Here is a 46093-nt window from a genome sequence, read left to right as displayed (position 1 = left end):
CTATGTTCCCGGTCTGATCTGTTACCTATGTATCCGGTCATACAGCAGCGCCACCGGGCGATACAGACGGCTTAGCCGCCCAAATACGCGCTCCGCACCGCTTCGTTCGCCAGCAGCGCATCGCCGGTATCGGAGAGCACCACGCGGCCGTTCTCCAGCACGTAGCCACGGTCAGCGAGCTTCAGCGCCTGGTTGGCGTTCTGCTCGACGAGGAAGATGGTCATCCCCTCTTTGCGCAGCTGCTCGATGGTGTCGAAAATCTGCTGAATGATGATAGGCGCCAGCCCGAGCGACGGTTCATCCAGCAGCAGCAGACGCGGCTGGCTCATCAGCGCGCGGCCAATCGCCAGCATCTGTTGCTCCCCGCCGGACATGGTGCCCGCGCGCTGAATTCGCCGCTCCCACAGGCGCGGGAAGAGTTCGTATACCCATTTGATGCGGGTCTGGTATTCATCCCGGTGGGCGAAGAAACCGCCCATCGCCAGGTTCTCTTCGACCGTCATGCGCGAGAACACGCGACGCCCTTCCGGGACGATCGCTACCGCTTCACGCATAATTTTAGCCGTCTGCCAGTCGGTAATATCTTTGCCGTCAAACACAATCCGCCCGCTGGTGGCGCGCGGATCGCCGCACAGGGTGCCGAGCAGCGTGGTTTTCCCCGCGCCGTTGGCGCCAATCAGGGTGACGATTTCGCCCTGATTGATATGCAGGCTGACGTCGTGCAGCGCCTGAATCTTACCGTAGTGCGCATTGACCTTGTCGAACGTTAACATCGCTTTTTCCATCTTATGCCTCACCAAGGTATGCGCGGATCACGTCCGGGTTGCTGCGGATCTCTTCCGGCGTGCCGTTTGCCAGCGGCGTGCCCTGGTTTACCACGTAGATACGGTCCGAAATGCCCATCACCAGCTTCATGTCGTGCTCAATCAGCAGGATGGTGGTGTCGTGATGATCGCGAAGCTCGGCAATCAGCTCGTCCAGCTCTTTGGTCTCTTTCGGGTTAAGGCCCGCCGCCGGTTCGTCGAGCATCAGGATCTCCGGCTGGGTCACCATGCAGCGCACGATCTCAAGGCGACGCTGGTCACCGTAGGCGAGGTTGCTCGCCTGACGGTTGGCGTGCTGGAGCAGGCCGATACGGTCGAGCCAGGTGGCGGCGCGATCGAGCGCCTCCTCCTGCGCGCGGCGGAAGGCCGGGGTTTTCAGCAGGCCGGAAAAGAGGCCGGTTTTGAGCTGCTGATGTTGCGCCACCAGCAGGTTCTCAATCACCGTCATCTCACGGAACAGACGCACGTGCTGGAAGGTACGCACCACGCCCATGCGGGCAATCTGCTGGCCCGGTAGCCCTTCGAGGTGCTGGTCGCGCAGCATGATGGTGCCACCTGTCGGCTTGTAAAAACCGGTCAGGCAGTTGAATACTGTGGTTTTCCCTGCGCCGTTCGGGCCAATCAGGGAGACAATCTCTTTCTTATGCAGATCCAGATTCACGTTGTTGACCGCCAGCAGGCCACCAAAACGCATCATCAGACCGTTAACGGATAATAATGGCTGACTCATGCCTGCTCTCCTTTCGCTTCCGCGCTCTTAAGCTTCAGCTGTGGACGCGTCATCGGCAGCAAGCCCTGCGGACGCCAGATCATCATCAGCACCATCAAGCCACCCAGCATCAGCATGCTGTATTCGTTAAAGTCGCGCATCAGCTCGCGCGAGACCACCAGCAGGATGGCCGCGAGGATCACGGCGAACTGGGAACCCATCCCGCCGAGCACCACAATCGCCAGCACGAAGGCCGATTCGGCAAAGGTGAACGATTCCGGGCTGACGAAGCCCTGACGCGCGGCAAACAGCGTTCCGGCGAAACCGGCAAACGCGGCGCTGATGGTAAACGCGGTCAGCTTGATACGGGTCGGATTCAGGCCCAGGGAACGGCAGGCGATCTCATCCTCACGCAGCGCTTCCCATGCGCGGCCCAGCGGCATGCGCAGCAGACGGTTGATCACAAACAGGGTAATCACCACCAGCAGCAGCGCCACCAGGTAGAGCCAGATCACGCGGTCGGACGGGTCGTATTTGATGCCAAAGAAGTTGCTGAAGGTATCCCAGCCGCCTTCGCGGGCGGTACGGCTGAACTCCAGGCCGAAGAAGGTCGGTTTCGGGATCTGGCTGATGCCGTTCGGACCGCCGGTCACTTCGGTATTGTTGAGCAGCAGGATACGGACGATTTCGCCGAAGCCTAAGGTCACAATCGCCAGGTAGTCACCGCGCAGGCGCAGCACCGGGAAGCCGAGCAGGAAGCCCGCGGCGGCAGAGACCAGCCCCGCCAGCGGCAAACAGGTCCAGAAGCCGAGGCCGTAATAATGGTTCAGCAGCGCGAAGGTGTACGCACCGATGGCGTAGAACCCGCCGTAGCCCAGCACCAGCAGGCCAGACAGCCCCACCACCACGTTCAGACCCAGTCCCAGAATCACGTAGATCATGGTCAGGGTGGCAATATCCACCGTCCCGCGCGATACCATAAACGGCCACGCCACGGCAGCCACCAGCAGCGCCACAAGGAACAGCTTCTGCTTCACGGTTGTACCGTCGATAGCGGGCAGCACGAATTTCGGCCCGGAGACGTTCTTCAGCGTCTTCTGGAAGACCGGGCGCAGCAGCTGGAACAGGAATACCACGGCGGTGCCGATAAACACCCACTGCCAGCGGATATCGGGGGCGGTATCCACCACCAGCTTCGTGCCGTCCAGCCCTAACTGGACGCCCATAAAGACGCCCGCCAGGACGAAGAACATGGCGGCAGAAAGCAGCGCCATCGCAAAATGCATCGGTTTCATACTTTCTCTACCTCCGGACGGCCCAGAATACCGGTAGGCATCACCAGCAGAACCAGAATCAGCAGGGCAAACGACACCACATCTTTATATTCGGTGCTCAGGTACGCCGAGGAGAGCGCTTCGGCCACGCCCAAAATCAGGCCGCCAATCATCGCGCCCGGAATGCTGCCGATACCGCCCAGTACCGCGGCGGTGAAGGCTTTCATCCCGGCCATAAAGCCGATGTACGGGTTGATTACGCCGTAGAACTGGCCGAGCAACACGCCCGCCACCGCCGCCATCGCTGCACCGATCACGAAGGTCAGGGCAATCACGCGGTCGGTGTTGATCCCGAGCAAGCTCGCCATCTTCAGGTCTTCCGCGCAGGCGCGGCAGGCGCGTCCCATGCGGGAGTAGCGGATGAAAACGGTCAGGGCCAGCATCGCCAGGAAGGTCACAATCCAGATAACCAGCTGCATGGTGGTGACAGAGGCAGAGAAGTTTTCGCTGGCCCCCACAATCCACTGGCCGTTAAACAGGCTTGGCAGCGCCACGTCACGCGAACCTTCTGTCAGGCTGACGTAGTTTTGCAGGAAGATGGACATACCGATGGCGGAGATCAGCGCAATAAGGCGCTTGGAGCTGCGCACCGGCCGGTAGGCCACCCGTTCGATGCTCCAGCCGTAGGCGCTGGCAATCACAATCGCGCCGACAAACCCGGCGGCCACCAGCAACCAGCTGCTGTCGATGCCCATCATCATCAACGCGGCGATGATCATAAAGGAGACGTAGCTACCGATCATGTACACCTCGCCGTGAGCGAAGTTGATCATGCCGATAATGCCGTAAACCATCGTGTAGCCGATGGCGATCAGCGCGTAGGTGCTTCCCAGCGTGACGCCGTTAAACATCTGCTGCAAAAAGTAGAGAAACTGCTCGGACATATGCAAACCTTTTTATATCCGCCCGGTAAACCGGGCGGTGGGATTATTATTTGGCGACCGAGGACGAACCGTCGGCGTGCCACTTAAAGACACCAAATTCAAATCCCTTCAGATCGCCTTTCTCATCCCAGTTCAGCGGCCCAATCACGGTGTTCGCCCCGTGTGCTTTTAAATCTTTCACCAGATCCAGCGGCTCTTTGCTGCCGGTGCGATCCATGGCCGTGGCCAGCGACTGCACGGCCGCGTAGGTGATCCAGACGTATGGGCCACTCGGATCTTTCTTCTGTGCCTTGAGCGCATCCACGATAGCTTTATTCGCCGGATCCTGGTCATAGCGTTTTGGCATCGTCACCAGCATGCCTTCGGCAGAATCGCCCGCGATGTTCGACAGGGAGGCATTACCGACGCCCTCAGGCCCCATAAACTGGGTTTTCAGACCGGTGGCGCGCGCCTGGCGCAACATCTGCCCCATTTCCGGGTAGTAGCCGCCGTAGTAAACGAAGTCGATATTCTCTTTTTGCAGGCGGGCGATCAGCGCGGAGAAGTCTTTCTCACCGGCGGTAATGCCGTCGAAGAAGACGATATTCGCCCCGCCTTTTTTCAGGCCGTCCTGTACGGAGCGCGCCAGGCCTTCACCGTACTGCTGTTTGTCATGAATGATGGCAATGCGCTGTGGCTTAACGGTTTCGAGGATGTATTTGGCGGCGGTTGGCCCCTGCGAGGAGTCCAGACCGGCGGTACGCATAATGTGCTGGTAACCGCGCTGGGTCAGTTCCGGGTTGGTGGCGCCCGGGGTGATCATCAGGATGCCTTCGTCTTCGTAGATATCAGACGCAGGCTGCGTGGAGGAGGAACACAGGTGCCCGATGACGTACTGGATACCGTCGTTAACGATTTTGTTAGCGACCGCGACGGCCTGTTTTGGATCGCAGGCGTCGTCATACTCCACGCCCACCAGCTTGTCGCCTTTGATGCCGCCTTTAGCATTGATATCTTTGATGGCCTGACGCGCGCCGTTGAACTCCATATCGCCCCACTGGGCAACGGGGCCGGACATCGCACCCACTACCGCAACTTTAATGTCGTCTGCCATAGCGGCATGCGAGATCGACAGTGCGACCATCCCCGCGATTAACGTCTTCGCGTTCCTTTTCATCTCAGAATCCCCATTCGTGAAGTGATGTTTATATTTTGTTTTATTATGGTTAAAAAGCATTCTGTACTTTTAATGAACAACGCTATTTTTACCAGTGCCTTTAATGGTTTAGCGCAGGTTTTTAACAAAAACCAGACTAATATCTCTATTTTTCAGGCGATTAAGCAAAGATAATATTCTGAAATCAGACGGAGATAAACAAATAAAAGCGCAGTTTGCAGCATAAAATAACGGTACAAAGCGCCGAATAAATCACTACCATTCAGGTTAAAATTCTGCTTATTTTTCGATCCATGTGTTTTCAAACTGCCCATCGCGTTGCCAAAAAACTAATCACCTGGTAAATGGGAAGAAAAAGAGAAAGTGCCTGAGCAATTAAATTGAGTACACTGGCCGTACTCTTTTTGATTTGGACAAGCAGCTAATGAAACTGACTATCGTGCGTCTGGTGACCTTTAGCGACCAGGATCATATCGACCTGGGCAAGATCTGGCCGGAATATTCTTCTTCATCGCTGGCCGTCGATGAGAACCACCGCATCTATGCCGCGCGCTTTAACGAGCGCCTGCTGGCCGCCGTCCGCGTAACGCTGAGCGGCACGGAAGGGGCGCTGGACTCCCTGCGCGTGCGCGACGTGACCCGTCGTCGCGGGGTCGGGCAGTATTTGATTGAAGAGGTGATCCGCGAAAACCCGAGCGTGACCTCCTGGTGGATGGCCGACGTGGGCGTGGAGGATCGCGGCGTAATGGCGGCGTTTATGCAGGCGTTAGGGTTTACGGCGCAGGCGAACGGGTGGGAGAAGCGCTAAAAGAAAGCCGGGTGGCGGCTGCGAGGTGCTCATTGTAGGCCCGGTAAGCGAAGCGCCACCGGGCAAAAGAGGGCTGAGCGGCCTGATGCCCTCACCCCGGCCCTCTCCCACGGGGAGAGGGAGAAAACATTAAAAAAGGCAACTTACGTTGCCTTTTTGCTTTTATTTGGCGTCTGTCGCCGTGCCGTTGGCATGCCAGTCAAACACGCCGAACTCGAAGCCCTTCAGGTCGCCCTTCTCATCCCAGGACAGCGGCCCCATCACGGTTTCTACCGAGTTCGCTTTCAGCCAGGTGGCAATCTCCGCCGGATCGGCTGACTGGTTCAGGCCCGCTTGCAGAGACTGCAACGCTGCGTAAGTGGTCCAGACGAACGCACCGCTTGGATCCTGTTTCTTCGCCTTGATGGCATCTACAACAGGTTTGTTCGCAGGCACCTGGTCGTAGTTTTTCGGTTTGGTCACCAGCAGCCCTTCAGCAGACTCACCCGCGATGTTAGACAGGGAAACGTTCGCCACGCCTTCTGGCCCCATGAACTGTGTCTTCAGACCCGCCGCACGCGCCTGACGCAGGATCTGCCCCATTTCCGGGTGGTAGCCGCCGTAATAAACGAAATCGATATTCTCTTTCTTCAGACGCGCTACCAGAGTCGAGAAGTCTTTCTCACCGGCGGTGATACCGTCAAAGAACACCACGTTGGCATTCGCTTTTTTCAGGTTATCCTGCACCGCACGGGCCAGGCCTTCGCCGTACTGCTGTTTGTCATGAACAATCGCGATGCGCTGCGGCTTCACTTTTTCCACGATGTATTTCGCGGCGGTTGGCCCCTGATCCGAGTCCAGACCGGTGGTACGCAGGATCAGCTTATAGCCGCGCGCGGTCAGCTCTGGTGCCGTCGCAGCCGGCGTGATCATCAGAATGCCTTCGTCTTCGTAGATGTCAGACGCGGGCTGGGTGGAAGAGGAGCACAGGTGACCGATAACGTATTTGATCCCGTCATTTACCACTTTGTTCGCCACCGCGACCGCCTGTTTCGGGTCACAGGCATCGTCATATTTTACGATTTGCAGCTTTTCGCCCTTGATGCCGCCCTTAGCATTAATGTCTGCAACCGCCTGTTCCGCGCCCGTAAATTCCTGGTCGCCGTACTGTGCTACCGGACCGGACATCGCGCCCACCACGGCCACTTTAATATCGGCCTGCGCCATTGTGCTGAATGCCAACGCGATACATCCTGCCAGTAACGCTTTACCCTTCATGTTCATCCTGAGATTCCCCATTATTATGGTTATAACGATTGTTGTGATGTTGTTGTGTAGCGCTTTATTTCAATTATAGGCGTGCTGTTCGCGCTTTTTCAGCATACTCTGCTAAAACATACCCCATTTTTATGATTTTGGAATAGCTAATTTGAAATGAAAATATGATAAGCCCGACTGTCATTTCAGCCGGGCTTTTGGCTTTATCGTGTCAGCGAGGCGGAAATAATATCCAGCGCTTTACGGAACTGCGCTTCGGGGATGGTGAGCGGGTAGAGGAAGCGGATAACGTTGCCGTAGACGCCGCAACTCAAAAGCAGCAGCCCTTCGTTCAACGCGCGCTCCTGAACCTGACGGGTAAATTCCGGCGACGGCTGTCCGGTTTGCGGATCGGTAAATTCCACCGCCACCATCGAGCCCTGCCCACGGATATCGGCGATCCAGGGACAGCCATCCTTCGCTTTATTCAGCACCTCGACAAGATGATGGCCGAGATGAGACGCGCGCGTGCAGAGATCTTCCTCGTCAATCACGTCCAGCACCGCATGGGCCGCCGCAATCGCCAGCGGGTTACCCGCGTAGGTGCCGCCCAGTCCGCCCGGAGCGGGCGCGTCCATCACCTCTGCCCGGCCAGAGACGGCAGAGAGCGGCATTCCGCCCGCCAGGCTTTTCGCCATGGTGATCAGATCGGGCTTCACGCAGTGGTTTTCCATGGAGAATAGCTTGCCGGTACGGGCGAAGCCGGTTTGCACTTCGTCGGCAATCAGTAAAATCCCGTGGGTATCGCACAGGGCACGCAGCGCCTGCATAAAATCAGCGCGCGCGACGTTGAATCCGCCCTCGCCCTGGACCGGTTCAATAATGACTGCCGCCACCTGATCGGGCGCGATATCGGCTTTGAAGATGCGCTCCAGGCTTTTTAACGCTTCGGCGGTACTGACGCCGTGCAGGCTGTTGGGGAATTGCGCGTGGTACACCGAGCCGGGGAACGGGCCGAAGCCGAGCTTATAGGGCGCCACTTTGCCGGTCAGCGCCATGGTCATAAAGGTACGGCCGTGGAACGCGCCGCCGAAGGTGATAAGGCCGGGACGTCTGGTGTACGCGCGGGCAATTTTCACCGCGTTTTCGACCGCTTCTGCACCGGTTGAGAAAAAGGCGGTTTTGGCTGGCCCCTCTATGGGTACGCGCTGGTTGATGCGCTCGGCAAGCGCCACATAACCTTCATAGGGGACGATCTGGTAAGCGGTATGGGTAAAGGCATGAAGCTGTTTTTCGATGGCGGCGATAACTTTAGGATGGCGATGCCCGGTATTCAGCACGGCGATCCCGGCGGCAAAATCAATATACTCGTTACCTTCTACATCCCACACCGTGGCGTTTTCGGCTTTATCGGCATAGAAGTTACACATGACGCCGATACCGCGCGGCGTCGCCTGTAAACGCCGGTCGTTCAGTTCGTTATTTTTCACCCTGTCACCCTCTGAAAGTCGCCTGCTTAGCGCATCAGTAAGTGTTTGCCAGGGGGAAGAAATTCGCCAGAGCGGGCGCTAAAAATACAAAACCCCCAGACTCTCATCCAGGGGTTCTCGGTGTACTTCGAGGAAATTACGCTTCGATAGCGGCGCGAAGTTTTTTCATGGCGTTCTTCTCAAGCTGACGCACACGTTCAGCGGAGACGCCGTAGCGGTCGGCCAGTTCCTGCAACGTGGACTTGTTATCTTCGTCCAGCCAGCGGGCACGGATGATATCCTGGCTACGCTCGTCGAGGCCTTCCATCGCGAAGGTCAGCTTGTTTGCCGCCTGGTCTTCCCAGTTATCCTCTTCAATGCCGTCAGCAAAGTTAGAGGTTTTATCCTGCAGATACAGGACCGGGGCCATCGGCTGGCTGTCGGAGGCATCGTCGTCGGCAGACATATCAAACGTCATGTCCTGCGCGGCCATACGGGATTCCATCTCGCGGACGTCTTTGCTGGAAACGCCCAGTTCGCGCGCCACCATTTCCACTTCATCCTGATTGAACCAGCCCAGACGCTGCTTGGTTTTACGCAGGTTGAAGAACAGTTTGCGCTGCGCTTTCGTCGTGGCGACTTTCACAATACGCCAGTTACGCAGGACGTATTCGTGAATTTCCGCTTTGATCCAGTGCACGGCGAAGGAGACGAGTCGCACACCCACTTCCGGGTTGAAGCGACGTACCGCCTTCATCAGGCCAATGTTACCTTCCTGAATCAGGTCCGCCTGCGGCAGGCCGTAGCCCGCATAATTACGAGCAACGTGAACAACAAAGCGCAGGTGAGACAGGATCAGCGTTTTAGCTGCTTCCAGATCGCCCTGGTAATGCAGCTTTTCAGCAAGCTCCTTTTCTTCCTCAGCCGTTAACATCGGCCAGGTGTTCGCAGCCCGGATGTAAGATTCCAGGTTACCAACAGGGGCTAAAGCTAAAGTTTGCATTTCTTTGGTCATTCATTCCTCTCAATGTTTCTTCTGGTCCAGGTTGTCCCCGTCAGGCAACAACCATGCCAAAGCGTTTGAGCAACGAGATTAGCATTCACTCTTTTATCAGACAGTGATTTTATCCACAAGTTCCAGGTGCAACAGTGAATAAATTACGCACAAAATGTGACATGAAGATGATTACAGGGGAAGAGACAACAGGGACGCTTTCCCTGCAAGCGAACATCTCGGTGCAGGGAAAGATTATATCACGCTTTTATTAGTCGGGAGTAAAGTGGCGTAAATGTTGAACCGTTGCCAGCCATGCCGCCACCCAGCCGATCATGGAGCAGACCAGCAGCAACAGCAGGCACTCATCGAACCCTAAGCCACTGATATCAAACTTCGTTCCAAAAACCTGCGCCACCTCGGTGACGGCAGACGACAGCCGCATCACCAAAATTTCTGACAAAATCAATGAAAGAAATGCACCAGAAAAACCTAATAACGCGCCGCCATAGAGGAACGGGCGGAGGATGAAACCATCCGTTGCGCCAATCAGTTTCTGCACGTTGATGGTATCGCGACGGGCGAAGATGCTCAGGCGCACGCTGTTACCGATGACGAGGAACACCGCCGCCACCATCAGCACGCCGATCATCGCCGATACGCGCCCCACCAGCCCGGTCAGGGCGGCAAGGCGGGCAAACCAGCTGTCGTCCATGCGCACTTCATCAATCCCATTGATGCGGGTAATGCGGTCGCGCAGGGTGTTGAGCGAATCGGTGCCCTGGAAATCGAGCTTCGGGATCACCACCGCCACGGCGGGCAGCGGGTTCTCTTCCAGCATATCCAGCGCGCCGCCGAACCCGGACCAGTTGCGGAACTCGCCCAGCGCTTCATCGCGGGAAAGATAGTTCACCTTCTCCACGCCCTGCTCGGCCTGAATCTGCCCCACTACCTGAGCCGCCGCGTTATCGTCGAGGGCTTTATCCAGATAAACGGTAATCTGCGGCGACGGATAGTACTGGGACGCCGCCTGGTTCACGTTTTTGTAAACCATGTAGCAGACGCTCGGCAGCGTCAGGGAGATGGCAATCACCATTACCGTCAGGAACGTCGCCAGCGGTTTGCTTTTTAGATCCTGCAACGCGCCCTGGAAGGCGTAGCGCACCTGTTCGTTGAAGACGTTGGTTTTACGGGAGTTCGGTTTCGGTGTCGCTTTGGCACGCTTAGGCGCATGGCGATTGCCGTCCCCGCCGCCCTGAGGCTTGCGGAAACGGTCAAACCGGTTGCTGAACTGCCGAATCTGGTTCATTGCATCACGCTTATTCACCGTGGCCTCCGTGCAAATGCCCGTCGCTCAGGGTCAGCATGCGGTACGAACGGCGTGAGATAAGCCCCATGTCGTGCGTCGCCATCAGTACCGTGACCCCCACGCGGTTAAATTCCTCAAACAGACGCAGGATCCCTTCAGAGAGGGCATCGTCCAGGTTACCGGTCGGTTCATCCGCCAGCAAGACGGCAGGCTTGTTCACCACCGCACGGGCGATGCCCACGCGCTGCTGCTCACCGCCGGAGAGCTGGATCGGGAAGTTCTTCGCTTTGTCCAGCAGCCCGACCTTATCCAGCGCCGCCGAAACGCGACGGCGGATATCATCGTAACTGGCGCCGGCAATAATCAGCGGGATCGCGACGTTATCGAAAACCGTGCGATCCATCAGCAGGTGGTGATCCTGGAAAATCATGCCAATCTGACGACGCAGGAACGGCACTTCACGGTTCTTAAGACGGCTAATTTCATGGCCGCTGAACCAGATTTTCCCGGCACTTGGCCGCTCGATCCCACAGATCAGCTTGAGCAGGGTACTTTTCCCCGCGCCGGAATGGCCGGTCAGGAATGCCATCTCGCCTGGCTGGAGGTGGAATGTTACTCCCTGCAGCGCTTGTCTCCCGCCGAGATAGGCCTTGCTGACGTGTTCAAAGCGAATCATTGTTAGTCCTCTCGGGCAAATAGTGCCTCAATAAAGTCGTCCGCTTTAAACGGACGTAAATCCTCAATACGCTCGCCCACACCGATATAACGGATAGGAATGCCGAACTGGTCGGCCACGGAGAAGATCACCCCGCCTTTCGCGGTGCCGTCCAGCTTGGTCAGCGTGATCCCGGTCAGTCCTACCGCTTCATTGAACAGCTTCGCCTGGCTGATGGCGTTCTGTCCGGTGCTGGCGTCGATAGTCAGCATAATTTCATGCGGTGCATCTTCGTCCAGCTTCTTCATGACGCGAACGATTTTCTTCAGCTCTTCCATCAGGTGCGATTTGTTCTGCAAACGCCCTGCGGTATCTGCAATCAGCACGTCCACGTTACGCGACTTCGCCGCCTGGATGGCATCGAAAATCACGGACGCGGAATCCGCGCCGGTGTGCTGGGCAATGACCGGAATATTGTTGCGCTGGCCCCACACCTGGAGCTGTTCCACCGCTGCCGCACGGAAGGTATCGCCCGCCGCCAGCATCACCGATTTGCCCTGCTGCTCAAACTGGCGCGCCAGCTTGCCGATGGTGGTGGTTTTACCCACGCCGTTGACGCCAACCATCAGAATAACAAAGGGCGTTTTGCCTTCAATATTAAGCGGTTCGTCAACTTTTGCGAGAATTTCACCCATCTCGTCTTTCAGCAGGCCGTACAGCGCCTCGGCGTCACGCAGCTGTTTGCGGTTCGCCCCTTCGGTCAGGTTGGCGATGATTTTCCGGGTGGTTTCCACGCCCACGTCCGCAATCAGCAGTTGCTCTTCCAGCTCCTCAAACAGATCGTCGTCGATCTTCTTGCCGCGGAACAGACTGATAAATCCGGAACCTAAGTTTTCTTTGGTTTTGAGCAGGCTGCGCTTCAGGCGCGCGAAGAAACCTTCTTTGGTCGGTTTTTCCTGCTCCTGAACGATCTCTTCTTCGGCCTGCTCTTCCACCGGCACGACGATGACCGCTTCTTCAGCCGCTTCCGCCGCCAGCGCCTGGGCCTCCAGCTCTTCGTCGGTCAGCTCTGGCTCAAGGGCCGCTTCTTCTTCCACTGCCTCAACAATTTCAACGGTTTCCGCTTCGGCCTGCCACTCTTCGGCAGAAACCTCTTCAGCTTTCACCTCTTCCGGCAGCGGCAGCGCTTCGTGTTCGATAGCGGCCTGCGGCGCTTCGGTAAGGGTTTCAACGATAACCGGCTCTGGTTTTTCGCTCTCCTGAACCTGTTCGGTAACCTCAACCACCTCTTCGGCAAAGGATTCAATCTCTTTTTTGCTGTGGGCTGGCTCTTCCGCTTCGACAACCGCAGCGGTTTCGACAGGCGTTTCAGGCTGTGACTGCTCTTCTACAACCTGCTGTTCTTCGGTTTTCTGTTCTGTTTCTTGCTCTTTTTCACCGAAACCCAACCAGGAAAAGAAGCCACGTTTTTTTTGTTTTGCCATCTGCGACTACACTCCTCGCGGCGCTATATACAGGGAAGCTAAAAAAATGATGAAATAGTCTAACACTTTACTTAATTGACATCACCGCCCGCAATCGCAGGGCATTGTTAACAGAGCTTTCCTGAGATGAAGAAACCCACCCGCGCCCCGGCCGGACAAATTCGCATTATCGGCGGTCAGTGGCGAGGCCGGAAATTACCGGTGCCGGACAGCCCCGGTTTACGCCCTACTACGGACCGCGTTCGCGAGACGCTGTTTAACTGGCTCGCCCCGTCAATGGTAGACGCCCATTGCCTGGACTGCTTCGCCGGAAGCGGTGCATTAGGGCTGGAAGCGCTGTCGCGCTATGCTGCGAGCGCCACGCTACTGGAGATGGAGCGCGGCGTCGCGCAGACGTTGCAGCAAAATTTGGCTACGCTGAAAGCAACCAACGCCAAAGTGGTGAATACCAACACGCTGAGCTTCCTCGCGCAACAGGGGACGCCGTTCAACGTAGTGTTTGTTGACCCGCCGTTCCGTAAAGGGCTGCTGGAAGAGACATTATCGTTGCTGGAAAAAAATGGCTGGCTGGCAGACGACGCGCTGATTTACGTTGAAAGCGAAGTGGAAAATGGTCTGCCGCCCGTTCCCGTTCACTGGGATCTGCACCGCGAGAAGGTCGCCGGCCAGGTGGCTTATCGTCTGTATCACCGTCAGGCACAAGGAGGATCCGATGCCAGTACTGATTAACGTAGGGCGCTTGCTGATGCTGGGCGTCTGGGCATTTTTGATTTTGAATCTGGTGCACCCGTTCCCGCGTCCGCTGAATATCTTCATTAACGTGGCGCTGATTTTCACCGCGTTCATGCATGCCTTGCAGATGGTGATGCTGAAAAACGGACTGCCGAAAGATAGCCCACCGATGACCGGCTGGCAGCAGCTACGGGTGTTTATTTTCGGCGTATTTGAGCTGCTGGTGTGGATGAAGAAGTTTAAGGCGCAGGTGAAGAAGTAAGGTGCGGCCTGATGCCCTCACCCTAACCCTCTCCCACAGGGAGAGGGGACGCTTACACCCTCTCCCCTTCGGGGAGTGGGCCGGGGTGAGGGGAAAATTACTGCTCCGGTTCAAACCCTTCAAACCGCGACCCTTTGTAGCTCAGCGTGCCTTTCTCCCCCACCGTCAACTGGTGGTACTGCTGCGCCTCCAGTCTGAAGGTCATCTCCAGCCCGCCGGTTTCCGGCTTAAAGCTCGCTTCATAGCGCATCGTTGTGCCCGCAGGCGTCACCTGCTGCTGGCGGGATCGGCGGTCATTAAGCGGTTTCTCGCGCTTGTTCGTCACCACCACGCGCTTTTGCATCAGCGGCGCGGCATCGTTGTCGGCCTTCTCACGGCGCTGCTGCACGAAGCGAAACGAGGCGGCAATGACGATAATCGCCAGCACGACAATAAAAAACAGCGGCATCTTGCTCATTGAAAAATCCCATCAGATTATGCGGAATTCAGGATACCTCGCCTGCCCCGGCATTGCCAAACGCCCGCTCGCGTCACTACACTGGATCAGAAACTGATCATTCAGCCTCAACAGTTACAGGGAGTTAATATGCTTTGGTCATTTATCGCTGTCTGTTTTTCCGCATGGCTTTACGTCGATGCGTCTTACCGTGGCCCAGCCTGGCAGCGCTGGTTGTTTAAACCCGTCACGCTATTGCTCCTGCTGTTGCTTGCCTGGCAGGCACCGATGTTTAACGCCATCAGCTATCTTGTCCTCGCGGGGCTGTGTGCGTCCCTGATTGGCGATGCCTTAACCCTGCTGCCGCGCCAGCGTCTGCTGTACGCCGTGGGGGCATTCTTCCTGTCGCATCTGCTCTATACCATCTACTTTGCCAGCCAGATGACGCTCTCCATCTTCTGGCCGCTGCCGCTGGTGCTGCTGGTGATTGGCGCCCTGCTGATCGCGGTGATCTGGTCGCGTCTGGAAGAGATGCGTCTGCCGGTGTGTACGTTTATCGCCATGACGCTGGTGATGGTGTGGCTGGCGGGCGAGCTGTGGTTCTTCCGTCCGACAGCGCCTGCGATGTCCGCGTTCTTCGGTGCCGCACTGTTGCTGTTGGGTAACATCGTCTGGCTGGGCAGCCACTATCGCCGCCGCTTCCGTGCGGATAATGCGATTTCTGCCGCCTGTTACTTTGCCGGACACTTCCTGATTGTGCGTTCGCTGTATATCTAAATAACGCTTGACTCTGGAGTCGACTCCAGAGTGTATGCTGCGGTTAATGAGAAAATTATCATTACCGGAGACTGCCATGTCGACTCCAGAAATACCTAAAAAAGTTCCCCAATTCTCGGCACTTAAGCTCAGCCCGGTTCCGCCAAAAGAGGACTGCTGCTGCGAGGGCGCATGCGAAACGCAAACTCAAACGCTGCCTGAAAGCGGCAATCACTACAGCTGGGTCGTCAACGGCATGGACTGCGCGGCCTGCGCCCGCAAAGTGGAAAACGCGGTGAAGCAGGTGCCGGGCGTGAGCCACGTTCAGGTGCTGTTCGCTACCGAAAAGCTGCTGGTCAGCGCCGAAAACGACGTCAGCAGACAGGTTGAAGCCGCCGTCAGCAAAGCGGGTTATACCCTGCGCAGCGAAACGGCGCCCGCAGAAAAAACGTCCCCGCTAAAAGAAAACCTGCCCCTTATCACCCTCATCATGATGATGGCCCTGAGCTGGGGGCTGGAGCAGATCAACCACCCGTTCGGCAACCTGGCGTTTATCGCCACCACGCTGGTTGGCCTGTTCCCGATTGCCCGTCAGGCGCTGCGTCTGATGAGAAGCGGCAGCTGGTTTGCCATCGAAACGCTGATGAGCGTGGCGGCTATCGGGGCGCTGTTTATTGGCGCGACGGCGGAAGCGGCGATGGTGCTGCTGCTGTTCTTAATTGGCGAACGCCTTGAGGGCTGGGCGGCGAGCCGGGCGCGTAAAGGGGTGAGCGCGCTGATGGCGCTAAAGCCGGAAACCGCCACGCGGGTTATTGATGGTCAGCGTGAAACGGTCGCCATCAACACCCTGCGCCCGGGTGACGTGATTGAAGTGCCCGCAGGCGGACGTCTGCCAGCCGATGGGGCCCTCGTTACCGCCACCGCAAGTTTTGACGAAAGTGCCCTGACCGGGGAATCCATCCCGGTTGCGCGCGCGGCGGGTGAAAAGGTGCCTGCGGGTGCCACCAGCGTCGACCGACTGGTGCAGTTGACGGTCCTTTCCGAACCGGGCGACAGCGCCATCGACCGCATCCTCAGGCTGATTGAAGAGGCCGAGGAGCGCCGCGCGCCGGTAGAACGCTTTATCGATCGCTTCAGCCGGATTTACACCCCCGCCATCATGCTGGTGGCGCTGCTGGTCACCGTCGTCCCGCCGCTGTTCTTCGGCGCACCGTGGGAGGGCTGGATTTACAAAGGGCTGACGCTGCTGCTGATCGGCTGTCCGTGTGCGCTGGTGATCTCCACCCCGGCGGCGATTACCTCCGGGCTGGCGGCGGCGGCACGTCGCGGGGCGCTGATTAAGGGCGGCGCGGCGCTGGAGCAACTGAGTCAGGTCCAGCACATCGCCTTCGATAAAACCGGCACGCTGACCGTCGGCAAGCCGCAGGTGACCGGCGTGTATCCGCAGGACATCAGTGAAGACGCCCTGCTGACGCTGGCCGCTGCCGTGGAGCAGGGCTCCACCCACCCTCTGGCGCAGGCGATTGTGCGTGAAGCGAAGGGCCGCGGGCTGAACATCCCTCCGGCAACGGCCCAGCGAGCGCTGGTCGGGTCAGGGATTGAAGCTGTGGTCGAAGGCAAAAAAGTGCTGATCGCCGCGGCGGACGCGCGCTCTACTCCACAGGTTGAGGCGCTGGAGCAGGCCGGGCAGACGGTCGTTACCGTGATGCAGGACGGTGTGTCGATGGGCATGCTGGCGCTGCGCGACACCCTGCGTGACGATGCGAAAGACGCCGTCGACGCGCTACACAGGCTGGGAGTACAGGGCGTGATCCTGACCGGCGATAATCCGCGCGCGGCGGCGGCGATTGCAGGCGAGCTGGGGCTGGAGTTTAAGGCCGGATTGTTGCCTGCGGATAAAGTCAGCGCGGTAACCGAGCTGAACAGCAACGCCCCGCTGGCGATGGTCGGGGACGGAATAAACGATGCCCCGGCAATGAAAGCTTCCACCATCGGCATTGCGATGGGCAGCGGCACCGACGTGGCGCTGGAGACCGCCGACGCGGCGCTGACGCACAACCGCCTGACCGGGCTGGCGCAGATGATAGAACTTGCGCGGGCGACGCGCGCCAATATTCGGCAGAACATCGGCATTGCGCTGGGTCTGAAGGGGATTTTCCTGATCACCACGCTGCTCGGCATGACCGGACTGTGGCTGGCGGTACTGGCGGATACGGGGGCGACGGTGCTGGTTACGGCGAACGCGTTGCGGTTGTTGCGTCAAAGGTAAAAGTGAAACGGCAACCGGGTTGCCGTTTCTCGTGTTTACCCCCTCTCCCCGCGGGAGAGGGCCGGGGTGAGGGCATCAGGCCGCACGCGTCACTGCATTCCTAACAGCCCCGGCAACCACAATGAAATCGCCGGAATGTACGTCACCATCCCCAGCACGACCAGCAACATACCGTAAAACGGCAGCATCGCCCGCACCACGTGTTCGATCTTCTGCTTACTCACCGCACTCGCCACAAACAGCACCGACCCGACCGGCGGCGTGATCAGCCCAATTCCCAGGTTAACCATCATGATCATCCCAAAATGCACCGGGTCGATACCCAGTGCATTGGTCACCGGCAGCAGCACCGGCGTCAGGATCAGGATGATCGGCGCCATGTCCATCAGCGTGCCAATCAGCAGCAGCATGATGTTGAGGTACATGAGGATCACGTACTTGTTATCGGAGAGCGATGTGAAGAATTCGGTGATGCGCATCGGCAGTTGCATGTAGGTCATCACCGCCCCAAACGCCGCGGCAAAGCCGATTAAAATCATCACGATGGTGACGGTTTTCACCGTGCGGCACATCAGCTTCGGCAGTTCGCTCCACTTGTAGTCGCGGTAGATAAACATGGTGACGAAGAACGCCCACAGGCAGGCCACGGCGGCAGATTCGGTGGCGGTAAAAATCCCGGACAAGATCCCGCCGAGGATAATCACCACCGTCATCAGCCCCCACAGGGCATCGAGCATAATTTTCAGCGCCTGCCTGAACGGGATTTTGTCCCCCTTCGGGTAGCCGCGCTTGCGGGCGAAGCACAGGCAGAGCACCATCAGGCTCACGCCCAGCAGCAGGCCCGGCAGCACGCCCGCGATAAACAGCGTGGCGATGGAGACCGTTCCCCCCGCCGCCAGGGAGTAAATCACCGAGTTGTGGCTGGGCGGGATCAGAATCGCCTGCACCGACCCGCTGGCCGTCACCGCCGCCGCGTATTCGCGCGGATAACCCTTCTTCTCCATCTCCGGGATCATCACGCTGCCGATAGACGCCGTATCCGCCACCGACGAGCCGGAAATCGCGCCGAAGAACGTCGAGGCGACAATGTTCACCAGCGACAGCCCACCGCGGATAAAGCCGACGAACACGTAGGCGAAATTCACCAGCCGTCGGGCAATGCCCCCTTCCGCCATGATCGCCCCGGCAAGAATGAAGAACGGGATTGCCAGCAGGGTAAATTTATTGACCCCGCTGGTGATCTGGATCATCAGCGCCTCCAGCGGCAGGTCAATCCACAGCGCGCCCGCCACGGCGCTTAAGCCGACGGCGAAGGCCACCGGCATCCCCAGCGCCAGCAAAATGGCGAGGGTGAATAACAAAACAAAAGCATCCATTGTTCACCCCTTAACTGTGATTGCCGATCAGCACGACCGGACGGTTTTCCTGCGAGCCAAACAGCAGGCGTTCAAGCACAAACAGGATCAAAATGGCCGACCCGACAGGCAGAGGCAGATAGCTTTCGCCGGAGGTCAAGAGCGGAAACTCCGCCACCGGCTGCTCCCACAGCTCAACGCACAGCCAGTAGCTGTACCAGCACATCAGGCCAGAAATAAGCAGCATCAGCAGATCCACTACCCGCGCGCACAGCCTTTGCAGCGACGCGGGCAGGCGGTCGGTAAGCATGTTGACCGCAATATGCGACCCGGCGCGGTAGCTCACCGCCGCGCCGATGAAGGTAAACGTCACCATGCAGATAATGGCGATCGGCTCCGGCCAGGATTCGCCGCGATTGAGCACGTAGCGTGAGAAGATGCCGATGGGGATGACAATCGTCATCACCAGCAGCGAGAGACCCGCCACCGCCATGGCGAGCAGGTACAGACGATCCATCCACTTCAGGTAGAGTTCGGACATACGTACTCCGGATTACTGAACGTCAGCGATGGCTTTCATCAGATCCTGATGCTTGTCGCCATACTGCGCGCGCACCGGCTCAGTGGCTTTGATGAACACCGTTTTGTCGATGTCGTGGAACTGCACGCCGCCGGCCTTCATTTTTGCCAGCGCCTGGTCGTTATACGCATTCCACAGCTTGCGCTGCTCGAACTGCGCTTCGCGGGCCAGCGTCAGGATCTTTTGCTGTTCGTCAGCGCTCAGTTTGTCCCATTTCACTTTGGAGTAGAGCAGCATTTCCGGAGTGATAAAGTGGCCGCTCAGCGTGTAGTTTTTGGCGATCGGCATGTAGTTGTGGGCGATAAAGGTTGGCGGGTTGTTCTCCGCGCCATCGATCACCCCGGTCTGCATGCCGCTGTAAACCTCGCTGACGCCCATCGCCACCGAGTTCGCCCCCATCGCTTTCAGCGTGGCCAGCGCCACCGGGCTACCCTGAACGCGGATCTTCTTCCCTTTCAGGTCTTCCGGTTTAACGATTGGCTCTTTGGTGATCAGGTTGCGGGTGCCGGAATCCATCCAGCCGAGGAAGACCAGGCGCGATTTCGGGTTGGCGGTCAGCTTGTCGCCAATCTGCTTGCCGATATCCCCGTCGATCACCTTGTGCATGTGGTCTTCATCGCGGAATACGTAGGGCAGCGTAAACACTTCGATATCCGGCAGGATGGCGGCAACCGGCGCCATAGAGACGCGGATCATGTCTATCGCCCCCATCTGCGCCTGCTCAATCATCTGCTTTTCATCCCCCAGCACGCCGCCGGGGAAGACCTTAATCTCCAGCTTGCCATCGGTTTGTTGTTTGAGTTTTTCACCCATCTGCTGAACCGCCACCACGTTCGGGTAGCCTTCAGGATGCACATCGGCGGCTTTGATGGTCTGGGCAGAAACGGTGCAGGCAAAAGCAGACAGGCACAGAGCAGCCAGTAACGGCTTGAGGGTCGTTTTCATTGAGTCAACTCCAGGGTAGTGAAATAAGCGTTAAAACGATGTTTTAGTTTTTGACGTTTAAAAATTAGACTACGGCTGGAAAAAGGAGGGTGAAGCGCCTCACAAAAAGCGCGAAATTTTGAAACGATGGTTCGAAATTGTGATGGGTGCTTGTCGGGTGGCGGCTGCGCCTTACCCGACCTACTACACCCGTAGGCCCGTGCAAGCGAAGCGCCGCCGGGCATCAGGCCGCACTTACCCCTTACGAATCACATACCGGTACGGCAAGGTCTCGGTTTGCTGCGCTACCAGTTCATGTTCCATAAAGGTACAAAAACCGGGAATATCGCGGGTAGTGGCCGGGTCATCGGCGACGATCAGCAGCGTTTCGCCGCTCTGCATGTTACGGACGGTCTTACGCACCATCATTACCGGCTCCGGGCAACGGAGGCCCTGAGCATCAAGCGTGTGGTCTGGGCTGGAAAACAGGTCAGTCATGTTCTTCTCGTTCAGGTAAAAACGGCTGTAGTTTACGCCCCGCTATCGCCAATGCAAACCAGGTTAACGATTGCGTGAAAATTAGCCATTGCAAAGTGTCGTCAAAGCAGTATCATGCGGCGGCTTTATTGGGTTCCCTCACCCCAAATATTAATCAAAAAGGTACAATATGAACTCCTTTACACAATCGCAACGCGTCAAGGCGTTGTTCTGGCTTTCGCTATTTCATCTGCTGGTGATCATCTCCAGTAACTATCTGGTACAGCTCCCCATCTCCATTTTTGGTTTCCATACCACCTGGGGCGCGTTCAGTTTCCCGTTTATTTTCCTTGCGACGGATTTAACCGTGCGTATTTTTGGCGCACCGCTGGCGCGGCGGATTATTTTTGCGGTGATGATCCCGGCACTGTTTGTCTCCTACGCCATCTCCTCGCTGTTTTACATGGGAAGCTGGCAGGGCTTCGAAGCGCTGACGCACTTCAACCTGTTCGTCGCGCGTATTGCCGCCGCCAGCTTTATGGCCTATGCCCTGGGGCAGATCCTCGATGTCCACGTGTTTAACCGCCTGCGTCAGAACCATCGCTGGTGGATGGCACCAACGGCTTCCACGCTGTTCGGTAACGTGAGCGATACGCTGGCCTTCTTCTTCATTGCCTTCTGGCGCAGCCCGGACGCCTTCATGGCAGAACACTGGATGGAAATCGCTCTGGTGGACTACGCCTTTAAGGTGCTTATCAGCCTGGTCTTCTTCCTGCCGATGTACGGCGTGCTGTTGAATATGCTGCTGAAAAGACTGGCAGATAAATCTGAAATCTCCGCATTGCAGGCAGGTTAAGGGTTCGCTTTATCAGTTGTGATAAGATGAACGAATGAGCCGCTATGGCCGTTTATCGAAAGGAAGAAGTCAATGCGCAATCTGGTTAAATATGTCGGGATTGGCCTGCTGGTTGTTGGCCTTGCAGCCTGTGATAACAGCGACACCAAAACGCCTGCTCAGGGCGCGTCAGCAGAAAGCAACGCCACCGGTCAGCCGGTGAGCCTGATGGATGGCAAACTCAGTTTCTCTCTGCCCGCGGACATGACCGATCAGAGCGGTAAGCTGGGCACCCAGGCGAACAACATGCACGTCTACTCCGATGCCACCGGGCAAAAAGCAGTCATTGTGATTGTCGGTGACGATACCAGCGAAGATCTGGGTGTGCTGTCCAAACGTCTGGAAGATCAGCAGCGCAGCCGCGACCCGCAGCTTCAGGTGGTGACCAATAAGTCTATCGAGCTGAAAGGCCACACGCTGCAACAGCTGGACAGCATCATCTCCGCCAAAGGCCAGACCGCTTACTCCTCCGTGGTTCTCGGCAAGGTAGATAATAAACTGCTGACCATGCAGATCACTCTGCCTGCAGATAATCAGCAAAAAGCGCAGGCAACCGCTGAAAACATCATTAACACCCTTGTAATCCAGTAATCGTTCACCAGGATGACGTGGCCTCCGTCGCTTGCGCCGGGGGCCATTTTTTTTCCATGACTTTAAGACTAACGCTCCAGACGAAGCGAATCCGGCGCACTACAATTAGCAAGCCCCCCGGAAAAAGGAATTCTTATGACTGCCAGCCCGCCCGACAAAGCCGGACTTCATATTTTATTAAAACTCGCCTGCCTGGTGGTTATCCTTGCGGGTATCCATGCGGCGGCGGATATCATTGTTCAGCTTCTGCTGGCGCTGTTTTTCGCCATCGTCCTCAACCCGCTGGTGACGTGGTTTTTACGCCGGGGCATCAGCCGCCCGGTCGCGATTACCATTGTGGTGATGGTGATGCTGGTTGTCCTGACGGCGCTGTTCGGCGTGCTCGCCGCCTCGCTGAGCGAATTTTCCACCATGCTGCCGCAGTACAATAAAGAGCTGACGCGCAAGCTGGTCGATCTCCAGCGCATGTTGCCGTTCGTGAATCTGCATATCTCACCGGAACGGATGCTGCGCCGGATGGATTCCGAGAAGGTGATGACCTACGCCACCACGTTGATGACCGGGCTTTCCGGGGCAATGGCCAGCATTCTGCTGCTGGTGATGACGGTGGTGTTTATGCTGTTCGAAGTGCGCCACGTGCCGTATAAGCTGCGTTTTGCCCTGAACAATCCGCAGATCCACATTGCCGGCTTGCATCGCGCGCTGAAGGGTGTGTCCAAATATCTGGCGCTGAAAACGCTGTTAAGCCTGTGGACCGGCGTGATCGTCTGGCTGGGGCTGGTGCTGCTGGACGTGCAGTTCGCGCTGATGTGGGGCGTGCTGGCGTTTTTACTGAACTACGTGCCCAATATCGGCGCGGTGCTTTCTGCCGTTCCGCCGATGATCCAGGCGTTCCTGTTTAACGGTTTTTATGAGTGCATGCTGGTAGGGGCGCTGTTCCTCGTCGTGCATATGGTGCTGGGCAATATTCTCGAACCGCGCATGATGGGTCACCGTCTGGGCATGTCGACGATGGTGGTGTTTTTATCGTTACTGATCTGGGGATGGCTGCTGGGACCGGTGGGCATGCTGCTCTCCGTGCCGCTCACCAGCGTCTGTAAAATCTGGATGGAAACCACGAAAGGAGGCAGTAAACTCGCCATCCTGCTGGGTCCGGGTCGGCCAAAAAGCCGTTTGCCGGGATAACCGGGTGGAAAGGGTTAAAAGTGACGTTTATTCGCCAGCGCGACGACAACATTGTACGATGTGCGCAGCAAATCGCGCTGGCGAAGAAAAAGTCACAGAAACAGGTTTATCGCGGACGCGCGTAGATGAAATTTACACTTACCTTTATCGACTGGCAGGCAAGAGCGCCAGGACTCAGCGATGCCGACGAATGGCAGGCATGGTCACGCCGGTCTGACGCCATCGATCCTGATGCACCGCTGGCGAAACTGACCGATCTGCCGATGATGACCGCCCGCCGCCTGAATTCAGGCAGCAAGCTGGCCGTTGATCTTGGCCTGATGATGCTGCGCAAACACCGCATCGACGCCGTCGTCTACAGCAGCCGTCACGGGGAGCTGGAACGCAATTTTCGTATTCTCCAGGCCCTGGCGGCAGATCAGCCCGTTTCCCCCACCGATTTTGCCATGTCGGTACACAACTCGGCGGTCGGCAATCTCACTATCGCCGCGCGTCAGCCTGTTGTCTCTTCGTCGGTTTCCGCCGGTATGGATACCTTCCAGCAGAGCTTATGCGAGGTGCTGAGTCTGCTACATGCGGGCTACTCACGCGTGTTACTGGTAGATTTCGACGGTCTGCTGCCGGAGTTTTATCACGCCGGGCTGCCGCCGCAGATGCCCGTCTGGCCCTACGCGCTGGCGCTGGTAATTGAGGCCGGAAATACGCTCAGCTGTGAAACGCACGCCAACCGCAGGCCTGAAGAGCCCGCGCTGCCGCAAAGCCTGCAGTTCCTGCGCCATTACCTGCGGGACGAGCGCCAGTTTACCCTGCCGGGCGAGCGCCTGCTGTGGCAATGGACGCGCCAATGAGAGGGTTACGTTCCCGCCTCGATCGGGTATGGCGCATGCTGATGACCGGATTGTGCTTCGCCCTGTTCGGCCTCGGCGGGCTGACGCTGTCGCTGGTGTGGTTTAACCTGCTGCTGATTTTCCAGCGTGACCGCACTCAACGTCGCCGCCTGGCACGCCGCACTATTTCTGCCAGTTTCCGCCTGTTCCTCGCGGTGGTACGCGGTGTAGGGGTACTGGATTACCGTTTCAACAACCTGGACGTTTTGCGCGCCGAGCGGGGCTGTCTGGTGATTGCGAACCATCCCTCGCTGCTGGACTACGTTCTGCTGGCGTCGGTGATGAACGAAACCGACTGTCTGGTGAAAAGCGCGTTGCTGCGTAACCCGTTCGTCAGCGGCGTGATCCGCGCGGCGGACTATCTGATTAACAGCGAAGCCGACACGCTGCTTGCCGCAAGCCAGCAGCGTCTGGCCCAGGGCGACACCCTGCTTATCTTCCCTGAAGGCACCCGCACCCGGGTGGGGGAAGCCATTACCCTGCAGCGTGGGGCGGCGAATATCGCCGTTCGCTGCAACAGCGCCGTGCGCGTGGTGGTGATCCACTGTAGCGAACGGATGCTGGATAAACAGAGCAACTGGTATAACGTGCCCCCCAACAAACCTGTTTTCACCGTGGATGTTCGCGAACGCATCAACATTCATGATTTTTATGATGCGAGTCAGCACGAACCCGCGCTGGCAGCAAGGCAGTTAAACCGGCATATGCAGCATCAGTTAACAACCGGTCTTCAATCTTTGTCAGGAACGAAAGATGCAAGCGCTCTATCTTGAAATTAAGAATCTCATTATCTCTACGCTGAATCTGGAAGAACTTACCCCAGAGGATATTGATACAGACGCCGCGCTCTTTGGCGACGGCCTCGGTCTGGACTCAATCGACGCCCTTGAGCTGGGGCTGGCGGTAAAAAATCAGTACGGCGTAGTGCTTTCTGCCGAAAGTGACGAGATGCGTCAGCACTTCTATTCCGTTGCCACGCTCGCGGCTTTTATTCATCAACAACGCGCCTGAGAATGACCGCTATGACAGAACAACAAACGATTTATCAGGAAGTCTCTGCGCTTCTTATTACGCTGTTTGAAGTCGCTCCGGAGGATATTACCCCTGAGGCACGGCTTTACGAGGATCTGGATCTCGACAGCATTGATGCCGTCGATATGGTAGTGCACCTGCAAAAGAAAACGGGCCATAAAATCAAGCCCGAAACCTTCAAAGCGGTGCGCACGGTGCAGGACGTCGTGGACGTTGTGGAACAGCTTCAGCGCGACGCGTAACGTGCGTTCGATTCCAGTTCTTCCCGCCCTGACGGGGCTGATGCTGCTGGCATGGCCGTTTTTGATCGGCTTCGGGCTGGCGAATAATAGCCTGCACGGGATACTGCCCGTGATGGCGCTGGTGCTGCTGTTACGCGTCTGCCAGGCCCGTCGGCAGGGCGGTCCCCTGCGTTATCTTTTCGTGAGCGTGGCGCTGGCTGGCATAGCGCTTTGCGCGGCGAGCTACGTCCTGCACGCGCACCAGTGGGTGCTGTTTTATCCGGTGGTGGTGAATCTGGTGATGCTGGTGGTGTTTGGCGGTTCGCTGTGGACGGCAATGCCTGTCGTCGAACGGCTGGCGCGCCTGCGTGAACCGGATCTCTCCCCCGTCGGGGTACGTTACACGCGCCGGGTTACCCGGGTCTGGTGCGGCTTTTTTATTATTAACGGGGCGATCGCGCTGTTTACCGTATTACACGCCGATATCCGTCTGTGGACGCTGTGGAACGGGATGATTGCCTATCTCCTGATGGGCACGCTGATGGCCGGCGAGTGGCTGGTGCGACAAAGGGTGATGAAAAACGATGCTTAACCCTCTCCCGCTTAGCCAGTGGCTCAGCGCCCCCCGCCCTGACGACACCCCTGTCGCCTGGCAGGACAACCATCTCTGGACGCTTGGCGATCTGCGCCACGACGTCACTCAGCTGGTCGACACGCTGCGTGATGAAGAAGGCGATCGCTGGGCGCTGTGCATCGAAAATGGCTATCTGTTTATTGTCGCGCTGCTGGCGACGCTGCATGCGGGTAAAACGCCGGTCCTCCCCGGGCACAGCCGGGCGGCGCAGCTTAACGAACAGCGGGCGCTGTTCAGCGGCGTCCTGAGCGACACCACGCTCGATTTTCAGGGGCGACAGCTGCGGGTGGCTTCCGCTCAGCGGGCAGGCCATCCCTTTTCACCGCTGCCTGCCATCGATGAGATGCGCACGATCGAGCTTTACACCTCCGGCTCGACCGGCACGCCGCAGCGGGTGAGTAAGCCGGTGGTCAGCCTGGATCGTGAGGCTCGTCTGCTGGCGGAACATTTTGGCGATCGTCTGGCAGGCTGTCACGTCGTCGCTTCCGTGGTGCTGCACCACCTGTATGGCCTGACGTTTCGTGTCGTCTTACCCATGGCGCTCGGCCTGCCGCTGCACGCCAGCCTGCTCAACTATGCCGAGCAGCTCTCTGCCCTTCCCGACGATAAACGCTATCTTTTCATCAGCAGTCCGGCGTTTCTCAAGCGGCTGGACGCGTCGCTGACGCCGCCCCCCGTCAACCTGCTCTTCTCCGCTGGCGGCGCGCTGCCCTGGCAGGAGGTCGCCGCGGTTCAGGCCTGGCTCAACGTCTGGCCGGATGAAATATACGGCAGCACAGAAACGGGGGTTATGGCCTGGCGCTACCGTCAGGAGGAAAGCATCCGCTGGCAGCCTTTCCCCGGCGTGACGTTTCACGGCGATCGCGTGACGTCTCCGCTGATCCCCGAGGCGGAGGGGGTCCTGCTGGATGATATCCTGCACTTCACGGCTGACGGGCAGTTCAGCCTCGTCGGGCGCCGCGGTCGGGTGGTCAAAATTGAAGATAAGCGCATTTCGCTCGATGACATTGAGCGCCGCCTGCTGGCGCTGGACGGCATCCGCGAAGCCGCCGCGCTGACGGTGACGCGCGGCGGGCGTCAGGGTATTGGCGTATTGCTGGTGCTGAATGAAGCGGTGCGTCAGCAACACGAACAGAGCAAAAAAGCGCAGGAGCTCGCCTGGCGTCGCGCCCTTCGCCCCTGGCTTGAACCGGTTGCCGTGCCGCGCTACTGGCGGATCGTTGATGAAATTCCGGTCAACAGCATGAACAAGCGCGTAACTGCGCAGCTACAGGAGTTGTTTCATGAAAATCCCTGAAATCGAACGCCGCGAGCCTGGCCCCGGGTATCTGGAGATAACCCTTTATCTTGATCCTGACCTGCTCTGGTTTAAGGGACATTTCGCCGTACAGCCGCTGCTGCCGGGCGTAGCCCAGCTCGACCAGGTGATGCATTACGCCGCCGCGCTGGCGCCGGGCTACCGTTTTCACAGTATTCAGAACGTAAAGTTCGCCGCCCCGCTGTTGCCGGAGAACACGGTCACGCTGCTCCTTGCCTGGCAGCCCGAACGTCAGATGCTGACCTTTAGCTACCAGCGCCATGCGGGTAACGAGCGTCACACCGCCAGCAGCGGGAAGATTCGCTTCTGTCAGTAACCTTCCGGCCCTGCGTCCTGATCCCGTGCTACAACCACGGGGCGATGATGGCTTCGGTGCTGGCGCGCCTGGCGCCTTTCGATCTGCCCTGTCTGGTGGTGGACGACGGCAGCGATGAAACCACGCGCCGCACGCTTGAAGCGCTGGCGGCGGATCGTCCGCAGGTCACGCTGCTGCGCCTCGCCGAAAACAGCGGCAAAGGCGCGGCGGTGATGCAGGGGCTGAAAGCCTGTGCCGATCGCGGCTTCACCCACGCCGTTCAGGTGGACGCTGACGGCCAGCACGCTATTGAAGACATCCCCAAACTGCTGGCGCTGGCCGAACGCCATCCCGATGCGCTCATTTCCGGTCAGCCCGTTTATGATGACTCGATCCCCCGTTCGCGCCTGTACGGGCGCTGGATAACACACGTCTGGGTCTGGATTGAAACCCTCTCCCTGCAACTGAAAGACAGCATGTGCGGGTTTCGCGTTTACCCGATAGCGCCGGTAATGCGCCTGGCGGCGGGCACACCGCTCGGCAGGCGGATGGATTTTGATACTGAAGTGATGGTGCGCCTCTACTGGCAGGGCAACACCAGCTATTTTCTGCCCACCCGCGTGACCTATCCACCGGACGGGGTATCCCATTTCGATGCCCTGAAAGACAACGTGCGCATCTCGTTGATGCATACCCGTCTGTTTCTCGGCATGCTGCCGCGCATTCCTTCCCTGCTGATGCGTCGCCGCTCGCAGCACTGGGCGCAGCAGCAGGAGGTGAAAGGATTATGGGGCATGCGCCTGATGCTGCGCGTCTGGCAGTTGCTGGGGCGAAAGGCGTTTACCATCCTGCTGTGGCCGGTTACGGCCGTCTACTGGCTGACCGCCCGCGCTGCGCGTCAGGCGTCGCAGCAGTGGCTGACGCGGGTTAAAACGGTGATGGCACAGCGGCAAATGCCGCAACCCGTACGGCTTAACAGTTTTTCCCACTTCCTGCGCTTCGGTCATGCCATGCTGAACAAAGTGGCCAGCTGGCGCGGCGAAATGAAGCTTCATCGCGATCTGGTCTTTGCGCCAGGCGCGCAGGAGGCGCTGGGTCTTGACGATCCTCAGGGCAAACTGCTGCTCGCGTCGCATCTTGGCGATGTGGAAGCCTGCCGGGCGCTGGCCCAGCGCGAAGGGGCGAAAACCATCAACGCGCTGGTCTTTAGCGACAATGCTCAGCGTTTTAAACAGGTGATGGAGGAGATGGCGCCGCAGGCGGGCATTCACCTGATGCCGGTCACCGACATTGGCCCGGAGACCGCCATCCTCATTAAAGAGAAGCTGGATCGCGGCGAGTGGGTGGCGATCGTGGGCGATCGCATCGCCGTCACCCCGCAGCGCGGCGGCAGCTGGCGGGTGATATGGAGCGAATTTATGGGCCAGCCCGCGCCGTTCCCGCAGGGACCGTTTATCCTGGCGTCCCTATTGCGCTGCCCGGTGGTGCTGATTTTTGCCCTCTGCCAGCAGGGAAAGCTGACCCTGCACTGCGAGCCGTTTGCCGACCCGCTGCTGCTGCCACGCGGCGAACGCCAGCAGGCGCTACAGCAGACCGTCGATCGCTATGCGCAGCGGCTGGAGCATTACGCGCTCTTGTCGCCGCTCGACTGGTTTAATTTTTTCGATTTCTGGCAGCTGCCAGAGGTCAACGAGAAGGAGTAAAGGGTGCTGACCGATCCCCGCTTTACGGCTGAAGTTGAAATCACCGTTCCGTTCCACGACGTCGATATGATGGGCGTGGTGTGGCACGGCAACTATTTCCGCTATTTTGAGATTGCCCGCGAAGCGCTGCTCAACCAGTTTGATTACGGCTATCGCCAGATGAAAGCGTCCGGCTACATCTGGCCGGTGGTGGATACCCGGGTGAAATACCGCGACGCGGTGACCTTCGAGCAGCGCATTCGCGTCCGCGCCCACATTGAAGAGGTTGAAAACCGTCTGCGCATCGCCTATCAAATCTTCGACGCGCAAACCGGGAAACGCACCACCACCGGCTACACCATTCAGGTGGCGGTGGAAGAAGCAAGCCGGGAGATGTGCTTTGTCAGCCCGGCCATTCTGTTCGAACGCATGGGGATCGCGCCATGAAGTGGATAACGCTACTCGCGCTGCTGGTAAGCCCGCTGGTGAACGCGGTCACGCTGGATGAACTGCAACAGCGGTTTGCGGAGCAACCGGTGGTGCGCGCACACTTCGAACAGACCCGCACGATCAAGGACATGCCTCAGCCCCTGCGCTCGCAGGGGGAGATGCTGATCGCCCGTGACAATGGCCTGCTGTGGGATCAAAAAGCGCCGTTCCCGATGACGCTGCTGCTGGATGACAAACGAATGGTGCAAATCGTCAACGGTCAGCCGCCGCAGACCATTACCGCCGACACTAACCCGCAGATGTTCCAGTTCAACCATCTGCTGCGGGCGCTGTTCCAGGCCGACCGCAAGGTGCTGGAAGAGAACTTCCGCATCGATTTCAAAGACCTGGGCGAAGGCCGCTGGTCGCTGGTGCTGACGCCCGTTACCACGCCGCTGGACAAGATTTTCTCCACCCTTGATTTGAAGGGCGCGATCTATCTGGAATCCATTCGCCTGAACGATAAGCAGGGCGACACGACGGATATCGCCCTCTCCCGCCACCAACTGACGCCCGCCCGCCTGACCGATGCAGAACGCCAGCGCTTTGCCGCACCGTAACGCTCTGCGCCCGGCGCTGCTGTGGGCCGCGGTATGCCTGATCCTGCTGGGCGTGCTGCTGTCGCTGCTGCCCGGCGCGCGGCTGAACAGCAGCGTGCTCGCCATGCTGCCGAAACAGACGCTCGGCGCGATCCCTCCCGCCCTCAACGACGGATTTATGCAGCGCCTCGACCGCCAGCTCATCTGGCTGGTCAGCCCTGGTAAACAGCCGGACCCGCGCGTGGCGCAGCAGTGGTTAACCCTGCTGCAACGCAGCCAGGCGCTGAGTGTCGTAAAAGGTCCGCTGGATGCCGCCGGGCAACAGGCCTGGGGAGATTTCTTCTGGCAGCACCGCAATGGCCTGGTCGATCCGGCCACCCGCGCCCGCCTGCAAAACGGCGGTGAAGCGCAGGCTCAGTGGATCCTGTCCCAGCTCTACTCCGCTTTTTCCGGCGTGAGCGGCAAGGAGCTGCAAAACGATCCGCTGATGCTGATGCGCGGCGCGCAGCTCGCGTTGGCGAAGAACAGCCAGAAGATGCAGCTGATGGACGGCTGGCTGGTGACAAAAGATGCGGCCGGGAACTACTGGTATCTGCTGCACGGCGAGCTGGCAGGCTCTTCGTTTGACATGCAGCAAACCCACCAGCTGGTGACCACCCTCAACGCGATGCAGCAGACGCTGAAAAGCCAGTATCCACAGGCGCAGCTGCTGTCGCGCGGGACAGTGTTCTACAGCGATTACGCCAGCCAGCAGGCTAAAAAAGATATTTCCACGCTTGGCGTCGCCACGGTGCTCGGGGTGATCCTGCTGATTGTGTCGGTGTTTCGCTCCGTACGTCCGCTGCTGCTGAGCCTGCTCTCCATTGCCATCGGCGCGCTGGCGGGGACGGTCGTGACGCTCCTGCTGTTCGGTGAGCTGCACCTGATGACGCTGGTGATGAGCATGAGCATCATCGGCATCTCGGCGGACTATACGATTTACTACCTCACGGAGCGGATGGTGCACGGCGCGGAACACTCGCCCTGGCAAAGCCTGGCAAAAGTGCGTAACGCGCTGCTGCTGGCGCTGCTGACTACCGTCGTGGCGTATCTCTTCATGATGCTGGCCCCCTTCCCCGGCATTCGTCAGATGGCGGTGTTCGCCGCCGCAGGGCTGAGCGCCTCGTGCCTGACGGTAATTTTCTGGCACCCGTGGTTGTGCCGTGGCATGCCGGTTCGCCCGATCCCCCTGAGAGGGATGATGCAGCGCTGGCTGAACGCCTGGCGCGACAGCAAAACCCTCTCCGTCGGGCTGCCGGTAGCACTGGCGCTGCTCTCCGCCATCGGGATCGCCAGCCTGCGGGTGGATGACGATATCGCCCGGCTTCAGGCGCTGCCGCAGGACATTCTGGCGCAGGAAAAAACCATCACCGCCCTGACCGGGCAAAATGTCGATCAGAAGTGGTTCGTGGTGTATGGCGCGTCGGCTCAGGAAACGCTGGAGCGGCTGGAGGCGTTTACCCCGGCGCTGGCGCAGGCGCAAAAAGCCGGAGAATTAACCCGCTGGCGCACCTTGCCGCTGAACTCGCTGGCGCGGCAGAACAGCGATCTGCAACTTCTGCGTAACGCCGCGCCGACGGTGACGAAAATGCTGCAAAGCACGGGGCTGAATGCCGTCGCCCCGAATCTGAACGCCATGCCTGTCAGCGTGGAGGCGTGGCTTGCCAGTCCGGCCAGCGAGGGCTGGCGTTTGCTGTGGCTGACGCTGCCGGACGGCAAAAGCGGTGTGCTGGTCCCGGTCGATGGCGTCAGAAACAGCGCTGCGCTCGGTGAGCTGGCCGCCCGCCATCCCGGAGTCGTCTGGGTTGACCGTAAGGCCAGCTTCGACAGCCTGTTTGCACTCTACCGCGCGCTGCTGACGGGGCTGCTGGGCGTGGCGCTGGCGGTGATTGCCTGCGGCGCGGTGGTGCGCCTCGGCTGGCGAAAAGGGCTTGTGGCGCTGGTGCCGTCCGTGCTGTCGCTGGGCGGCGGGCTGGCAGCGCTGGCCGTGACGGGCCATCCGGTGAACCTGTTTTCCCTGCTGGCACTGGTGCTGGTCCTCGGCATTGGCATCAACTACACGCTGTTTTTCAGCAACCCGCGCGGCACGCCGCTGACCTCCATGCTGGCGATTACCCTCGCCATGATGACCACCCTGCTGACGCTGGGAATGCTGGTGTTCAGCACCACTCAGGCCATCAGCAGCTTTGGCATTGTGCTGGTGAGCGGTATCTTCACCGCGTTTCTGCTCGCCCCGCTGGCGATGCCGACTAACAAAGAGAACTTACCATGACCCGTTTCATTCGCCTGGCGGCAGTGATGATGGCCCTGTTGCTGGCGGGGTGTAGCCATACGACGAACCGCGATGACGCGCGCCCTCAGGCCTGGCTCCAGCCCGGCACCCGCGTCACGCTGCCACCGCCGGGCATCACGCCTGCCATCCGCGCGCAGCAGTTGCTTACCGGCAGTTTTAAAGGCCAGACCCAGTCGCTGCTGGTGATGCTGAACGCCGATGGAAATAAAGTGACGCTTGCCGGCCTCTCCTCCGTCGGGATCCGCCTGTTCCTCGCCACCTACGACGACACCGGGATCCACACCGAGCAGTCGGTTGTGATGCCGCAGCTGCCGCCCGCCAGCCAGGTGCTGGCCGACGTGATGCTCAGCCACTGGCCCCTCAGCGCCTGGCAGCCGCAGTTGCCGAAAGGCTGGACGCTGAACGATACTGACACCAGACGCGAACTGCGCAACCCCGATGGCAAGCTGGTCACGGAAATTGCCTACCTGAACCGTAACGGCAGGCGCGAACCGATTAGCATTGTGCAGCACGCTTTTCACTACCACATCACCATTCAATATCTGGGTGACTGAGATGATTTACCTTTCTGCCGTTGGCATGGTCAACGCGCTCGGCAACTCGGCTGATGAAATAGCGGCAAACCTGAACGCTGGCGTGGCCCCCGGGATGCGCCAGCGTGCGGGCTGGCTACAGGGCTTACCCGAGGCCGTGCTGGGCGGGGTGGAGGGTGATCTTCCCCCTGTTCCCGGGTCTTTTTCTGCGCATCGAAGTCGCAACAACCAGCTGCTGCTGGCGGCGCTGGCGCAAATCCGGCCCGCCGTCGATGCGGCCATTGCGCGCGTGGGGCGCGACCGCGTGGCGGTGGTGCTGGGCACCAGCACCTCCGGACTGGACGAGGGTGATGAGTACGTGCGCCGCGCGCAGAACGGCGAGCGCAGTCCGCAGTGGCAATATCCGCAGCAGGAGCTGGGCGATCCGTCGCGCTTTCTCGCCAGCTCGCTTGCGCTGGACGGCCCGGCGTATACCATCTCGACCGCCTGCTCCTCCAGCGCACGGGCGATCATCAGCGGCCGTCGCCTGATCGACGCCGGTCTGGTGGACGTCGCCATCGTCGGCGGGGCCGACAGCCTGAGCCGAATGCCGGTCAACGGCTTCAACAGCCTGGAATCCTTCTCCCCCACCCTGTGCGAACCGTTTGGCCGCAACCGTCGGGGGATCACCATTGGCGAAGCGGCAGCATTGATGGTACTGACCCGCGAGCCGGGCGAGATTGCGCTCCTGGGCGCGGGGGAATCCAGCGATGCGTACCATATTTCCGCCCCACATCCGCAGGGCGAAGGGGCGATCCGCGCCATCACCCAGGCGCTGAACGAGGCGGGCATGACGGCGGCGGACGTCGGTTATATCAACCTGCACGGCACCGCCACGCCGCTGAACGATCGCATTGAGGCGCAGGTGATCCACGATCTCTTTGGCGACCGCGTGCCGTGCAGCTCCACGAAACATCTTACCGGCCACACGCTGGGCGCCGCGGGGATCACCGAGGCCGCCCTGAGCTGGTTGATCCTGACCCGAGACCTGCCGCTGCCGCCGCAGGATTTTTCCCGCTACGCGCCGGACGACACCCTGCCCGCCTTCGGCCTACTGCACCAGAGCGCACCGCTGAATAAACCAGTGATCCTGTCAAACTCTTTCGCGTTTGGCGGCAACAACGCCAGCCTTCTGCTGGGGAGAGTATGATGCGCTACTTACCACCCGGGGATTATCTTCCTCACGACACGCCGATGATGCTGCTTGAGAGCGTGGAAAGCGTCACCGATGACCGCGCCGTTTGCAGCGTGACGGTGAACGAACGGGGCGTTCTGGCGCCGTTTCTGGACGCAGGCGGCAACCTGCCCGGCTGGTTTGCGCTGGAGCTGATGGCTCAGACCGTGGGCGTCTGGTCTGAATGGCACCGGATGCAAAAAGGGCTGCCGCACTGTGCGCTGGGTATGGTGCTGGGCGCGCGCGAGCTGGTGTGCGACGCAGGGCATTTTGCCGCAGGCTGCACGCTGACCATCACCATCGAACGTCTGATGCAGGATGAGCGCTTTGGCAGCTTCGAGTGCACCATTCATGCGGATAATATTTCCCTCGCCACGGGCCGCGTAAACACCTTCCAGCCGAGCGAGGAAGAATTAACCACACTTTTTAACCAGGGAACACCATCATGAGATCCGTACTGGTCACCGGCGCCAGCAAAGGCATTGGCCGCGCTATCGCCCTTCAGCTTGCGGCGGACGGTTTCACCGTCGGCGTGCATTACCATCGTGATGAAGCGGGCGCGCAGGAGACGCTGGAAGCGATTGTCCAGGCAGGCGGCGCGGGCCGTTTACTCACCTTTGACGTGGGCAACCGCGAGCAGTGCCGTACGGTGCTGGAACAGGCGATCACTGACCACGGCGCGTGGTATGGCGTGGTCAGTAACGCCGGTATTACCCGCGACGGCGCATTTCCGGCGCTCAGCGACGATGACTGGGACAGCGTGATCCACACCAATCTCGACAGTTTTTATAACGTCATTCATCCCTGCATTATGCCGATGATCGGCACCCGCAAGGGCGGGCGGATCATCACCCTGTCGTCGGTGTCAGGCATTATGGGCAACCGTGGGCAGGTGAACTACAGCGCGGCGAAAGCCGGGATCATCGGCGCCACCAAAGCGCTCGCCACCGAGCTGGCAAAACGCAAAATCACCGTCAACTGCATCGCGCCGGGGCTGATTGATACCGGTATGATCGAGATGGATGAAGCCGCGCTGAACGCGGCGATGTCGATGATCCCGATGCAGCGTATGGGCCAGGCCGAGGAAGTGGCCGGGCTGGCGAGCTACCTGATGTCGGATAAAGCAGGCTATGTGACGCGACAGGTGATATCGATCAACGGAGGCATGCTATGACCCGCCGGGTAGTGATTACGGGCATGGGCGGCATCACCGCATTCGGCGAGGACTGGCCGACCATCTCGCGCCGTCTGCGCGAGTATGAAAATGCGGTGCGTACCATGACGGAGTGGCAGGCGTATGACGGCCTGCAAACCCTGCTCGCCGCGCCGATTGAAGATTTCACCCTCCCCGCTCACTATACCCGTAAGCGCATTCGCGCCATGGGCCGCGTGTCGCTGCTCTCAACCCGCGCCACCGAGCTGGCGCTGGAGCAGGCGGGCCTGATCGACGACGCGGTACTGACCAACGGTCAGACCGGCATCGCCTACGGCTCGTCGACGGGCAGCACCGGACCGGTCAGCGAGTTTGCCTCCATGCTCACCGAAAAGCACACCCACAACATCACCGGCACCACCTACGTGCAGATGATGCCGCACACCACGGCGGTGAATACCGGACTGTTCTTTGGCCTGCGCGGACGGGTGATCCCCACCTCAAGCGCCTGTACCTCTGGCAGCCAGGCGATTGGCTACGCCTGGGAAGCGATTCGTCACGGCTACCAGACCGTGATGGTGGCAGGCGGCGCGGAAGAGCTGTGCCCGTCGGAAGCGGCGGTTTTCGATACCCTGTTTGCCACCAGCCAGCGTAACGACGCGCCCAAAACCACGCCGTCGCCGTTTGACGTTCAGCGCGATGGCCTGGTGATTGGCGAAGGGGCGGGCACGCTGGTGCTGGAAGCGCTGGATCACGCCAGAGCACGCGGGGCGACAATCTATGGCGAGATCGTGGGCTTTGCCACCAACTGCGATGCGGCGCACATCACCCAGCCCCAGCGTGAAACCATGCAGGTGTGTATGGAGCAGTCGCTGGCGATGGCGGGTCTTAGCCCGCAGGACATTGGCTACATTTCTGCCCACGGCACGGCAACCGATCGCGGGGATATCGCCGAGAGTCAGGCGACCGCCGCTATTTTCGGCGACAGCGTGCCCATCTCATCCTTAAAGAGCTATTTCGGCCATACCCTGGGTGCCTGCGGCGCGCTGGAAGCCTTGCTGAGTCTGCATATGATGCGGGAGGGCTGGTTCACGCCGACGCTCAATTTAAGACAACCGGATGAGCAATGCGGCGCTTTAGATTATATTATGGGGGAAACCCGCCCGATTGATTGCGAATTTATTCAGAGCAATAACTTTGCCTTTGGCGGCATTAATACCTCGATAATCATTAAACGCTGGGCGTAACTATGTACCAGTTTGTACTGGGAAAGATCTCCACCCTTAGCGCGGACCCCCTGGCGTCAACGCTCGCAGATATGGCACCTCAGGGTGCGCGATACGCTTCCTGGCTTGCAGGCCGGACGCTGCTCGCCAGAACTTTATCCCCCTCACCGCTTCCCGAGATAATCTACGGCGAGCAGGGAAAACCGGCCTTCGCTAACGGCCATCCGCTGTGGTTTAACCTGAGCCACAGCGGGGACGACATTGCCATGCTGATAAGCGATGAAGGCGAGGTTGGCTGCGATATCGAAGTGATCCGCCCGCGGGAGAACTGGCAGGCGCTGGCGAATGCCGTTTTCAGCCTCACCGAGCATGACGAGCTGGAGCGTGAAGCACCGGAAGAGCAGCTTTCCGCATTCTGGCGCATCTGGACGCGCAAAGAGGCGATCGTCAAACAGCGTGGCGGCAGCGCGTGGCAGATTGTCAGCATTGACAGCACCGCCCAGTCGCTCCCGGTCAGCCAGCTGCGCTTCGGCTCGCTGAGTCTGGCGGTCTGTACCCCTACGCCTTTCACCTTAACGGCGGAATCGGTGACTTACTCCGGTATTTCTGCGGCATAAAAAACGGCCATTCCGGTTAAAACCGAAATGGCCGTTGTGCATTTAACGCGTTGCTAAGCTTATTTTAAATTATCTGGAAAGTTTTTTGGCAACTCGCTGGCAGCACACGCAATAACGCTATCGTCATTCGCACCGCAGTCGCGTACAAAAGTAATCGTCGCAAATTCATCAATCACTTCGGTTGGATACGCTGGCCCGGCATCACGGTAGCTGTTCATCAGCGGAATGTGATCGTTCTGGAAGCAGACGGTTTTTTCCGGATTATTCATGACCCAGCGTGGGAAGAAGATGGTGCCGTGGAACAGGCGGTCGCCCAGGTTCACAATCAGGCTCACGTCGGTACCGGTTGGCTCCGTCCAGGAAATTTTATAGATGCTTTCCCCGACGCGAACAATGTAGGCCTGCTGATCTTTCACCCAACGATTGCCCACCAGACCACTGTGAATACGGTAGTCGAGCGTGTTCTCGTTTTTAACGTAAATTTCGTAGTTCCAGCCATTGTCGTAGGTATATACCAGATGTTTGCCGACGAAGCCGCTTAAATCATGTTTATCGAAGGTGCTCATAAGATGTCTCCTTTGTTTTGATGAGACGATCGTACCCCTTCAAAAAATGAATGAATAACGCTATGTTTGAATCAAATTCATCCGAAATTTAGATTAATCATGCACAAGACGACGCTCGAACAGTGGGCCTTGCTGGAAAGAGTCATCGAGGCTGGCAGCTTCGCTAAGGCGGCGGAAGAGACCCATCGCAGCCAGTCCTCGGTCAGCTATAACCTGTCGCTTTTGCAGGAGCGGCTGGGCGTAGCGCTCCTGATGACAGAGGGACGCCGTGCCGTGCTGACCCCGGCGGGTGAGCTGTTGCTGAATCAGGTTAAACCGCTGCTGAAAGCCTTCGCCTACGTTGAAACGCGCGCTGCAACCCTGCGCAGCGGGATGCGAACCCGTATCGACCTGATGGTAGACAGTATTTTTCCGCGCAGCCGGCTGTTCGCGATTTTGCGCCAGTTTCAGCAGCTGTACCCGCAAACGCAGGTGCGGCTTACCGAGGTGCTGGAAAACAGCCGCGCAGATGCGCTCAATGATGAGGCCGACGTGATGGTCTTAACCCGCCGCCAGGACATTACCGGCCTGGGCGAATGGCTGATGAATATCGATTTTGTTGCCGTCGCGCATCACGCGCACCCGCTGTTTGCGCTGGATACACCGCTTAACGACGAGATGCTTCGACCGTGGCCGCGCATTCAGATCGCAGACAGCCAGCCCACCGTTCGCCCCACCGGGGAGTCGTGGACATTCTCCACCATCGATGCCGCGATCGAAGCAGTGATGTATCAGGTTGGATATGGCTGGTTACCGGAAGAACGCATTCAGACCCCGCTCCAGCAGGGCATCCTCAAAATCCTGCCCCTCAGCCACGGTGTTCGACGCGCCACGCCGCTGCACCTCATCGTTAAACGCTCCCTCAGCCCGCTGGACGAGCAGGTTGAGACGCTGTTGCGCCTTTTTAAACAGGAGCCGTCATCGTCAACTGCTACGCTTTAAGTTTTGAACCATAAAACGACAAGGAGTGAACGATGAAAATCGATTTAACGGGGAAAGTGGCGCTGGTGACCGCGTCCACCGGCGGTATTGGGTTTGCCATCGCCCGCGGACTGGCGGAGAGCGGTGCGGAAGTGATCGTCAACGGGCGCAGCGTCGACTCGGTGAACAAAGGCATTCAGGCGCTCCAGCAGGTGGTGCCAGGCGTACAGGTCCGTGCCGCCATCGCCGACCTGAGCTCGCAGGAGGGCGTTGACGAACTGCTCAGGGTCGCCACGCACGTCGATATTCTGGTGAATAACGCCGGGATCTATGGTCAGCAGGATTTTTATTCCACCGACGACGAGACCTGGGAACGCTACTGGCAAACCAACGTGATGTCCGGCGTGCGCCTCTCCCGTGCCCTGCTGCCCGGTATGGTACAAAAAGGCTGGGGTCGGGTAGTGTTTATCTCGTCAGAATCGGCCTGCAATATTCCTGCGGATATGATCCACTATGGCGTGACAAAAACCGCCCAGCTCTCGCTGGCGCGCGGTCTGGCGAAGTTCGTGGCAGGCAGCGGCGTCACGGTGAACAGCGTGCTGCCGGGCCCGACAATGTCGGACGGTTTTGCCGCGATGATGAAAGACGAGATGGAGAGAACCGGCAAATCGCTGGAGCAGCTGGCGAAAGCGTTCGTGATGGAGAATCGCCCCAGCTCGGTTATTCAGCGCGCCGCAACGGTAGAAGAAGTGGCGAATATGGTGGTGTATGTCTGTTCCATGCAGGCCTCCGCGACTTCCGGCGCGGCGCTGCGCGTTGACGGTGGCGTGGTGGATGACATAGTTTGACCCGTCAGGCCACAGGTTCGAGAAAAAATGAGATCGGATAGAAGGACTGTGAAGGTAAAGCAGGTAAACTAGTGAACAGAATGTGTATTTCAGCTAAGACGTATTTATGACCAATATGATTGCCGACGAAGCCGTGGCGAAGTCCAGCGTGCTCTCTGTCTTTGACTTTGATGGTACGTTGACGCACCACGACAGTTTTATTCCGTTCCTGCGCTTTGCCTTTGGCAAGCGCTACTTTGCGGGTCGCCTGGTGCGCATGGCCCTGCCCACGCTGCACTGCGTGCGTCGCAAGCTGACGCGTGATGAGCTGAAAGAGGTGTTGATCAAAACCTTCCTGACGGGGGTGGATGAGCACTGGTTACGTCAGCAGGCAGAGGCCTTCTGTGAAAAATACTGGAACAAGCTGATGCGCCCGGAAGGGGTCATGGCTATCGCCAACGAAGTTAATTCCGGTGCGGAAGTGACGATTTGCTCCGCCTCCCCGGCGCTGGTATTGCAGCCGTGGGCCGATAAGCTCGGCATTAAGCTGATTGGCACGCAACTGGAAGTGAAAGACGGCAAGCTGACCGGGCGGATCACCGGTAACAACTGCCGCTGCGCGCAGAAAGTGGCGAGGCTGGAAAAGGTGTATGGCGATCTGAACGCATATCACCTGCGCGCCTGGGGCGACACACGTGGCGACCACGAGCTGCTGGCGGCGGCGCAGGATCCGCACTGGCGCCATTTCCATCATCCGCGCAAGCGCCGAAACTCACCGATAATAAAGTAGCCTTTTGCCGGGTGGCGGTTGCACCTTACCCGGCCTACATCCCAATCGTAGGCCCGGTAAGCGAAGCGCCACCGGGCGATACATCAGGCCTCACGTTTCCCCGGGAACATCACGCTCGCAATAATCCCCAGCGCCAGTACCCCCAGCACCACAAACAGGCTTGCCGTGGCACCGATGTTATAGCCGTGATGCCAGAAGTGATCGGTCGCATTCAGCCCCAGCTTGAACGCCACGAAGAACAGCAGTAACACTACCGCTTTCTCAAGATGCACCAGATACTGCTTCAGCGCTTCCAGCACGAAGTAGAGGGTACGCAGGCCGAGGATTGCGAACATCATGGCTCTGTAGATAATCAGCGGCTCGCGGCTGACGGCAATGATCGCGGGACCGGAGTCGAAGGCGAACATCACGTCGGACAGCTCTACCACCGCCACGCAGAGCAGCAGCGGCGTCGCGTAGCGCTTCGCCTTCTTCACGCGACCTACCATCACATCCTTGTTTTCAGGCTTCTCCAGCTCGGCGTCCACCTCTTTTTGGGTCAGGATAAACGCGTGGCTGCTGATTTTTGGCCAGACCGGATAGAAGCGTTTTACCAGGCGGTACGCCAGATGGTTGGAGTAATCCTCGACTTCATCACTCTCTTCATTGCGTTTCAGCATCATCACCGCCGTCCAGCCGACGACCAGCGCAAAAATCACCTCAACGTATGGCCCCAGGCTCAGCAGGCTGGTGCCGATGGCAACAAAAATACCGCGGAACACAATCGCCCCCAGCACGCCCCAGTAGAGCACGCGGTGACGATACTTATCCGGCACGCCGAACCAGGCGAAGATCGCCATCATCACAAACAGGTTGTCGACGGAGAGCACCTCTTCCAGTGCATAGCCGGTGAGGAAAAGACTGGCCATCTCCGCGCCGTGGTGCACGTATAAGAAGCCAGCAAACGCCATCGCCATCATGACCCAGAAGATGGACCACATGGCCGCGCTTTTCAGCGAGATCGGTTTATCGTGACGGTGCATGAAGAGGTCGATAAACATCGCCCCAACGGCCATCACCACAAAGACAACAACGGTTTCCGTCGGGAAACCGAGATGAGCAGCAGACATAGACAACCCTTTTAAGAAGACAAAACACAACACCATGCAGGCTGGCGTAAACCAGAAGTGAGAATGGGGAGCGTGTTATTCACCTATACCCCACAAAACCGCAGCGCTTTGGCTGCGCAAGGTGTGTACTTTACCTCACAACGGGGGGTGGCGCATCTGTCGTTTAGGCTCACGAGGTAAAGCCCGTTAACTGTGAGTCACGTCTTATTTACATCATTTAAACCTTCCATTAACTGGATAAAAAGAAGGCGCCGACGCTATAGTGGTTTTGTTTAATAAAACCGAGTTGTACCTGATAAAACCAAGAACAGACCCTGCGAGGAACACATGACAGAACATATTCGTAATGGCACTGCCGCCACTGAGGACATAGAAAGAGAGACTATGCGCAAGGTGATCTGGCGTATCCTCCCGTTTCTGATAGTCAGTTATCTGGTCTCCATTATCGATCGCGGCAATATCGGCATGGCTTCGCTACAGATGAATGAGGATCTCGGTCTCAGCAAAGCGGCGTTTGGCTTCGCCAGTAGCCTCTATTTCGTGGCGTATTTTCTGTTTGAAGTTCCAAGCAATCTGGCAATGCAGAAAGTTGGCGCACGTCTGTGGATCCCCCGCATTATGATCAGCTGGGGGGTGGTATCCATGTGTATGGCACTGGTACAAAACACGACGTCGCTTTATATCGTGCGTTTTCTGCTGGGTGCCGCGGAGGCGGGCTTCTTCCCCGGCGTCGTACTCTTTCTGACCTGGTGGATCCCTTCCCGCTACCGTGCGCGAATTATCGCGTCCTTTATGGTCGCGATCCCGCTGGCCAATTTTATTGGCTCGCCGCTGTCCGGGTTGATTCTGTCGCTGGATGGATGGCTGGGTCTGCGCGGCTGGCATCTGCTGTTTATCATTGAAGGTTTACCCGCCGTCCTGCTGGGTATTGCCGCCTGGTTTGTTCTTCGCGATCGTCCGCACCAAGCTAACTGGCTTAACGCGGAACAGAAAAAATGGCTGGAAACGACGCTTGAAACCGAGCGTCAACAGCAAAAAAATATCGGACACCAGACGACATGGCAGTTGCTCAGGCATCGTCAAATCTGGCTGCTGGCGCTGATTTACGCAGGCGCGTCATCAGCGGGCACCACCATCAGCGTCTGGTCACCGCAGCTGCTGAAATCGTTCCACCTGGATAATCTGGAGACGGGTCTGTTCAACGCCATTCCTTACGGTCTGGCATCCGTACTGATGATTGTGTGGGGACGCAGTTCGGACCGAACCAACGAACGCCGCTGGCATACCGCTCTGACCCTTTTCATTATTGCCGCAGGCGTATTTGCCGCCTTTGTCAGCGTCTCTCTTTCCGCCACCATTGTTATCCTGAGCATCATGCTGATAGGGGCGTATTCAATGAAGGGGCCTTTCTGGGCGCTGGCGTCAGGCTGGATGAGCAGCACGTCGGCGGCTGCGGGGCTGGCTGCAATTGGCGCCATCGCTAACCTTATCGGCGGTGCGGTGATGGTCAACGCTTACGGTATTATCAACGAACGGACGGGTAGCCACACGCTGGCCATGCTTCCTCTGGCGGCGTTATGCGTCACGGGGGGTATCGCGGTATTGGTGATGGGACGCCAGGCCCGCAATGCTCAGTTGCATGAAAAGCAGGTCACCCATTAGACATAACAAAAGCGGGACGCACGTCCCGCTTTATGCTTAGAGACTCTCTTCCGCAGTATCCTGCGTTTCCCCATAAAACTGCTGGCAAAAAGGCTTACTGGCCCCCATTTTCTGTGACAGGCGGCTGGCGGTGGCATGCATTAGCTGGCTGATCCCCTGTTCACGGCGATCTTCAGTCAGTCTGGAGATGGGCCCGGTCAACGCCAGCGCCGCAATCAGCTTGTCATTGACGCCGAAGACGGGCATTGCGAACGCCGCAGTATGCGGGTCACGGGCGCCTGCGGTATAGAGCGGAACAGCGGGCTCCCCCTCTGGCAGCGCGTCATTAAGGCCCCAGTGGCGAAGCACTTTACTGATGGCAGAATCGTCCAGCGGAAACTGAGTACCCGGCAGATTGCTGTGACGCAACCCGTGCGATGCTTCTGCCCGGAACAGGCACAGACGTTGCCCGCCTTCTAACACATACCAGCTGGCGCTCTCCTGAGAGGCCTGTGATAACGCCTGAAGCTCAGGCTGCACCACCCGGGAAAGATGGAAAGATTGTTCATAAAGTTTGCCAAGGTAAAGCAGACGTGGGCCAAGCGCATAATTGCCGTCATCATGCCTGACGACATAGTTCATTCGCTCAAGCGAATTCATTAACCGGTAAACCGTGGTTTTGTGATAACCCGATAGCTGCGCCAGCGCGGTCAGCGTCAGGCTCTCATCGCCGGGACGGAAGCAATCCAGTAAAGCCAGCGCCTTTTCGACCGCTACAACGCCTTCGTTACCCATCATCATCTCCTTTTCTGCTCGGCAGTGAGTGTACCTCAATTTTTGTGAGTCACTTCGTGTTTACATCACAAACGCCATCGCAGATCTGGCTAATGGGAAAGTAACACCGCTATAGTTGTTTTGCATTGTACACCTGCATTGTACACAGTAAAACAATATGGAGGCATATATGTCCGTTTCTGAAAAATCATTGATTAATCGTCAGGTCGAACGCGTATCGGCTGAACAGGTTCACCAGGCTGCCGAGTATCAGGCCGCCATTCTGGCGGATGTTGCCGGTCGCCGCGGTACACTCCATGGTCGTATCAAACCGCTCGCGCCTCACATGGCCGTTGCGGGCCCGGCAGTTACCGTGGAGGTGCGCCCGGGAGATAATCTGGCCATCCATGCCGCAATGGCCGTAGCACAGCCTGGCGATGTGTTGGTTGTTGACGGGAAAGGCGACCTGACCTGTGCGCTGCTCGGTGAGATTATGGCGACGCAGGCCCAGGCAAGCGGTATTGCGGGCATCATCATTGACGGGGCGGTACGTGATGCCGATACCCTGAGTAAAGGGCACTACCCCGTCTTCGCCGCCGGTCTTAACCCCTGTGGCCCGACAAAATCCATTCCTGGCCGGGTTAATCACCCCATCTCTATCGCTGGTGCAACGGTACGAGCCGGGGATCTGGTGGTCGCGGATATCGACGGCGTGGTGGTGATCCCGCGTGATGAAGTGCAGGCCGTTATCGCCATGGCCAAAGGGAAACTCGAAACAGAGACCCGACGTCTTGCTGCTATTCGTGAGGGCGATTTACGTCCACACTGGCTTAACGACGCGCTGCGTAAGGCAGGCATGTTATCTGACGGGGAGACGCTGTAATGGAAGACAAACGCGTTGTACTGGTCACGGGATGCGACCTGGCGGACCAGGCTGTCAACATGCTGCGAGACTTTGACGTGGTGTATGCCGGTCACCAGCCCACAGAAGATCAGCTGGTTACGCTGTGCGAACGGCACAATCCTGTGGCCATCCTGGTGCGTTACGGCAAAATAACCGCAAGGATCATGGATGCAGCCCCTGCATTACAGGTTATATCGAAACACGGAAGCGGCATTGACGTGATAGACCAGCCAGCGGCAGCGGCGCGTAATATCGCCGTTCGTTCCGCCCCCGGTGCCAATGCGGCAGCGGTTGCAGAACATACCTGGGCATTGATCCTTGCCTGTGCCAAATCCGTGGTCACCCTTGATAAACGCCTGCGCGACGGGCACTGGGATAAAGCCACGCACAAATCTATCGAGCTGGAAGGCATGACGCTGGGGCTTATCGGTCTGGGGGCGATTGGCTCGCGGGTTGCGCTGGTGGGGCAGGCATTCGGCATGCAGATTGTGGCGTATGATCCTTACGCTAAAACGATGCCATCTGGTTGTGAACGGGCAAACACCTTACCCGACCTTTTATCCCGTGCCGATGTTATCTCATTGCATTGTCCGCTCACTGACGACAACAGAGGAATGATCAACGCAGACACGCTCGCGCACTGTAAACGTAACGCGATTCTGGTGAACACAGCGCGCGGCGGGTTAATTAACGATGAAGCCCTGTTACACGCGCTGAAGGATGGAACCTTGCACAGCGCAGCACTCGACAGCTTTAACAGCGAGCCACTGACCGCCCCGAACCTGTGGCAGACCGTCGATAACGTCATCATTTCGCCGCACATTGGCGGCGTCAGCGCAGCGTCATACATCAAGATGGGAACCGTGGCCGCCAGCAATATTCTGGACGTTGTACACCTGGCTGACGTCGCCGTCAGCCCCTGAAATGCAATGATGAATGACCGCGCCCGCTTGTCATTTACCCTCAGCTGTACACAGACATTAAAGTTGTCTCCTTTAACATGAAAAAGACTTTAAAGTTGTCTACT

50 protein-coding genes are annotated in these 46093 nt (G+C 58.4%); 31 read left to right on the top strand and 19 right to left on the bottom strand.

The features are described from left to right. Positions 1–71: 71 nt before the first annotated feature. The 5 genes from livF to livK are packed head-to-tail and all read right to left on the bottom strand — an operon-like array spanning position 72 to position 4907. The gene (gene livF, locus ACOT0L_RS22205; RefSeq protein ID WP_023298801.1) at positions 72–785 is read right to left on the bottom strand and encodes a high-affinity branched-chain amino acid ABC transporter ATP-binding protein LivF; all 714 of its coding nucleotides are present in this window, start codon (positions 783–785) and stop codon (positions 72–74) included. 1 nt (position 786) lies between these two features. After that, positions 787–1554, bottom strand: coding sequence for a high-affinity branched-chain amino acid ABC transporter ATP-binding protein LivG (gene livG, locus ACOT0L_RS22200; protein WP_022649661.1), 768 nt, complete (start codon positions 1552–1554; stop codon positions 787–789). Beyond that, the gene (locus ACOT0L_RS22195; protein WP_063135858.1) at positions 1551–2828 is read right to left on the bottom strand and encodes a high-affinity branched-chain amino acid ABC transporter permease LivM; all 1278 of its coding nucleotides are present in this window, start codon (positions 2826–2828) and stop codon (positions 1551–1553) included. Before ACOT0L_RS22195 ends, livG begins: the two co-directional genes overlap by 4 nt. Beyond that, positions 2825–3751: a high-affinity branched-chain amino acid ABC transporter permease LivH gene (gene livH / locus ACOT0L_RS22190; RefSeq protein ID WP_022649662.1), complete on the bottom strand. Its 927-nt coding sequence runs from the start codon at positions 3749–3751 to the stop codon at positions 2825–2827. The genes ACOT0L_RS22195 and livH overlap by 4 nt, the downstream gene beginning before the upstream one ends. Before the next feature lie 46 nt (positions 3752–3797). Next, entirely contained in the window at positions 3798–4907 is a 1110-nt protein-coding gene (gene livK, locus ACOT0L_RS22185) for a high-affinity branched-chain amino acid ABC transporter substrate-binding protein LivK (protein WP_022649663.1), read from the bottom strand. A gap of 424 nt (positions 4908–5331) precedes the next feature. Between livK and panM the strand changes: the two genes are divergently transcribed. Beyond that, complete coding sequence (panM, locus tag ACOT0L_RS22180) at positions 5332–5715, top strand: aspartate 1-decarboxylase autocleavage activator PanM (protein ID WP_022649664.1); 384 nt, start codon at positions 5332–5334, stop codon at positions 5713–5715. 162 nt (positions 5716–5877) lie between these two features. Here panM and livJ read toward each other — a convergent pair whose 3' ends face one another. The 6 genes from livJ to ftsY all read right to left on the bottom strand — a co-directional run bounded on the left by livJ (position 5878) and on the right by ftsY (position 12862). Then, positions 5878–6978: a branched chain amino acid ABC transporter substrate-binding protein LivJ gene (gene livJ / locus ACOT0L_RS22175; protein WP_015571474.1), complete on the bottom strand. Its 1101-nt coding sequence runs from the start codon at positions 6976–6978 to the stop codon at positions 5878–5880. Between the two features lie 197 nt (positions 6979–7175). Further along, positions 7176–8441, bottom strand: coding sequence for a 4-aminobutyrate--2-oxoglutarate transaminase (locus ACOT0L_RS22170; RefSeq protein WP_126504257.1), 1266 nt, complete (start codon positions 8439–8441; stop codon positions 7176–7178). Between the two features lie 136 nt (positions 8442–8577). Next, positions 8578–9435, bottom strand: a complete 858-nt coding sequence (gene rpoH, locus ACOT0L_RS22165; RefSeq protein WP_000159624.1) for an RNA polymerase sigma factor RpoH — start codon at positions 9433–9435, stop codon at positions 8578–8580. Between the two features lie 250 nt (positions 9436–9685). Beyond that, the gene (gene ftsX / locus ACOT0L_RS22160) at positions 9686–10741 is read right to left on the bottom strand and encodes a permease-like cell division protein FtsX (RefSeq protein WP_022649667.1); all 1056 of its coding nucleotides are present in this window, start codon (positions 10739–10741) and stop codon (positions 9686–9688) included. Beyond that, the gene (gene ftsE / locus ACOT0L_RS22155; protein ID WP_006812284.1) at positions 10734–11399 is read right to left on the bottom strand and encodes a cell division ATP-binding protein FtsE; all 666 of its coding nucleotides are present in this window, start codon (positions 11397–11399) and stop codon (positions 10734–10736) included. The genes ftsX and ftsE overlap by 8 nt, the downstream gene beginning before the upstream one ends. Positions 11400–11401: 2 nt before the next feature. After that, complete coding sequence (gene ftsY / locus ACOT0L_RS22150) at positions 11402–12862, bottom strand: signal recognition particle-docking protein FtsY (protein ID WP_126504259.1); 1461 nt, start codon at positions 12860–12862, stop codon at positions 11402–11404. A gap of 126 nt (positions 12863–12988) precedes the next feature. Here ftsY and rsmD point away from each other — a divergent pair, with 126 nt between their 5' ends. Then, positions 12989–13591, top strand: a complete 603-nt coding sequence (rsmD, locus tag ACOT0L_RS22145; RefSeq protein WP_022649669.1) for a 16S rRNA (guanine(966)-N(2))-methyltransferase — start codon at positions 12989–12991, stop codon at positions 13589–13591. After that, entirely contained in the window at positions 13575–13856 is a 282-nt protein-coding gene (locus tag ACOT0L_RS22140; RefSeq protein ID WP_022649670.1) for a DUF1145 family protein, read from the top strand. Before rsmD ends, ACOT0L_RS22140 begins: the two co-directional genes overlap by 17 nt. A 97-nt stretch (positions 13857–13953) precedes the next feature. Here the strand turns inward: ACOT0L_RS22140 and ACOT0L_RS22135 are convergent, their stop codons facing one another. Beyond that, positions 13954–14313 carry a DUF2500 domain-containing protein gene (locus ACOT0L_RS22135; protein ID WP_022649671.1) on the bottom strand — a complete coding sequence of 120 codons (360 nt, stop codon included), beginning with the start codon at positions 14311–14313 and terminating at the stop codon, positions 13954–13956. 129 nt (positions 14314–14442) lie between these two features. On the opposite strand from ACOT0L_RS22135, the gene ACOT0L_RS22130 reads away from it, so the two are divergent. Further along, on the top strand, positions 14443–15069 hold the full coding sequence (locus tag ACOT0L_RS22130; protein ID WP_022649672.1) for a lysoplasmalogenase: 627 nt from the start codon (positions 14443–14445) through the stop codon (positions 15067–15069). A 76-nt stretch (positions 15070–15145) separates the two neighbouring features. Beyond that, on the top strand, positions 15146–17317 hold the full coding sequence (gene zntA / locus ACOT0L_RS22125; RefSeq protein WP_126504261.1) for a Zn(II)/Cd(II)/Pb(II) translocating P-type ATPase ZntA: 2172 nt from the start codon (positions 15146–15148) through the stop codon (positions 17315–17317). An 89-nt stretch (positions 17318–17406) separates the two neighbouring features. Here zntA and ACOT0L_RS22120 read toward each other — a convergent pair whose 3' ends face one another. The 4 genes from ACOT0L_RS22120 to tusA all read right to left on the bottom strand — a co-directional run bounded on the left by ACOT0L_RS22120 (position 17407) and on the right by tusA (position 20674). Beyond that, positions 17407–18693, bottom strand: a complete 1287-nt coding sequence (locus tag ACOT0L_RS22120; protein ID WP_022649674.1) for a TRAP transporter large permease — start codon at positions 18691–18693, stop codon at positions 17407–17409. A 10-nt stretch (positions 18694–18703) separates the two neighbouring features. Further along, positions 18704–19213, bottom strand: coding sequence for a TRAP transporter small permease (locus tag ACOT0L_RS22115; protein ID WP_023298808.1), 510 nt, complete (start codon positions 19211–19213; stop codon positions 18704–18706). Between the two features lie 12 nt (positions 19214–19225). Next, entirely contained in the window at positions 19226–20197 is a 972-nt protein-coding gene (locus ACOT0L_RS22110) for a TRAP transporter substrate-binding protein (protein WP_058677291.1), read from the bottom strand. A gap of 234 nt (positions 20198–20431) precedes the next feature. Continuing rightward, complete coding sequence (gene tusA / locus ACOT0L_RS22105) at positions 20432–20674, bottom strand: sulfurtransferase TusA (RefSeq protein WP_023307136.1); 243 nt, start codon at positions 20672–20674, stop codon at positions 20432–20434. A gap of 169 nt (positions 20675–20843) precedes the next feature. Here tusA and ACOT0L_RS22100 point away from each other — a divergent pair, with 169 nt between their 5' ends. The 20 genes from ACOT0L_RS22100 to acpT all read left to right on the top strand — a co-directional run bounded on the left by ACOT0L_RS22100 (position 20844) and on the right by acpT (position 37495). After that, the gene (locus tag ACOT0L_RS22100; protein WP_022649676.1) at positions 20844–21509 is read left to right on the top strand and encodes a 7-cyano-7-deazaguanine/7-aminomethyl-7-deazaguanine transporter; all 666 of its coding nucleotides are present in this window, start codon (positions 20844–20846) and stop codon (positions 21507–21509) included. Between the two features lie 72 nt (positions 21510–21581). Further along, positions 21582–22139, top strand: a complete 558-nt coding sequence (locus ACOT0L_RS22095) for a DcrB family lipoprotein (protein ID WP_022649677.1) — start codon at positions 21582–21584, stop codon at positions 22137–22139. A 135-nt stretch (positions 22140–22274) separates the two neighbouring features. After that, entirely contained in the window at positions 22275–23324 is a 1050-nt protein-coding gene (locus tag ACOT0L_RS22090) for an AI-2E family transporter (protein ID WP_003861270.1), read from the top strand. Between the two features lie 125 nt (positions 23325–23449). Then, on the top strand, positions 23450–24172 hold the full coding sequence (locus ACOT0L_RS22085; protein WP_108367956.1) for a beta-ketoacyl synthase chain length factor: 723 nt from the start codon (positions 23450–23452) through the stop codon (positions 24170–24172). Further along, positions 24169–24984 carry a lysophospholipid acyltransferase family protein gene (locus ACOT0L_RS22080; protein WP_058677289.1) on the top strand — a complete coding sequence of 272 codons (816 nt, stop codon included), beginning with the start codon at positions 24169–24171 and terminating at the stop codon, positions 24982–24984. Before ACOT0L_RS22085 ends, ACOT0L_RS22080 begins: the two co-directional genes overlap by 4 nt. Beyond that, entirely contained in the window at positions 24965–25222 is a 258-nt protein-coding gene (locus tag ACOT0L_RS22075) for a phosphopantetheine-binding protein (RefSeq protein WP_003861263.1), read from the top strand. Before ACOT0L_RS22080 ends, ACOT0L_RS22075 begins: the two co-directional genes overlap by 20 nt. Positions 25223–25233: 11 nt before the next feature. Further along, a complete protein-coding gene (locus tag ACOT0L_RS22070; RefSeq protein WP_022649680.1) occupies positions 25234–25485 on the top strand; it encodes an acyl carrier protein in 252 nt (83 codons plus the stop codon). Continuing rightward, positions 25457–26056 (top strand): hypothetical protein, encoded by a 600-nt coding sequence (locus tag ACOT0L_RS22065; protein WP_038416874.1) that lies wholly within the window; start codon positions 25457–25459, stop codon positions 26054–26056. The genes ACOT0L_RS22070 and ACOT0L_RS22065 overlap by 29 nt, the downstream gene beginning before the upstream one ends. Then, on the top strand, positions 26049–27395 hold the full coding sequence (locus ACOT0L_RS22060) for an AMP-binding protein (protein WP_421637275.1): 1347 nt from the start codon (positions 26049–26051) through the stop codon (positions 27393–27395). The genes ACOT0L_RS22065 and ACOT0L_RS22060 overlap by 8 nt, the downstream gene beginning before the upstream one ends. Further along, positions 27382–27732, top strand: coding sequence for a hydroxymyristoyl-ACP dehydratase (locus ACOT0L_RS22055; protein ID WP_421637274.1), 351 nt, complete (start codon positions 27382–27384; stop codon positions 27730–27732). Before ACOT0L_RS22060 ends, ACOT0L_RS22055 begins: the two co-directional genes overlap by 14 nt. Further along, positions 27723–29414, top strand: a complete 1692-nt coding sequence (locus tag ACOT0L_RS22050) for a glycosyltransferase family 2 protein (protein WP_022649684.1) — start codon at positions 27723–27725, stop codon at positions 29412–29414. Before ACOT0L_RS22055 ends, ACOT0L_RS22050 begins: the two co-directional genes overlap by 10 nt. Before the next feature lie 3 nt (positions 29415–29417). Further along, positions 29418–29840: an acyl-CoA thioesterase gene (locus ACOT0L_RS22045; protein WP_033488082.1), complete on the top strand. Its 423-nt coding sequence runs from the start codon at positions 29418–29420 to the stop codon at positions 29838–29840. After that, positions 29837–30442 carry an outer membrane lipoprotein carrier protein LolA gene (locus ACOT0L_RS22040; protein WP_017384113.1) on the top strand — a complete coding sequence of 202 codons (606 nt, stop codon included), beginning with the start codon at positions 29837–29839 and terminating at the stop codon, positions 30440–30442. The genes ACOT0L_RS22045 and ACOT0L_RS22040 overlap by 4 nt, the downstream gene beginning before the upstream one ends. After that, complete coding sequence (locus tag ACOT0L_RS22035) at positions 30411–32732, top strand: MMPL family transporter (RefSeq protein WP_126504267.1); 2322 nt, start codon at positions 30411–30413, stop codon at positions 32730–32732. The genes ACOT0L_RS22040 and ACOT0L_RS22035 overlap by 32 nt, the downstream gene beginning before the upstream one ends. Then, on the top strand, positions 32729–33307 hold the full coding sequence (locus ACOT0L_RS22030) for a DUF3261 domain-containing protein (protein WP_022651978.1): 579 nt from the start codon (positions 32729–32731) through the stop codon (positions 33305–33307). The genes ACOT0L_RS22035 and ACOT0L_RS22030 overlap by 4 nt, the downstream gene beginning before the upstream one ends. 1 nt (position 33308) lies before the next feature. Continuing rightward, complete coding sequence (locus ACOT0L_RS22025; RefSeq protein WP_045308784.1) at positions 33309–34475, top strand: beta-ketoacyl-[acyl-carrier-protein] synthase family protein; 1167 nt, start codon at positions 33309–33311, stop codon at positions 34473–34475. Next, a complete protein-coding gene (locus ACOT0L_RS22020) occupies positions 34475–34948 on the top strand; it encodes a 3-hydroxy-fatty acyl-ACP dehydratase (RefSeq protein ID WP_045308798.1) in 474 nt (157 codons plus the stop codon). The genes ACOT0L_RS22025 and ACOT0L_RS22020 overlap by 1 nt, the downstream gene beginning before the upstream one ends. Beyond that, complete coding sequence (locus tag ACOT0L_RS22015; protein ID WP_126504269.1) at positions 34942–35673, top strand: 3-ketoacyl-ACP reductase FabG2; 732 nt, start codon at positions 34942–34944, stop codon at positions 35671–35673. Before ACOT0L_RS22020 ends, ACOT0L_RS22015 begins: the two co-directional genes overlap by 7 nt. Then, positions 35670–36899 carry a beta-ketoacyl-ACP synthase gene (locus tag ACOT0L_RS22010; RefSeq protein WP_023298820.1) on the top strand — a complete coding sequence of 410 codons (1230 nt, stop codon included), beginning with the start codon at positions 35670–35672 and terminating at the stop codon, positions 36897–36899. The genes ACOT0L_RS22015 and ACOT0L_RS22010 overlap by 4 nt, the downstream gene beginning before the upstream one ends. A 2-nt stretch (positions 36900–36901) precedes the next feature. Beyond that, complete coding sequence (gene acpT, locus ACOT0L_RS22005) at positions 36902–37495, top strand: 4'-phosphopantetheinyl transferase AcpT (RefSeq protein ID WP_022649693.1); 594 nt, start codon at positions 36902–36904, stop codon at positions 37493–37495. A gap of 59 nt (positions 37496–37554) precedes the next feature. Here the strand turns inward: acpT and ACOT0L_RS22000 are convergent, their stop codons facing one another. Further along, positions 37555–38061, bottom strand: coding sequence for a phenolic acid decarboxylase (locus ACOT0L_RS22000; RefSeq protein ID WP_022649694.1), 507 nt, complete (start codon positions 38059–38061; stop codon positions 37555–37557). A 99-nt stretch (positions 38062–38160) separates the two neighbouring features. Here ACOT0L_RS22000 and ACOT0L_RS21995 point away from each other — a divergent pair, with 99 nt between their 5' ends. The 3 genes from ACOT0L_RS21995 (at position 38161) to ACOT0L_RS21985 (ending at position 40638) form a co-directional block, all read left to right on the top strand. Next, positions 38161–39042 carry a LysR family transcriptional regulator gene (locus tag ACOT0L_RS21995; RefSeq protein WP_023298821.1) on the top strand — a complete coding sequence of 294 codons (882 nt, stop codon included), beginning with the start codon at positions 38161–38163 and terminating at the stop codon, positions 39040–39042. Positions 39043–39074: 32 nt separating this feature from the next. Further along, positions 39075–39869: an SDR family NAD(P)-dependent oxidoreductase gene (locus ACOT0L_RS21990; RefSeq protein ID WP_022649696.1), complete on the top strand. Its 795-nt coding sequence runs from the start codon at positions 39075–39077 to the stop codon at positions 39867–39869. A gap of 106 nt (positions 39870–39975) precedes the next feature. Continuing rightward, the gene (locus ACOT0L_RS21985; protein WP_126504271.1) at positions 39976–40638 is read left to right on the top strand and encodes an HAD family hydrolase; all 663 of its coding nucleotides are present in this window, start codon (positions 39976–39978) and stop codon (positions 40636–40638) included. 83 nt (positions 40639–40721) lie between these two features. Here the strand turns inward: ACOT0L_RS21985 and ACOT0L_RS21980 are convergent, their stop codons facing one another. After that, positions 40722–41747 (bottom strand): TerC/Alx family metal homeostasis membrane protein, encoded by a 1026-nt coding sequence (locus tag ACOT0L_RS21980; protein WP_421637273.1) that lies wholly within the window; start codon positions 41745–41747, stop codon positions 40722–40724. Between the two features lie 327 nt (positions 41748–42074). Here ACOT0L_RS21980 and ACOT0L_RS21975 point away from each other — a divergent pair, with 327 nt between their 5' ends. Next, positions 42075–43409 carry an MFS transporter gene (locus tag ACOT0L_RS21975; RefSeq protein ID WP_045308786.1) on the top strand — a complete coding sequence of 445 codons (1335 nt, stop codon included), beginning with the start codon at positions 42075–42077 and terminating at the stop codon, positions 43407–43409. 36 nt (positions 43410–43445) lie between these two features. On the opposite strand, the gene ACOT0L_RS21970 is transcribed toward ACOT0L_RS21975, so the two are convergent. Continuing rightward, on the bottom strand, positions 43446–44183 hold the full coding sequence (locus tag ACOT0L_RS21970) for an IclR family transcriptional regulator (RefSeq protein ID WP_032674096.1): 738 nt from the start codon (positions 44181–44183) through the stop codon (positions 43446–43448). 169 nt (positions 44184–44352) lie between these two features. Between ACOT0L_RS21970 and ACOT0L_RS21965 the strand changes: the two genes are divergently transcribed. Together ACOT0L_RS21965 and ACOT0L_RS21960 are read left to right on the top strand one after the other, a co-directional pair. Next, complete coding sequence (locus ACOT0L_RS21965; RefSeq protein ID WP_022649701.1) at positions 44353–45045, top strand: RraA family protein; 693 nt, start codon at positions 44353–44355, stop codon at positions 45043–45045. Beyond that, the gene (locus ACOT0L_RS21960; RefSeq protein ID WP_063201287.1) at positions 45045–45989 is read left to right on the top strand and encodes a hydroxyacid dehydrogenase; all 945 of its coding nucleotides are present in this window, start codon (positions 45045–45047) and stop codon (positions 45987–45989) included. Before ACOT0L_RS21965 ends, ACOT0L_RS21960 begins: the two co-directional genes overlap by 1 nt. The last annotated feature ends 104 nt before the right edge of the window (positions 45990–46093 follow it).

The organism is Enterobacter cloacae complex sp. XAL002 (genome assembly GCF_049236805.1).
In the GTDB taxonomy this organism is placed as follows: Bacteria; Pseudomonadota; Gammaproteobacteria; order Enterobacterales; family Enterobacteriaceae; genus Enterobacter; species Enterobacter intestinihominis.
Note: the sequence above shows the minus strand (reverse complement) of the source record. Positions and strands in the feature narration are given on the sequence as shown.

Bases quoted from the DNA above. Each gene is read 5' to 3' on its own strand.
- ACOT0L_RS22060 (WP_421637275.1), top strand. From the start codon at position 26,049: ATGCTTAACCCTCTCCCGCTTAGCCAGTGGCTCAGCGCCCCCCGCCCT.
- ACOT0L_RS21980 (WP_421637273.1), bottom strand. From the start codon at position 41,747: ATGTCTGCTGCTCATCTCGGTTTCCCGACGGAAACCGTTGTTGTCTTT.
- ACOT0L_RS22030 (WP_022651978.1), top strand. From the start codon at position 32,729: ATGACCCGTTTCATTCGCCTGGCGGCAGTGATGATGGCCCTGTTGCTG.
- ACOT0L_RS22080 (WP_058677289.1), top strand. From the start codon at position 24,169: ATGAGAGGGTTACGTTCCCGCCTCGATCGGGTATGGCGCATGCTGATG.
- ftsE (WP_006812284.1), bottom strand. From the start codon at position 11,399: ATGATTCGCTTTGAACACGTCAGCAAGGCCTATCTCGGCGGGAGACAA.
- ACOT0L_RS22085 (WP_108367956.1), top strand. From the start codon at position 23,450: ATGAAATTTACACTTACCTTTATCGACTGGCAGGCAAGAGCGCCAGGA.
- ACOT0L_RS21995 (WP_023298821.1), top strand. From the start codon at position 38,161: ATGCACAAGACGACGCTCGAACAGTGGGCCTTGCTGGAAAGAGTCATC.
- livG (WP_022649661.1), bottom strand. From the start codon at position 1,554: ATGAGTCAGCCATTATTATCCGTTAACGGTCTGATGATGCGTTTTGGT.
- livH (WP_022649662.1), bottom strand. From the start codon at position 3,751: ATGTCCGAGCAGTTTCTCTACTTTTTGCAGCAGATGTTTAACGGCGTC.
- ACOT0L_RS22090 (WP_003861270.1), top strand. From the start codon at position 22,275: ATGACTGCCAGCCCGCCCGACAAAGCCGGACTTCATATTTTATTAAAA.
- acpT (WP_022649693.1), top strand. From the start codon at position 36,902: ATGTACCAGTTTGTACTGGGAAAGATCTCCACCCTTAGCGCGGACCCC.
- zntA (WP_126504261.1), top strand. From the start codon at position 15,146: ATGTCGACTCCAGAAATACCTAAAAAAGTTCCCCAATTCTCGGCACTT.
- ACOT0L_RS21975 (WP_045308786.1), top strand. From the start codon at position 42,075: ATGACAGAACATATTCGTAATGGCACTGCCGCCACTGAGGACATAGAA.
- ACOT0L_RS22020 (WP_045308798.1), top strand. From the start codon at position 34,475: ATGCGCTACTTACCACCCGGGGATTATCTTCCTCACGACACGCCGATG.
- ACOT0L_RS21965 (WP_022649701.1), top strand. From the start codon at position 44,353: ATGTCCGTTTCTGAAAAATCATTGATTAATCGTCAGGTCGAACGCGTA.
- ACOT0L_RS22070 (WP_022649680.1), top strand. From the start codon at position 25,234: ATGACAGAACAACAAACGATTTATCAGGAAGTCTCTGCGCTTCTTATT.
- ACOT0L_RS22135 (WP_022649671.1), bottom strand. From the start codon at position 14,313: ATGAGCAAGATGCCGCTGTTTTTTATTGTCGTGCTGGCGATTATCGTC.
- ACOT0L_RS21970 (WP_032674096.1), bottom strand. From the start codon at position 44,183: ATGGGTAACGAAGGCGTTGTAGCGGTCGAAAAGGCGCTGGCTTTACTG.
- livF (WP_023298801.1), bottom strand. From the start codon at position 785: ATGGAAAAAGCGATGTTAACGTTCGACAAGGTCAATGCGCACTACGGT.
- ACOT0L_RS22075 (WP_003861263.1), top strand. From the start codon at position 24,965: ATGCAAGCGCTCTATCTTGAAATTAAGAATCTCATTATCTCTACGCTG.
- ACOT0L_RS22010 (WP_023298820.1), top strand. From the start codon at position 35,670: ATGACCCGCCGGGTAGTGATTACGGGCATGGGCGGCATCACCGCATTC.
- tusA (WP_023307136.1), bottom strand. From the start codon at position 20,674: ATGACTGACCTGTTTTCCAGCCCAGACCACACGCTTGATGCTCAGGGC.
- ACOT0L_RS22100 (WP_022649676.1), top strand. From the start codon at position 20,844: ATGAACTCCTTTACACAATCGCAACGCGTCAAGGCGTTGTTCTGGCTT.
- ACOT0L_RS22040 (WP_017384113.1), top strand. From the start codon at position 29,837: ATGAAGTGGATAACGCTACTCGCGCTGCTGGTAAGCCCGCTGGTGAAC.
- ACOT0L_RS22110 (WP_058677291.1), bottom strand. From the start codon at position 20,197: ATGAAAACGACCCTCAAGCCGTTACTGGCTGCTCTGTGCCTGTCTGCT.
- ACOT0L_RS22055 (WP_421637274.1), top strand. From the start codon at position 27,382: ATGAAAATCCCTGAAATCGAACGCCGCGAGCCTGGCCCCGGGTATCTG.
- livK (WP_022649663.1), bottom strand. From the start codon at position 4,907: ATGAAAAGGAACGCGAAGACGTTAATCGCGGGGATGGTCGCACTGTCG.
- ACOT0L_RS22000 (WP_022649694.1), bottom strand. From the start codon at position 38,061: ATGAGCACCTTCGATAAACATGATTTAAGCGGCTTCGTCGGCAAACAT.
- ACOT0L_RS22115 (WP_023298808.1), bottom strand. From the start codon at position 19,213: ATGTCCGAACTCTACCTGAAGTGGATGGATCGTCTGTACCTGCTCGCC.
- ACOT0L_RS22025 (WP_045308784.1), top strand. From the start codon at position 33,309: ATGATTTACCTTTCTGCCGTTGGCATGGTCAACGCGCTCGGCAACTCG.
- panM (WP_022649664.1), top strand. From the start codon at position 5,332: ATGAAACTGACTATCGTGCGTCTGGTGACCTTTAGCGACCAGGATCAT.
- rsmD (WP_022649669.1), top strand. From the start codon at position 12,989: ATGAAGAAACCCACCCGCGCCCCGGCCGGACAAATTCGCATTATCGGC.
- ftsY (WP_126504259.1), bottom strand. From the start codon at position 12,862: ATGGCAAAACAAAAAAAACGTGGCTTCTTTTCCTGGTTGGGTTTCGGT.
- rpoH (WP_000159624.1), bottom strand. From the start codon at position 9,435: ATGACCAAAGAAATGCAAACTTTAGCTTTAGCCCCTGTTGGTAACCTG.
- ACOT0L_RS22195 (WP_063135858.1), bottom strand. From the start codon at position 2,828: ATGAAACCGATGCATTTTGCGATGGCGCTGCTTTCTGCCGCCATGTTC.
- ACOT0L_RS22095 (WP_022649677.1), top strand. From the start codon at position 21,582: ATGCGCAATCTGGTTAAATATGTCGGGATTGGCCTGCTGGTTGTTGGC.
- ACOT0L_RS21985 (WP_126504271.1), top strand. From the start codon at position 39,976: ATGACCAATATGATTGCCGACGAAGCCGTGGCGAAGTCCAGCGTGCTC.
- livJ (WP_015571474.1), bottom strand. From the start codon at position 6,978: ATGAACATGAAGGGTAAAGCGTTACTGGCAGGATGTATCGCGTTGGCA.
- ACOT0L_RS22035 (WP_126504267.1), top strand. From the start codon at position 30,411: ATGCAGAACGCCAGCGCTTTGCCGCACCGTAACGCTCTGCGCCCGGCG.
- ACOT0L_RS21990 (WP_022649696.1), top strand. From the start codon at position 39,075: ATGAAAATCGATTTAACGGGGAAAGTGGCGCTGGTGACCGCGTCCACC.
- ACOT0L_RS22130 (WP_022649672.1), top strand. From the start codon at position 14,443: ATGCTTTGGTCATTTATCGCTGTCTGTTTTTCCGCATGGCTTTACGTC.
- ACOT0L_RS22120 (WP_022649674.1), bottom strand. From the start codon at position 18,693: ATGGATGCTTTTGTTTTGTTATTCACCCTCGCCATTTTGCTGGCGCTG.
- ACOT0L_RS21960 (WP_063201287.1), top strand. From the start codon at position 45,045: ATGGAAGACAAACGCGTTGTACTGGTCACGGGATGCGACCTGGCGGAC.
- ACOT0L_RS22140 (WP_022649670.1), top strand. From the start codon at position 13,575: ATGCCAGTACTGATTAACGTAGGGCGCTTGCTGATGCTGGGCGTCTGG.